This window comes from Sphingomonas lacusdianchii (assembly GCF_022664395.1).
GTDB lineage: Bacteria > Pseudomonadota > Alphaproteobacteria > Sphingomonadales > Sphingomonadaceae > Sphingomonas > Sphingomonas lacusdianchii.
Genome location: NZ_JAKRET010000002.1, coordinates 393,302 through 450,972 on the forward strand (window position 1 = coordinate 393,302; position 57,671 = coordinate 450,972).

42 protein-coding genes (2 of these 42 running past the window's edge) are annotated in these 57,671 nt (G+C 66.1%); 21 read left to right on the plus strand and 21 right to left on the minus strand.

What is annotated here, in order from left to right:
• Both MF607_RS04570 and MF607_RS04575 read left to right on the plus strand, forming a co-directional pair.
• On the plus strand, positions 1-3,262 hold the 3' portion of the coding sequence (locus MF607_RS04570) for a CheR family methyltransferase (RefSeq protein WP_347340858.1). It extends 173 nt beyond the left edge of the window; only the last 3,262 of its 3,435 coding nucleotides appear in the window; its start codon lies off the left edge, out of view; it ends in the stop codon at positions 3,260-3,262.
• Entirely contained in the window at positions 3,255-3,647 is a 393-nt protein-coding gene (locus MF607_RS04575; protein ID WP_242116368.1) for a response regulator, read from the plus strand. The genes MF607_RS04570 and MF607_RS04575 overlap by 8 nt, the downstream gene beginning before the upstream one ends.
• A 36-nt stretch (positions 3,648-3,683) precedes the next feature.
• On the opposite strand, the gene MF607_RS04580 is transcribed toward MF607_RS04575, so the two are convergent.
• The 3 genes from MF607_RS04580 to MF607_RS04590 are packed head-to-tail and all read right to left on the minus strand — an operon-like array spanning position 3,684 to position 7,113.
• Entirely contained in the window at positions 3,684-4,685 is a 1,002-nt protein-coding gene (locus MF607_RS04580; protein WP_242116370.1) for a glycoside hydrolase family 5 protein, read from the minus strand.
• A gap of 31 nt (positions 4,686-4,716) precedes the next feature.
• Complete coding sequence (locus MF607_RS04585) at positions 4,717-6,213, minus strand: lipopolysaccharide biosynthesis protein (protein WP_242116372.1); 1,497 nt, start codon at positions 6,211-6,213, stop codon at positions 4,717-4,719.
• A 60-nt stretch (positions 6,214-6,273) separates the two neighbouring features.
• Positions 6,274-7,113, minus strand: coding sequence for a glycosyltransferase family 2 protein (locus MF607_RS04590; RefSeq protein ID WP_277925703.1), 840 nt, complete (start codon positions 7,111-7,113; stop codon positions 6,274-6,276).
• 265 nt (positions 7,114-7,378) lie between these two features.
• On the opposite strand from MF607_RS04590, the gene MF607_RS04595 reads away from it, so the two are divergent.
• Complete coding sequence (locus tag MF607_RS04595) at positions 7,379-8,290, plus strand: hypothetical protein (protein ID WP_242116374.1); 912 nt, start codon at positions 7,379-7,381, stop codon at positions 8,288-8,290.
• Between the two features lie 14 nt (positions 8,291-8,304).
• The gene (locus tag MF607_RS04600; protein WP_242116375.1) at positions 8,305-9,510 is read left to right on the plus strand and encodes a glycosyltransferase; all 1,206 of its coding nucleotides are present in this window, start codon (positions 8,305-8,307) and stop codon (positions 9,508-9,510) included.
• A 1-nt stretch (position 9,511) separates the two neighbouring features.
• On the opposite strand, the gene MF607_RS04605 is transcribed toward MF607_RS04600, so the two are convergent.
• The 3 genes from MF607_RS04605 to MF607_RS04615 all read right to left on the minus strand — a co-directional run bounded on the left by MF607_RS04605 (position 9,512) and on the right by MF607_RS04615 (position 15,432).
• The gene (locus MF607_RS04605) at positions 9,512-10,969 is read right to left on the minus strand and encodes a tryptophan halogenase family protein (protein WP_242116377.1); all 1,458 of its coding nucleotides are present in this window, start codon (positions 10,967-10,969) and stop codon (positions 9,512-9,514) included.
• Entirely contained in the window at positions 10,966-12,462 is a 1,497-nt protein-coding gene (locus tag MF607_RS04610) for a tryptophan halogenase family protein (RefSeq protein ID WP_242116379.1), read from the minus strand. The genes MF607_RS04605 and MF607_RS04610 overlap by 4 nt, the downstream gene beginning before the upstream one ends.
• 75 nt (positions 12,463-12,537) lie before the next feature.
• The gene (locus tag MF607_RS04615) at positions 12,538-15,432 is read right to left on the minus strand and encodes a TonB-dependent receptor (RefSeq protein ID WP_242116382.1); all 2,895 of its coding nucleotides are present in this window, start codon (positions 15,430-15,432) and stop codon (positions 12,538-12,540) included.
• Between the two features lie 216 nt (positions 15,433-15,648).
• Here MF607_RS04615 and MF607_RS04620 point away from each other — a divergent pair, with 216 nt between their 5' ends.
• Complete coding sequence (locus tag MF607_RS04620) at positions 15,649-17,352, plus strand: glycoside hydrolase family 13 protein (protein WP_242116385.1); 1,704 nt, start codon at positions 15,649-15,651, stop codon at positions 17,350-17,352.
• A gap of 3 nt (positions 17,353-17,355) precedes the next feature.
• Here the strand turns inward: MF607_RS04620 and MF607_RS04625 are convergent, their stop codons facing one another.
• Positions 17,356-19,683 (minus strand): bifunctional diguanylate cyclase/phosphodiesterase, encoded by a 2,328-nt coding sequence (locus MF607_RS04625; RefSeq protein ID WP_242116389.1) that lies wholly within the window; start codon positions 19,681-19,683, stop codon positions 17,356-17,358.
• Positions 19,684-19,976: 293 nt separating this feature from the next.
• Here MF607_RS04625 and MF607_RS04630 point away from each other — a divergent pair, with 293 nt between their 5' ends.
• Positions 19,977-21,056, plus strand: coding sequence for an SPL family radical SAM protein (locus tag MF607_RS04630; protein WP_242116390.1), 1,080 nt, complete (start codon positions 19,977-19,979; stop codon positions 21,054-21,056).
• On the plus strand, positions 21,053-21,544 hold the full coding sequence (locus tag MF607_RS04635) for a metallophosphoesterase family protein (protein WP_242116391.1): 492 nt from the start codon (positions 21,053-21,055) through the stop codon (positions 21,542-21,544). The genes MF607_RS04630 and MF607_RS04635 overlap by 4 nt, the downstream gene beginning before the upstream one ends.
• An 81-nt stretch (positions 21,545-21,625) precedes the next feature.
• Here the strand turns inward: MF607_RS04635 and MF607_RS04640 are convergent, their stop codons facing one another.
• On the minus strand, positions 21,626-22,519 hold the full coding sequence (locus tag MF607_RS04640; protein WP_242116392.1) for a poly(ethylene terephthalate) hydrolase family protein: 894 nt from the start codon (positions 22,517-22,519) through the stop codon (positions 21,626-21,628).
• 58 nt (positions 22,520-22,577) lie between these two features.
• Positions 22,578-23,609, minus strand: a complete 1,032-nt coding sequence (locus MF607_RS04645; RefSeq protein ID WP_242116393.1) for a LacI family DNA-binding transcriptional regulator — start codon at positions 23,607-23,609, stop codon at positions 22,578-22,580.
• 183 nt (positions 23,610-23,792) lie between these two features.
• On the opposite strand from MF607_RS04645, the gene MF607_RS04650 reads away from it, so the two are divergent.
• The 8 genes from MF607_RS04650 to MF607_RS04685 all read left to right on the plus strand — a co-directional run bounded on the left by MF607_RS04650 (position 23,793) and on the right by MF607_RS04685 (position 34,591).
• Positions 23,793-25,034 carry an MFS transporter gene (locus MF607_RS04650; RefSeq protein ID WP_242116394.1) on the plus strand — a complete coding sequence of 414 codons (1,242 nt, stop codon included), beginning with the start codon at positions 23,793-23,795 and terminating at the stop codon, positions 25,032-25,034.
• Positions 25,031-26,638, plus strand: coding sequence for a glycoside hydrolase family 43 protein (locus tag MF607_RS04655; RefSeq protein WP_242116395.1), 1,608 nt, complete (start codon positions 25,031-25,033; stop codon positions 26,636-26,638). Before MF607_RS04650 ends, MF607_RS04655 begins: the two co-directional genes overlap by 4 nt.
• 79 nt (positions 26,639-26,717) lie before the next feature.
• Positions 26,718-27,263, plus strand: coding sequence for a hypothetical protein (locus MF607_RS04660; RefSeq protein WP_242116396.1), 546 nt, complete (start codon positions 26,718-26,720; stop codon positions 27,261-27,263).
• 72 nt (positions 27,264-27,335) lie between these two features.
• Positions 27,336-27,947 (plus strand): TetR/AcrR family transcriptional regulator, encoded by a 612-nt coding sequence (locus MF607_RS04665; RefSeq protein ID WP_242116397.1) that lies wholly within the window; start codon positions 27,336-27,338, stop codon positions 27,945-27,947.
• Positions 27,948-28,280: 333 nt separating this feature from the next.
• Positions 28,281-28,679 (plus strand): hypothetical protein, encoded by a 399-nt coding sequence (locus MF607_RS04670; RefSeq protein ID WP_242116398.1) that lies wholly within the window; start codon positions 28,281-28,283, stop codon positions 28,677-28,679.
• Positions 28,676-29,923 carry an efflux RND transporter periplasmic adaptor subunit gene (locus MF607_RS04675; RefSeq protein ID WP_242116399.1) on the plus strand — a complete coding sequence of 416 codons (1,248 nt, stop codon included), beginning with the start codon at positions 28,676-28,678 and terminating at the stop codon, positions 29,921-29,923. Before MF607_RS04670 ends, MF607_RS04675 begins: the two co-directional genes overlap by 4 nt.
• Positions 29,924-30,007: 84 nt before the next feature.
• Positions 30,008-33,178 carry an efflux RND transporter permease subunit gene (locus tag MF607_RS04680; protein ID WP_242116400.1) on the plus strand — a complete coding sequence of 1,057 codons (3,171 nt, stop codon included), beginning with the start codon at positions 30,008-30,010 and terminating at the stop codon, positions 33,176-33,178.
• Positions 33,179-33,190: 12 nt separating this feature from the next.
• A complete protein-coding gene (locus tag MF607_RS04685) occupies positions 33,191-34,591 on the plus strand; it encodes an efflux transporter outer membrane subunit (protein WP_242116401.1) in 1,401 nt (466 codons plus the stop codon).
• A gap of 5 nt (positions 34,592-34,596) precedes the next feature.
• On the opposite strand, the gene MF607_RS04690 is transcribed toward MF607_RS04685, so the two are convergent.
• Positions 34,597-35,859, minus strand: a complete 1,263-nt coding sequence (locus tag MF607_RS04690) for a PQQ-dependent sugar dehydrogenase (protein WP_242116402.1) — start codon at positions 35,857-35,859, stop codon at positions 34,597-34,599.
• Between the two features lie 204 nt (positions 35,860-36,063).
• On the opposite strand from MF607_RS04690, the gene MF607_RS04695 reads away from it, so the two are divergent.
• Both MF607_RS04695 and MF607_RS04700 read left to right on the plus strand, forming a co-directional pair.
• Positions 36,064-37,749, plus strand: coding sequence for a GH39 family glycosyl hydrolase (locus tag MF607_RS04695; protein ID WP_242116403.1), 1,686 nt, complete (start codon positions 36,064-36,066; stop codon positions 37,747-37,749).
• Positions 37,750-37,838: 89 nt separating this feature from the next.
• Positions 37,839-39,311, plus strand: coding sequence for a DUF389 domain-containing protein (locus MF607_RS04700; protein ID WP_242116404.1), 1,473 nt, complete (start codon positions 37,839-37,841; stop codon positions 39,309-39,311).
• An 87-nt stretch (positions 39,312-39,398) separates the two neighbouring features.
• On the opposite strand, the gene MF607_RS04705 is transcribed toward MF607_RS04700, so the two are convergent.
• The 11 genes from MF607_RS04705 to MF607_RS04755 form a co-directional block, all read right to left on the minus strand.
• Entirely contained in the window at positions 39,399-40,001 is a 603-nt protein-coding gene (locus MF607_RS04705) for a hypothetical protein (protein ID WP_242116405.1), read from the minus strand.
• Positions 39,998-40,699 carry a HupE/UreJ family protein gene (locus tag MF607_RS04710; RefSeq protein ID WP_242116406.1) on the minus strand — a complete coding sequence of 234 codons (702 nt, stop codon included), beginning with the start codon at positions 40,697-40,699 and terminating at the stop codon, positions 39,998-40,000. Before MF607_RS04710 ends, MF607_RS04705 begins: the two co-directional genes overlap by 4 nt.
• Positions 40,696-41,064 carry a hypothetical protein gene (locus MF607_RS04715; protein WP_242116407.1) on the minus strand — a complete coding sequence of 123 codons (369 nt, stop codon included), beginning with the start codon at positions 41,062-41,064 and terminating at the stop codon, positions 40,696-40,698. Before MF607_RS04715 ends, MF607_RS04710 begins: the two co-directional genes overlap by 4 nt.
• Positions 41,065-41,083: 19 nt before the next feature.
• On the minus strand, positions 41,084-41,827 hold the full coding sequence (locus tag MF607_RS04720) for a DUF4198 domain-containing protein (RefSeq protein WP_242116408.1): 744 nt from the start codon (positions 41,825-41,827) through the stop codon (positions 41,084-41,086).
• Between the two features lie 66 nt (positions 41,828-41,893).
• Entirely contained in the window at positions 41,894-43,099 is a 1,206-nt protein-coding gene (locus MF607_RS04725; protein WP_277925704.1) for an acetyltransferase domain-containing protein, read from the minus strand.
• A gap of 210 nt (positions 43,100-43,309) precedes the next feature.
• Entirely contained in the window at positions 43,310-44,248 is a 939-nt protein-coding gene (locus MF607_RS04730; protein WP_242116410.1) for a hypothetical protein, read from the minus strand.
• Between the two features lie 81 nt (positions 44,249-44,329).
• Positions 44,330-45,568 (minus strand): purple acid phosphatase family protein, encoded by a 1,239-nt coding sequence (locus MF607_RS04735; protein ID WP_242116411.1) that lies wholly within the window; start codon positions 45,566-45,568, stop codon positions 44,330-44,332.
• A gap of 11 nt (positions 45,569-45,579) precedes the next feature.
• Positions 45,580-48,783 carry a TonB-dependent receptor gene (locus tag MF607_RS04740; RefSeq protein WP_242116412.1) on the minus strand — a complete coding sequence of 1,068 codons (3,204 nt, stop codon included), beginning with the start codon at positions 48,781-48,783 and terminating at the stop codon, positions 45,580-45,582.
• Between the two features lie 96 nt (positions 48,784-48,879).
• Positions 48,880-49,809 carry a FecR family protein gene (locus tag MF607_RS04745; protein ID WP_242116413.1) on the minus strand — a complete coding sequence of 310 codons (930 nt, stop codon included), beginning with the start codon at positions 49,807-49,809 and terminating at the stop codon, positions 48,880-48,882.
• A complete protein-coding gene (locus tag MF607_RS04750) occupies positions 49,806-50,336 on the minus strand; it encodes an RNA polymerase sigma factor (RefSeq protein ID WP_242116414.1) in 531 nt (176 codons plus the stop codon). Before MF607_RS04750 ends, MF607_RS04745 begins: the two co-directional genes overlap by 4 nt.
• 310 nt (positions 50,337-50,646) lie before the next feature.
• Positions 50,647-54,294, minus strand: a complete 3,648-nt coding sequence (locus MF607_RS04755; protein ID WP_242116415.1) for a lamin tail domain-containing protein — start codon at positions 54,292-54,294, stop codon at positions 50,647-50,649.
• A gap of 349 nt (positions 54,295-54,643) precedes the next feature.
• Here MF607_RS04755 and glyA point away from each other — a divergent pair, with 349 nt between their 5' ends.
• The 4 genes in view from glyA to MF607_RS04775 are tightly spaced (at most 12 nt apart) and all read left to right on the plus strand, a layout consistent with a single transcriptional unit that may run on beyond the window.
• A complete protein-coding gene (gene glyA / locus MF607_RS04760; RefSeq protein ID WP_242116416.1) occupies positions 54,644-55,942 on the plus strand; it encodes a serine hydroxymethyltransferase in 1,299 nt (432 codons plus the stop codon).
• Positions 55,942-57,195, plus strand: a complete 1,254-nt coding sequence (locus MF607_RS04765) for a sarcosine oxidase subunit beta family protein (RefSeq protein ID WP_242116417.1) — start codon at positions 55,942-55,944, stop codon at positions 57,193-57,195. Before glyA ends, MF607_RS04765 begins: the two co-directional genes overlap by 1 nt.
• Before the next feature lie 12 nt (positions 57,196-57,207).
• Positions 57,208-57,492: a sarcosine oxidase subunit delta gene (locus tag MF607_RS04770; RefSeq protein ID WP_242116418.1), complete on the plus strand. Its 285-nt coding sequence runs from the start codon at positions 57,208-57,210 to the stop codon at positions 57,490-57,492.
• Positions 57,489-57,671, plus strand: the beginning of a protein-coding gene (locus tag MF607_RS04775; protein WP_242116419.1) for a sarcosine oxidase subunit alpha family protein. 2,799 nt of this gene lie beyond the right edge of the window; the window shows 183 of its 2,982 coding nt (coding positions 1-183); its start codon is at positions 57,489-57,491; its stop codon lies beyond the right edge, outside the window. The genes MF607_RS04770 and MF607_RS04775 overlap by 4 nt, the downstream gene beginning before the upstream one ends.

The window sequence follows — 57,671 nt, forward strand, 5'->3', positions numbered from 1 at the left end:
GCTGGCGCAACTGCTCGATCGCAACACAGCGTTGCAGGTGCTGCAAAGTGCCGGCGGCGAGCGGATCGAGGCTGATACCGTCTATATCATCCCGCCCGGGCGCGGGTTGGCGGTGCGCGACGGCGTGCTGGAACTGACCGAGTTCCAGCAACCGCGCGGGCTACGCCGGCCGATCGACGACTTCTTCCTGTCGTTGGCCAGCGACCAGCAATCGAACGCCGCCTGCGTCATCCTGTCGGGCACCGGTGCCGATGGCACGACCGGACTGCGTGCGATCAAGGAGAATGGCGGGGTCTGCGTCGCGCAACAGCCCGAAAGCGCGCGCTATGACGGGATGCCGTTGTCGGCGGTCGGGACCGGCATGACCGATTTCGTCCGGCCGCCGGGCGAAATCCTTGAATGCCTGCAAAGCTTTTTCGAACGGCGTCGCAGCGATCCCGGCGAGCATGAAGCCGATGTCGTCGCGGACCATGTCGACGAACTGTGCCGCGTGCTGCGATCGGCGATCGGCCACGATTTTTCGGGCTATAAGCGATCGACCTTCGTCCGCCGGGTCGAACGGCGCATGCATGTGCTCGGCATCGATACCGGCCGCGCCTATCTGTCGCGGGTGCGCGGCGATGCGAGCGAATGCGAGGCGCTGTTCCGCGACCTGCTTATCAACGTCACCCGCTTCTTCCGCGATCCCGAAGCGTTCGAGCAGTTGCGCGTCCGCGTCATCGAACCGCTGATGGCACAGCGACCGCCCGACGAAGACCTGCGCGTCTGGGTGCCGGGTTGTTCGAGCGGCGAGGAAGCCTACACCATCGCGATGCTCTTTGCCGAGGCGGCACGCAAGACCGGCCAGCCGCTGGCGGTGCAGATCTTCGCGACCGATATCGACGAACAGATGCTCGCCATCGCGCGCGAGGGCAGTTATCCGACCTCGGCACTGGTCGATCTGCCGCCGGCGCTGCGCGAACGCTATACCGTTCCCCATACCGACCGGTTCTCTATCACGTCGTCGATCCGCGACATGATTCGCTTCTCCAGCCACAGCCTGGTTAAGGATCCGCCCTTTTCGCGCATCGACCTGGTGTCGTGTCGCAACCTGCTGATCTATTTCGACGACCGGTTGCAGCAGTCGGTCGTGCCCCTGTTCCACTTCGCACTGCGCGAAGGCGGCTATCTGTTTCTCGGGCCGTCGGAAAGCGTCGGTCGGTTCGAACATCTGTTCCAGCCGCTCGATCAACCGGCGCGACTGTTCGTCCGGAGGGCGGGTGCGACCAGCTATCCGATCGACCTGCCGGCCAATACCCATCCGCCGGTCGTCCGGCGCGAGCGCGGCGAACGCACCGACAGCCGGTCGTTGGCGGGGGAGGGGACGGCCGTTCGGCGGATGGTCGAACGTTATGCACCGCCCAGCCTGATCGTCGATCAGGATGGTGGAATCATCTCTGCCTATGGCAAGCTCAGCCGCTATTTCGAATTTCCGGTGACGCGGACGGGCGGCAGCAGCGCGGTCAACCTCGCGCGGCCGGGCCTTCGCACCGTGATCGGCCCGCTGCTGCGGCAGGCGCGCGACGAACGGCGGCGGACGATCGCGCGCGACGTGACCGTCCAGACCGATTACGGCAACCAGCCGATCGAGGTGATTTGCGACCCACTGGGCGATGGCACCTTGTTGTTCGTGTTCCGCGAAACCGGCCCGTTCCGCCCGGCCGATGACGACGATATGCGCGATCTCGAGGCCCGGCACGACCATATGGAGGCACTCGAAGACGATCTGCGCCTGACCCGCCACCGCCTGCGCTCGGCGATCGAGGAACTGGAGACCGCGAACGAGGAGTTGAAGAGCTCCAACGAAGAAATGATGTCGATGAACGAGGAGCTTCAATCGACCAACGAGGAACTGTCGACCGTCAATGATGAGCTGAAGAGCAAGGTCGACCAGCTGACGGTCGCCAATTCCGATCTGCGCAATTTCTACGAATCGACCGAACTGGCCGTCGTTGTGCTCGACGCCGACATGAAGGTCCGCAGCTATACCGACGCAGCGACGACGATTTTCCCGTTAAAGCCCGCCGATCGCGGCCGCCCGCTGACCGATGTCGCCAGCCGGTTACAGGGCGCCGATCACCTCGAAGATGCCCGCGCAGTCGTGGGTGGCGCCGCCCCCCGCCAGCGGCGGGTCCGTACGCTCGATGGCCAGCGCATCTTTTCGATGCGCGCGTTGCCCTATCGCAAGCAGAGTGGCGCCGTAGATGGCGCGACGCTGGTGCTCACCGACATTACCGACGCGCTGGCGCTCGAACGGCAACTCGCCGCCGAGCGCGAGCGGCTCGATATCGCGATCAAGGCGGCGGGCATCGGCGTTTGGGAATATGCGCCTGAGACCGGCGAACTGGTCCTCGATCCGGTCGAACGCGAACTCTTCTCGCTGAACCCGCACGACGGCGACGATATCGCCGCGCTGCTCGACCGGATTGACGCGGCGGACCGCACGAATGTCGAGACGGCGCTGCGTCGCGCGGTCGAACGCAGCGGCGATTTCGAGGCGACCTTCCGTGTCCATGGGGCCGACGGGCAAACGCGCTGGGTCAAGGGCTTCGGGCGGATCGTCGCGGGCAGCACCCCCAAACGGCTGGTCGGGGTGTCGATCGACGTGACCCCCGAATATGCCGTCGCCGAAACGCGCGAACTGATGCTGCGCGAGATGAACCACCGGGTGAAGAACCTGTTCGCGGTGATTGCCGGCATGATCACCATCGCCTCGCGCAGCCATGGCGACGTGCCTGGCTTCGCCGACGATATCCGCCGCCGCATCGCCGCACTCGGGGCGGCGCATTCGCTCGCTTCGCCGGCCGGACAGCCGCAGGCGGTCGGGCTGGACGATATCGTCGAAACCACGCTCGCGCCGTATCGCGATCACGCACGGATCGAAATCGACGGTCCGGTCGTTGCACTGAATCGGAATTGCCTGTCGCCGCTGGCGCTCGTTCTTCACGAATGGGCGACCAATTCCGTGAAATACGGGGCGTTGGGCAGTAACGGAAAGCGCGGATTGCGCGTCCGGTGGCAGGCCGGGGACGGGGGAATTGAACTGACATGGACCGAGGAAGCGGACGGCACGCAGCAGCCGGCATCCGGCAAGCGTGGTTTCGGTTCGGTGCTGGTCGAAACCAGCGTGCGGCAATTGCGCGGCACGATCCACAATGTGGTTGGCGACGGGGTCTTCCGCCTGGAAATACGGCTCCCGACCGCCGTACTGCTGCGTGACTGACCCGGTCCTGCTCGTCGAGGACGAGCTGTTCATCGCGCTGGACGTACAGGCGACGATCGAGGCGGCGGGTTTCTCGGTAGAGGGTCCGTGCATGACGCTGGTCGAGGCGCAGGAGGCGGTCGATCGCTATAACGCCGCCTTCGCCGCGGCGGTGCTCGACGTCCGGTTGGCCGATGGCAATGTCTTCGAAGCGGCGGACCGGCTGCATGCCGCCGGCGTGCCGCTGATCTTCCATTCGGGCCATGCCGACGATGCCGATCTCAGGCGGCGCTATCCGCAGGCGATGGTATGTCCCAAGCCCGGCGCGCCCGACACGCTGGCAGCGGCGATCCGCCGCGCGGCGTTGCGCGACGCCGACCCGTCGCGCCGCACGGCGAACGGCTGACCGTCCCGAACCGGGACGGTCGGCGCAGTCAAAGGGTTACTTGGCCCAGAGCGAGCGGATCAGCCGCCCATTCTCTGTGTCCCAGCTCTTGTTGCGGTCGCCGATGCTCTCGCCGCGAAACAAATAGGTCTTCGACCAGCGCGGACCCCAGCCCCATGCTGCGCCGCCGACCACTTCGGGCGTGTTGCGGAAAAAGGCGACGATGTCGTCGACCATCGCCTTGCAGGTAAGCGGTACCGTCTTGGCGCGGCCGAACGCGAACTCCCCGACATAAAGCCGCATGCCGAGCTTGCGCGCCGCCTTTACCGAATTGCCCAGTGGCCCGGTCGGCGGATAGGGGCGGCATTCGGGCGTCGCCCCCGAACCGCCGCGATTGAAATAACGATGCGGCGACAGCCACGTGCGCTTCAGGGGGTCGAGATCGGCAAGGGTGAAGATGCCCGCGCGGTTCAGGCTGCACAGCGCGCTCTCGCACGCTTTCTTCGGATGTTCGCCGCGATCGGCGCGACCGAAACCGGACCAGCCCCGCCATTCGAGGATCAGCTGGTTGTCGACCCCGGCCTTTCGCAGCGCGTGGATCAGATCGCGGGCGTCCGGCCCCCAACTGACCCAGGTCCCGCCCTTCGGCTCGTTCTGTAAGTCGAACGCGACCAGCGGCTGGCCGCGATAGCGCCGTCCCATCCGCAGCCAGAAATCGCGGATATCGGGGTCGCCGATATTACCATAGCTGTGCTCGTCGATGACCATCAGCATCCCGCGTGCCGTCCCCCGCCGGATGAGGGCGTCCAGCGCGGCAAGCTTCTCCGGCGTCTGCAGCCGGGAGCGCTTGACGGGCAGGCGGATGCTCTTGGCGCCGGCATCGGCATAAAAGTCGATGTCCTGCGGCTTGACCGGCAGCTCGTTCTTGAACTCCATGCCGCTGACATTCACGCCCCACCAGCGTCCCTGATTGAGGAATGCGTGGCTGTCCCTGCGCGGCGCGGCGGTGGCCGGGGTGGCCGATATGGCCAATGCGAGGAGGAGCGGGGCGAGCTTCATGGTCCGGTTCCTTCGATGGCGGGGACGGTCCTTATTTCACCGCGAACCGCCGCAGTCCGGTCAGCGTCACGATCTTCGCCAGCCCGATCGCATCGAACAGATCGATTAGCGCGATGCGCGTCGTCCGTACGATCAGGCCGAACAGCAACGTGCATACGCCAGCCACCGCGAAGCCGACGATCGAGGTGATCGCATCGGACCATAGCATCTGGTGCGACACCAGCACACCGGCACCCGCGCCGATCGCGGCGACGATGCCGAGCAACAGCCCCGGCAACCCCGCACGAAGCTGGTCGAGCGCGCTGACCGGCCCCTTGCGGCCCGAGGCGAAGACGCGGACGAACGCCATCGCGATCGACGCCGCACTGAACCCGATCGCGGCGCCGGCGATGTCGAACTGCACGCCGATCAGGATGGCGACGATGCGCACGATCATGTCGACCACGCCCAGCGTCCGCAGCTCGCCAGACCGGTTCTGCGAAATGAACAGGTCGCCCGCCGCATAGCCGAACCCGACCGCCGCCAGCGACGGCGACAGCAACGCGAGGACGAGGCCGGCATCATGCCAGCGATCGCCCAGCAACGTGCGGACCAGCGGCAGCGCGACGATGCACAGGGCGGCCGATGCCGGGATCAGGAAGGTGCAGAGCCTGCGGACGAGGCCGATATAGGCGCTGCGATATTCGTCGGGATGCGGCCGCATCCGCGCGAGGAAGGGCAGGGTTGCCTGTGCGATCGGCTGCACGATGTTCAACGTCGGGATCTGGAACAGCGCCTGCGCGCGGTTGAACTGGCCGAGCGGCGCGGCACCGAGAAAGCGGCCGATGATGATCGGCGCGGCATTGCCCGCCGCGAACAGCGCCAGCGAATAGATCGACGTGTTCGCACCGAACGCCAGCAATTCGCGCAAATTGTCGGGTTTGGCCGGACGGTCGGGCTTCCACCGGTTGCTGCCGACATACATGATCGCGCCGCTGACGAGCTGTGCGACGTTGCCCAGCACGATCGCCCACACGTTGCGGTAGAGATAGGCCAGCACCAGCGTCGACAGGAAACCGATGAACAGCGATGCCGAATCGATCAGCGCCAGCCGCTTGAACTGCAGGTTGCGCGACAGCATCGCCTTGTACTGCGATGCGATGCCGCTGAACAAAAACCCGACCAGCGAGGCGAGGATGGTCCACACGATGATCGGCTGGCCATAGAAATCGGCGATCCATGGCGATGCGATGCCGATCGCCAGCGTCAGCAGCACGGTCGTCGACGAATTGAACCAGAAGACGAAGCTCATCTCCGCCTGGCTGATGCTGCCCTTGCGCATCAACGCGTTGGTCATGCCGAAATCGCGCAGCGTGACCGCGAATGCCAGCATGATGAGCGACATGTTCGCCAGACCATAGTCTTTCGGCGACACCAGCCGGGCGATGGTGAACGTCGATACCAGCGAGATGATCAGCGTGAAGGCACGCCGCGCCAGCAAGGCTTTCGGCCCGACCTGCGCCCGGCGTTTGGCTTCAGCGATATCCACCTGTCAGTCTCACTTTCATCATAATCTGGTTGCGCGATCCGAAGCAGGATCGCGGCTGCGTCAGCGGCGCAGGATGCGCTTCGCATAGCGAAGCGGGCCGTGCGCGCGGATCAACTGCACGCTGAGTTTCAGCTTTTCGAACCGGCTCTTGGTATGGATGCGACGAATGCCCAGCATCGTCGTTTCCAGATCGCGCCAGACCACACGCGACATGCGTTTGCCATGCCGGTCGAGGAAGAAGCCGATCCCCGCGGCACGGCGCAGTGATGGCGTGGCGATGCGGTCGCCCGGATGGAACCGCCATTCGGCCAGCGGTTCGGGATCGACCCCATAGGTGACGCCGGCATCGAGTAGCCGAACGAAGAAGTCCCAGTCGTTGAACACGGTCACTGCCGGGTCGAACCCGCCGACCCGGAAATAGGCGTCCCGGTCGATCACGAAATTGCTGCCGGTCATCGACCCGTTCTGGCGCAACGCGGTGTCGGGGGTCAGCCCGGTCAGCTGCGCGCGCGGCGTGACGGTGTGTTCGTCCTCGTGGTGCAGCAGTCCGCCCAGCGCGAGCTCGACCCGCTGTTGCTCGGCCAATCCGACCAACCGTTCGAGAAAGGGCGGGTGCCACAGATCGTCATCGTCAAGAAAGCCGATCCAGCGGCCGGTCGCGGCCTCCGCCCCCTTGTTGCGCGAATGGCACACGCCGCCTGCTTCGTTCGCAATATACCGCACTGCAAAAGGAAGCCGAGCGTCCGCTTCGGCCACGACCGCCTGTGTCGCCGGGTCGTTCGCATCGTCGACCACCAGCAACTCGATCGGCTGCAATGTCTGCGCGGCGACACTGGCGATCGACTCGCGCAAGAGATGGGAACGCAAGTGCGTAGGTATCACGACGGAAACAGCTTGCATGGCCGTTCGCCTAGCCTACCACGCATCGCAGCGAAAGGGTTTTACTGCGGATGGCCGCGACGGCTTCTCCAACGGATCGGTCGCCCTGCCGCATTTCGCTATATTCCTGCCGGCGTCTTGCCTGTACCAAGCGGCCACTTGGAAACGGCTTGGCTTCGGGTCACGCTTGCGCCATGAGTTCGCACTTGCAGCATGGCTGTAGGGTCGATCCATTCCGCGCCGGGGGCTTGGTGCGGTATGGATGTATTGAGGGAGGTGTTCGATCATGGGTGTGGCTGGATCGAACGAGCGGCTTGCCATTTTGATGATCGCGATCGGCGCACGGCCATGGTCGCGCGCGACGTCCGAATTGTTCCGCGATTACGCGAACAAGTGCGGCGCGACGTTCATTCTCCAGACCGAGGAACCTTCGGAAGCGGACTTTCCGCTGCCTGCCATGCCCGACAGCCCCGGCCGCGCGCACAAGCGCGTCTATGCGTTGAAGGCGTTCCTGCCATGGCGGCTGCTGGCGCAGGAGGGCTATGACCGGGTTCTGGTCGTCGACGATTCCTGCTGCGTAAAGCACGACGCCCCCAATGTGTTCGATTTCATCGAGCCCGGCGCGGTCGGCCTGACCGAGACCAGCCATGCCCATGCCGAGTTGAGCTTCAAGGAAATCCGCAAATATCTGAAGGCGCGTGGCGAACCGGAGATTCCGTACAATCCCGAGCATTATATGAATTCGGGCGTCATGCTCTATACGCGCGGCATGGCGGACGCGATCTCGCCCGAACGCATCCTCGCCGCACGCGAAATGCTGTTCGCGGCCTATCCGCACCAGACGCTGACCTATTATCTGCTCAACAGTGCGAAGGTACCGCTGACGATCCTGCCAAAGGCGTTCAATCGCCTGCCGGCATCGACGCTGCCGCCGGGCGAATGGACCAACATGACCGACGCGACGCCTTATCTGCGCGAGGACGACGACACGTACATCTATCACGTCACCGGCGCGTTCAAACGGCGCGAGGTGCTGATCCCGTCGCTGGCGCTGCATCTGCTGGCCCGGACCGACCCGGAGCGCGCGCGGGCGGTGGCCGCGACCATGCCGCCACCTAGCGAGGTCGCGCCGGCCCCGGTCGCGCCACCGAGTATCGCCCGCCGCATCGCGCGCAAGCTGCGCTCGCTGGTCCGATAGGGAAGCCTCCGTCAGTGCGTATCGCCTTCTTCCTGGCCGCCTATCCGGTCCTGTCGGAAACCTTCGTGATCCGGCAGATTCGCGGCATGATCGAGCTCGGTCATGACGTGACCGTCGTGACCGGGAAATATCATCCCGAGGTGGCGGACCCGTTGGCGGGGAAGGTCCGGTTGCGCGCGATCCGCACCGCGCGCGATCCGCATCGCTCGATCCCGTCGCGTATCGCACACGGTGCGGCGGCGATGCTGGGCAGCCGGTTTCGCGGCACGCTGCTGCGCGCGATCCGGGCGGCGAAGGGCGGCTATACCGCGCCGCTGGCCGATTTGGCGGGCACGATCGGCCGGCATCTCGGCAGCTATGACGCGATCATCGCCCATTTCGGCCCGCCGGGCGTGCGTGCCGAATTCCTGCGATCGGCCGGGGTCATCGACGGCCCGATCGCGACGATCTTCCACGGGCTGGATATTACCGAGATCGCGCTCATCAAACAGATGAAGCCCTTCTACCAGCAATTGTTCGCGCGGACCGAACGGCTGCTGCCGATCAGCAATTTGTGGCGCGAACGGCTGATGGGCTGGGGCGCCGAAGACCGCAAGATCACCGTGCTGCGGATGGGCGTCGATATCGACGAGGCTGCGGTGCCGGCGTTCGATGCGCCGATCCAGTCGCCGCTGCGCGTGCTGAGCGTCGCGCGGCTGGTCGAGAAGAAGGGCATCGCCTACGCCATCGACGGCGTCGCCAAGGCGAAGGCGGACATTCGCTATCAGGTGATCGGGACCGGCCCGCTCGAACAGGAATTGCACGCTGCGGCGCAGCCGTCGGGCGATGCGATCGCGTTCCTTGGACCGCAGCCGCACAGCCGCGTGTTCGCCGAACTGGAACGGTCGGATGTGTTCCTGCTCCCCTCGGTCACCGCCGCCAATGGCGATATGGAAGGAATTCCGGTGTCGCTGATGGAGGCGATGGCGAATGGCGTCCTCGTCCTCGCCACGCGGCACAGCGGCATCCCCGAACTGATCGAGGACGGCGTGTGCGGGTTGCTGGTCGACGAGCGCAACGGCGACGGCATCGCGGCGGCGCTCGATCGGATCGCGGCGGGCGAGGTCGATGCGGTAAAGCTGCGTCAGGCGGCGTTCGCGAAGGTCGTGGACGAATATAATAACCGCAAGCTCGACCGGCAGCTGGAAGCGGTCGTTGCCGAGATGAAGGCGGGTCGCTGAGTCAGGCGGGCGAGAAGTTCAGGGCACACCCGTCGAGAAACGCACCGATGTTCCGCGCGGCGTAGAAGTCCATATCGTCGCGCGGCGCCTCGCTTACCGGCGGGAAGGCGCCATAGCCGGCGAGCAGGCAATGCCATGACAGGTTGCCGAAATGGCTGCGCTGTCCCTGCCGCGCCAGTTCCTCGGCCACGTCGCCGCGCCGGAACCAGCGGTCGAGAATGTGCAGCAGCGGATCGGACAGCGCCTCGTTCGCCGCATTCGCGCGCCAATAGTCGCTGTCGGTGCGGGTGTTCAGCTTGTAATGTGCGACGATGTAGTCGCGCACGCCGTCCATCCGTTCGGCGGCGACGGCGTTGAACGCGGCGCGGTGCCGGTCGGTGCAGCCGCCCTCGCGATAATGGCGGATGAACTGTTCGACGGTGCCGAGCACCAGATGCAGCGCGGTCGCCTCCAGCGGTTCGATGAACCCCTGCGACAGCCCGACCGCGACGCAATTGCGCTCCCACTGCCGCGCGACCCGTCCGACGCGGAAGGTGAGGTGGCGTGCCTCGACCGCGTCGCCGACGCCCAACGTCCGGCGCAGTTCGGTCTCCGCGGCGTCGGGCGACTGGAAATCACGGGCATAGACATAGCCGTTGCCGATGCGGTGCCGCAGCGGGATCGACCAGCACCAGCCGTTCGATAGCGCGGTGGCGACGGTCTCGACCGGCGGGCGGCCTGCCATCTCGGTCGGCAAAACGACGGCGGCGTCGTTGAACAGATTGTCCTTGAAGCTGGCGAACGGCACGCCGAGCGTCCGTTCGATCAGCAGGCCGTGGAAGCCACTGCAATCGACGAAGATGTCGCCGCCAATGGCTTCGCCCCGGTCGGTCACCAGCGCGGCGATGTCGCCATTCTCCGCGCGGCGAACCTCCGTCACCTTGGCCGGACGATGGACGACGCCGCGCGCGACGGCCAGTTCGCGCAGATACTGGCCAAGCAGCCCGGCATCGAAATGATAGCCATATTCGATGCGAAACGGGAAGTTGGGCGGCGCGGCGGGGGCAAGGCCCTTGGCCGACAGCATGCCGTTGAGCAGGAAATCGTCGGGCCGCACCGGCACGTCATGCCCCAGCCGCCGGTTGCGGCAGTTGAGGACGAACGCTTCCTCGGTATGCACGTCGATCTGCGTCGTGAACGGGTGGCGATAATCGCGCCACGGCGCGGCGGGGCTCCAGTCGACGAAGCGGATGCCGGCCTTGTACGTTGCGCCACAGCGCGGCATCCAGTCGGCTTCGTCCGCGCCGATGATCTCGAAGAAGCGTTTCAGCGAAGGCGTCGATCCTTCGCCGACGCCGATCGTGCCGATCTCGGGCGATTCGACGACGGTGATGCTCGCATCGGGCCATGCGCGTTCGAGCAGATGCGCGGTGATCCACCCGGCGGTGCCGCCGCCCAGAATGACGAAGCGTCGGCTCACGCCGCCATCCCACCGAAGCCGCGCAGCCAGCGGTCGTGGCTCGGCATGTTCGGCACCGGCTCGCGCTTCATCGCCGCCAGCTGCCGCAGTTGTTCGGCCAGTTCGGTATCGGTCGGACCATCGGCCAGCGGATGATAATCGCGCGGCTCGATACCCTGGCCCATCAGCACCTGCACCCAGGACGGTTCCATGAAGATGTCAAGCGGATCCTGCGTCAGCGTGCCGGTCGCGCGGAACAGCGCGATCTTGTCGGCCAGCCGGTCGGGCAGGGCCATGGTACGGACATGGCGCCAGAAGTCGGAATCGTCGCGGCTGGTCGCATGGTAATGGAGGATGATGAAGTCGCGCACCGTTTCGAACTCGATCCGCGACTGGCGATTATACTCGGCGATCTGCCGGGCGTCGAAGCCGGCATGGGGAAACAGGTGCAGCAGCCGGACGATCGCCGACTGGATCAGATAGATGCTGGTTGATTCGAGCGGTTCGAGGAACCCGCTCGACAGGCCGATCGCAACGACATTGTGGTCCCATTGCCGCCGGGCGCGACCGGTGCGGAACGGGATGATGCGGGGATCGGCAAGTACTTCACCGTCGAGGTTGCCGAGCAGGAGATCGGCGGCCTGTTCGTCGGTCAGGTGGCGGCTGCTATAGACCAGGCCGTTGCCGACCCGGTGCTGCAACGGGATGCGCCATTGCCACCCGGCGCTGCGCGCGGTCGAGCGGGTATAGGGCGGCGTCTCGTCATGCCGCGCGGTCGGCACCGCCATGGCGCGGTCGCACGGCAGCCAATGGCCCCAATCCTCATAGCCGACATTCAGTTGCCGCTGGATCAGCAGGCCACGCGCGCCCGAACAATCGATGAAGAGATCGCCGACGACGTCGCGCCCGCCGCGCAGCGTCAGCGACGTGACGTTGCCGGTCTTGCCGTCGCGCGCGACCTGTTCGACCAGCCCTTCGATCCGCTCGACCCCGCGCGCTTCGCTGTAACGGCGCAGATACTGGCCATAGAGCGCTGAATCGAAATGATAGGCATAGGGCAGATGCCAGAGCGGGTCGTCGACCTGGATCTTGGCGAATTTGCCCTCGCGCGCGCACAGATAATTGAGGTCGTAGTCCCAATAGTCGCCGGCGATGCCGGCACGCTTCGCGCGGTTCCAATAATGGTGGAACGAACAGAAGGCGGTGTTGCGTCCCGCCGCGCCGAAGCTGTGGTAATAGGATTGGCCGATCGCGCCCCAATCGTCGAAGCGGATGGCCAGTTTGATGCTGCCGCGCGTTTCGCGCAGGAATTCGGCTTCATCGATGCCCAGCACCGCGTTGACGTGCTGGATCGGCGGGATGGTCGCTTCGCCGACGCCGATGATGCCGATTTCGTCGGATTCGATCAGCGCGATCGTCACCTGCGGGCCGATGACCTTCGCGATCAGCGCTGCCGCCATCCAGCCCGCCGTCCCGCCACCGACGATGACGACCCTGTTGATCGCAGCGGCCATGCGCCTCTCCCGTTCGTGCCGGCACGACCTATCCCCGCCGGCCGCTGCCGGCGAGGATATTGTCATGACCCGTGCTTAAAAGATGGCGTAGGTCAGGTTCGCCATGAAGTTGCGGCCGAACTGTTCGTTACGCAGGAACAGGCCCGTCTGCGAGTCGCGATAGGTGTCGCGTTCGTTGGTCAGGTTCATCGCCTGCAACGAGATGCGCAGCCCTTCGAGATAGCGGATACCCGACCCGGCGAAGTCATAGCCGATCTGCGCATCGATTAGCGTCTGTCCGGCGCGGTTGAGCGGGGCGATGGTGTTGCTGCCGCCGCGATCCTCCGACAGCCAGCTCGACCGGTTGTTCGCCGACACGCGCGCCGAGAAGCCGTATTTCTCGAAATAGGCCGTGCCCTGGAACACCCGCGCCGACAGACCCGGAATGTCGCTGCCATTGTCGAGCTGGCCGTCGGTCAGCGCCGCCGATCCGGTGATGCCGAACCCGTCGAGCGCGCCGGTCAGCAGCCGCAGCGGGACCGATGCCTGTAGCTCGACGCCCTTCACGTCACCCTTCAGCCCGCCGGTATAGGTCGTGTCGACGCCGAGGAAGGTGGCGGGGGTGAAGACCGTCTGGCCATCACTGCTGACCGCGCGGTGATAACCGGGGATGTAGAATTCGGTGTAGTCGCGGATCGTGCTGTTCTGCACGTTCCAGTTGGTCAGCTTCTTGTAGAAGGTCGATGCCGACACGAAGCCGTCGCTGGCGAAGTAATATTCGTAGCTCAGATCGGCCTGATTGGCTTCGTACGGACGCAGCCGCGCATTGCCGCCGGTCGACAGCCACGGCCCGCGTTCGGGATCGGTGCTGGTCACTTCCGCGACGTTGTTGCGGAATTTGACCGAGGAACCGGGGTTCAGGAAGTCGATGCGCGGCCGGCTGACGACCTTCGACGCGGCGAAGCGGAGCGTGTGGCCGTTACCGAGGTCGAAGTTGACGTTCATGCTCGGCAGGATGCGGGTATATTTGGCCCCGTCGGAGATCGGCGTCGCCTGTACCCGCAGGTTGGACGCGACCAGCGAGGTGAAGCCGGTGCCGCGCTGATCGGTAATCAGGCCCTGCACGCCGACATTGCCGAAGATGCGGGCGAAGTCGGTCTGGACTTCGAAATCGGCCTTGATCGAGGGTTGCCAGACCTTTTCCCGGATCGAGTAGGTGTCGCCCAGACGATCGGGTTCGAGCGACCCTGCATCCCAGCGGCGATAGAAGCTGCTGTTGATGAGACCCAGCGCATCATAGGCGACGACGTTGCCGAGCCCTGCCCAGCTGAGATCGGCGACGCCGCGACGGGCGTCCTCGGGGACCGGGCCGTCCGAGGGATAGGTTTCGGCGGTCAGGAAGAAGCCCCGGTTCGTCTTCGACTTTTCATGATCGGAATAGCGCAGCGCTACGTTGATCGACTTCAGGAAGCTGTCGTCGAAGCGATAGGTCGCCTCGATCCGCGCCGAGTTCAGATATTCGTCGAACAGCGCCGAGTTGACGAAGCCGTCCTGTGCCTGCGCAAAGCCGATGCCGGCGGCACGCGCGGCCGGGGTGTCGAGTTCGGTGATCGGCGCGAGGCTGCCGCCCCACGACTGCGGCCCGGCCAGCTTCACCGCGGCGTAATTGTCGAACGACTGGCTGTTGTTCGCGAACATCAACCCGCGATCGGTATAGGTCCATTCGCGGATCGTGTTCGGCCCCTGGGTGCTCAGACCGGCGCGGCCGAGACCCGAATAGCTTTCGCCCCGGGTATCGTTCTTGCTGCTGGTGGAGCGCGATAGATCGAGCTTCAGGTCGAGATTGTCGGTCGCGGCATATTCGAAGTTGCCGCCGATCACGAACAACTCGCCCTGCTTGTCGAGCGGATCGCTGCGCAGCACCGAATTGAAGCCGGTGGTGCGGGCCGAAGTGACCAGATCGCCATCGGCGCTCAGCACGCCGCTGCCGTCGGGTGCGACCGCCAACTGTTCGATGAAGCCGCGCGAGATGCCGGTGTCGGCAAAGTCGATATACAGGGCATCGACCGTGGCGGTGAACTTGTCGTCGGGCCGCCACTGCACCACGCCGGCCAGCGTATTGCGCTTCAGGACACGCGAGCGGGCCGCCGCTTCATAGCCCGATACGACCTGCTTGCCGGCATTCGGCCCGGACGCGATGGCGCCGTCGTCATAGCCCCACACGCTGGAAAACTCGTTCTGGACCGGCGACGACGTCGTGGCGGCGGTCAGCGCAACGCCGATCGTGTCGTTGGCGAACTTGTCGCTGTACGACAAGGCGAAGCGATAGCCGCGGTTGCTGAAATCCGGGTTGCGCGACGGCTGGCCATTTTGTTCGAAGCTGCCGTTCGCAATCAGCGCGCGCTTGCGCTCCAGCGGGCGGACGGTGCGGATGTCGACGGTACCGCCGACGCCCATCGCGGTCAGCGCGGCATCGGGCGTCTTGTAGACGACGGCGGCGCTGACGATTTCGGCGGGGTAGAGGTCATATTCGACGCCACGATTGTCGCCGATGCCGATCAGCTCGCGCCCGTTCAGCGTGGTGCCGACGAAATCCTCGCGAAAGCCGCGGACCGAGATGCCGCTGATACGGCCCGACCGGCGTTCGCCCGCCAGACCGGCGAGACGACCGAGCGAATCCGCGACGCTCGACTGCGGCAGCTTGCCGATGTCTTCGGCCGACACCGCTTCGACGACCGAGCTGTTGTTACGCTTGAGCGACTGCGCACGCTCGAGGCTGGCGCGAAGGCCGGTGACGACGATGTCTTCGGATGGCGCTTCGTCGGTTACCGGTGCGGTGTCGCGCTGGTCGCCGACCGGGGGCTGTGTCACCGGGGCGGCGGGGTCGACCGGGGGCACGACCGTGGTGCCCGCGGTCTGGGCCGACGCGGACGCCGCCGCCAGCAGCGCGAGCGCGGCCGTCGAGCAAGCGAGCTTGTGCCGTGAAGTCATGGTGTATCCCCTCCTGAAGTCTTTTTATGCGGTCTTGTGCCGTGGCGACTTCCCGCGTTCCCGTCGGGATATGCAATACCACAATCGTTTGCAAATGATTGTTTACGCATACGTATTCGTAAGCTACGGCGTTGTCGCCAATGCATCGCACCGGTAACGTCGGCGATATAAATCGATTGCACCGCAAAGGTGATCGGGATGTGGAGAGGGACTGCTATGCGTAATAGCATCTTTATTGCGACGTTGCTTGCCGCGACTGTTCTCCCGGCGGCGGGCGCATTGGCGCAGGACCAGGCCACTGTGTCCCGTTCGACCGCGACGACCGCATCGCCGGCCGCGCCATGGTGGCAGCATGCAACGATCTACGAAATCTACCCGCGAAGTTTTCAGGACAGCAACGGGGACGGGATCGGCGACCTGCGCGGCATCACGTCGCGGCTGGATTACCTCGCGTCGCTGGGCCTCGATGCGATCTGGATCACGCCGTTCTTCAAATCGCCCAATGCCGATTTCGGTTATGACGTGTCGGATTACACCGCGATCGATCCGCAATATGGCACCATGGCCGATTGGGACAATCTGGTCGCCGAGGCACGCAAGCGCGGCATCCGCGTGCTGGTCGATCTGGTCGTCAACCACAGCTCGGCCGAACATGCGTGGTTCAAGGAATCACGCAGTTCCCGCACCAATGCCAAGGCCGACTGGTATGTCTGGCGCGATGGCACGCCGGACCAGCCGCCGACCAACTGGAAATCGATCTTCGGCGGGCCGAGCTGGACGTGGGATCCGACCCGCAGGCAATGGTACTACCATATCTTCCTGTCGCAACAGCCCGATCTGAACTGGGCCAATCCGCAGTTGAAGCAGGCGATGTTCGACGTCGTCCGCTTCTGGCTGGACCATGGCGCATCGGGCTTCCGCCTCGACGCGACGCCGTATCTGTTCGAGGACAGCAACTGGCCGCCGGATCCGAACCCCGACGCCGACCCGGTGTGGCTGAAACCCTATAATTCCCAGCTACCCGGCACCAACCAGGTGCTGCGCGAGATGCGCAAGGTCGTCGATTCCTATCCGGGCGACCCGATCCTGCTCGGTGAATCCTCGACCCGTTCGATCGAACAGCTCCGCGCGGTCTATGGCAAGGACAAGGACGAAATCCACCTGCCGATGAACTTCCTCGTCGGCAACATCACCAAACTGGACGCGGCCGAACTGAAGCGCCGCTATGACGAGGCGGCGACCAGGCTCGACGGGCTGACCCCGGTCGAATTCTTCAGCAACCACGACCAGTCGCGCCAGTGGAGCGAGTTCGGCGACGGCGTGAACAACGATCGCATCGCCAAGCTGTCGGCGGCGCTGACCCTGCTCAATCCCGGCGTCGCGCTGCTTTATTACGGCGAAGAGATCGGCATGGGCGATGCCGACAAGGCGACGCTGGCGCAGACGCCGATCGGGCCGAAACGCCCGCGCACCGACGATCGCGATCGCGCGCGGACCCCGATGCAATGGAGCGCCGATCCGCAGGCGGGCTTCACCACCGGCACCCCATGGCTGCCGGTCGCGCAAGGCTATCGCACGCACAATGTCGCGGCGGAGGAACGCGACGCCGCGTCGCTGCTCAACTGGTATCGCAGCCTGACGAAACTGCGCCGGACCGATCCGACCTTCCGCACCGGCCGCTACATTCCGCTCGACAGCGGCGACCCGGCGGTCTTCGCCTTTGCCCGCGCCAATCCCGATGGCAGCGGCGCGCTGGTGCTGACCAATATCAGCGCGACGGCCCGTACCGTCGCGCCGGCCGGCTGGCCCGGTGCCGTCCCGCAATTCGGCGAACGCAGCTGCGCGTCGGGGGCGGGGCAGGGTGGCATGACGCTGGCGCCATGGGATAGCTGCATCGTCCGCTTCCGCAGCGCGCGATAGCCGTCAGGCGCGCCGCGCCTCGCGACGCGCCGGGCGGGTGTCGATCACCGCGCCCGGCCGCCCGAACAGATAGCCCTGTGCCAGCGTGCATCCCTCTTCCTGCAACATCGCGCGTTGCGCCTCGTTCTCGACGCCTTCGCCCACCACCGGCAGGTTCAGCCCCTTGCCCAGCCCGGCGATGGCGCGGACGATCGAGCGCGCCGCCTCGTCCTCGTGCATTGCGGACACGAAGCTGCGGTCGATCTTGAGCTTGTCGAACGGAAAGGTACGCAGGTTGCTGAGCGACGAATAGCCGGTCCCGAAATCGTCCATCGCGATCCGCACGCCCAGCGAACGAATGTCGCGCAGGATGCCGAGCGATACCTCCCGGTCGCGCAGCAGCGCCGATTCGGTGATCTCCAGTTCGAGCCGCGTCGGGTCCAGCCCGCTGTCATGCAGCGCCGTGCGCACCAGTTCGGGCAGCGTCGGCACGCGCAGCTGCACCGGCGACACGTTGACCGCGACCGTCAGGTGCGGTGCCCAGCCGGCGGCATCGCGGCATGCCTCGAACAACACCCATTCGCCGATCGCCATGATCGTGCCGGCTTCCTCGGCGACCGGGATGAACAGCGACGGCGGGACCGGGCCGCGTTCGGGATGTTGCCAGCGCAGCAGCGCCTCATAGCCGACGATCGCGCCGTTCGCGGTCGCGACCAGCGGCTGATACACCAGCCGCAGCTGGTTGCGGCAGATCGCATGGCGCAGATCATGTTCGAGGCTGCGCCGCTCGCGGGCATCGCGGTCCATCGCCGCGTCGAAGAAGGAGGCGGTGCCGCGCCCGTCCTGCTTCGCCCGGTACAGCGCGACATCGGCATTGTGGCGCAGCGTTTCGGGATCGCTGCCGTCCTGCGGATAGGTGACGACGCCAAGGCTGCACCCGACCGCCATCGGGTCGCGCGCCGAATCCATCTCGGCGGCAAAGCCGGCGAGGATCCGTCCCGTCAGGCGACGGCTGTCGTCGGCCGACTCGATATCGCGTTGCAGGACGACGAATTCGTCGCCGCCGACCCGCGCAACCAGGTCGCGCGCGCTAACCGACTGGTCGAGGATACGCGCGACCCGGATCAGGATATCGTCGCCCGCGGCATGGCCGAACAGGTCGTTGACCGCCTTGAACCGGTCGAGATCAACCGCGATCAGCCCGAACGGCGCGTCCGACCGTACCGCCTCCAGCAGCGCGATGTCGAAGGCGGCACGGTTGACTAGTCCGGTCAGCGGATCGTGCGACGCGAGATGCTCGATCGCGCGCTGCGCCCGCGCCGTTTCGGTCAGGTCGCGGATCGCGATCACCGTCGCCGCCCGCGCCTGATATTCGATCTCGCGCGACGCGAGTTCGATCCGCTGATCCTCGACCGCGCTGTTCCGGATGCCGACGCAAAGGCGTTCCCCCGGTTCGAACGCGAGCGCCCGACCGGCCGGCGGATCGAACCACGTCGCCGGATCGGTCCCGATCAGCCGACCGCGATCGATGTCGAGCAATGCGCATGCCCGCTCATTGGCTTCCAGTATCGTTCCGTCGCGGACAATCAACAGGCCCTCCGACGTCGCATCGGCAAGGCCGCGCAGGTCGGTGAGGAACCGGTCGACCACCGTCGCCGCCGCCGTCAACCCGATCAGCAGGAACGTCACCGCCGCGACCCATTCCGACAGTTCCATATGGCTGTGGTTCATGCCCGGCATCGCTGTCATCGGGGCACGGACCGTCACCGAAGCCATTGCGACGAAGTGGATCGTTCCCGTCGCGACGACCATGGCGAGTGCGGGCAGGGCGCGGCGGATATGTCCCTTGCCCCGGCAAAGGCCGCCAAAGGCGCTCGCCAGCAGCAGCCAGCCGAACAGCGCGGCAACCGCGATCGGGCGATAGTCGGTCTCGATCCTGACCGGCTCGGCGATCGCTGCCATGCCGGTCAGGTGCATGCCGATGATACCGACGGTCGCGATCGCGGCACCCGCCGCGACGCCCGACCGGCGCTGGGCACGCCGCAGCAGCGCGAACGCCGCACCGAAGCAGGCGATCGCGATCATCGCCGACAGGGCGGTGAGCATCCGTTCGAATTGCAGATGCGCCGCGCTGCGAAATCCGATCATCGAGATGAAGTGTGTCGACCACACACCGACGCCGGCGGTCACCGAGGCTGATGCCAACCACAACCGTCGACGCGCGACCATGCATTCGAACGACCGCCGCAACTGCTCGAATGCCGACAATGCGCTGACGACACAAACCAGGATGGCGAGCAAGAGCACTCGTTGGTCGTGATGCGTCACGATGCAGTCGAAGATATGGTACATTCGGCGAAAATCCCGACCGCCACAGTTGCGTTGCGTTACAGGTCGCACGGAATGCGTTAAGTGACAGTATACGGCACCATTTGCCGCAAGTCGCGCAGATCGGCGCAAGATCAGCCCGGCAAATTGCGTAGAATATTCGGGAAATGCTGAAATCGCTGCCCGCCATTGTTGTCAGTGCACAGCGGGTTTCGTCGTGCGGACGACGATCTGGCGTCGCGACTCGACCCGGAATGCATCTGCCGCGCGTCCGGCAGGGGGTGGGAGCGACCGGCGGTGCGGAACGTTGGGCCGGCATGGCCACCGCCCCCCAGCTTCGACCGACCCTCTGGCGTCCGCACCGGTTGCTCGTCACCCGGGCGTCGATGGGGTTCGCCCATGGTCGCGCCATCGCCGAACGCGCCGCTGCCTTGGGGGTGGAGGTCGTGCTGCTGCCCGGAGACCGGCTCGCGCTCGACCTGCCCGACGATCCCCGGCGCGCCTATGCACAGGCGAAATCGACGCTGGCCGTGGTCGTCGCGCCGCCCTCGAAGCGGAAACTGCAACCGATCGCGCCCAGCGCCGACTGGCGCGTCGACCTGGCCGAGGGGTGCCCGGCGCATTGCGGCTATTGCTATCTCGCCGGTTCGCTCAAGGGGCCGCCGATCACCCGCGTCTATGCCAATCTCGATGAGATACTGGACGGGCTGCCCGCCTATCTCGGGCAGGGCAGCGTCACGTCGCGCAATCGCGACCGCGCGCAGGAGGGGACGACGTTCGAAGCCTCCTGCTACACCGATCCGCTCGCACTCGAACCGATCACCAGCGCGCTGTCGGCGACGATCGCATGGTTCGGCCGGTGGGACGCGCCGGTGCAGTTGCGCTTCACGACCAAGTTCGCCGGGGTCGACCCGCTGCTCGGCCTCGACCATCAGCGCCGCACCCGCATGCGCGCGTCGATCAACCCGAGCGCCTTCGCCCGGTTCGAAGGGGGCACCGATCGCGTCGCCGCGCGACTGGCGGCATTGGCGCGGATGGCGGCGGCGGGCTATCCGGTCGGGCTGACCATCGCCCCGATCATCGCGGCGGAGGGTTGGCGCGATGCCTATGGATCGCTCATCGCCGATGCCGCGGCGGCGCTTTCGACCGTGCCGGGGATCGATTTGACGATCGAGCTTATCACCCATCGATTCACGGCTGGGTCGAAGGCGGTGCTGGACAACTGGTATCCCGGATCGTCGCTCGACATGGGCTCGACGAACCGGACAACCAAACGCACCAAGTTCGGTAGCGAGAAACAGGTCTATGACGCGGCGACGATGCGGATGCTGCGCGACTTTTTTGCCGAACGGATTGCGGCGCTGCTTCCGCAGGCGGGGGTACTGTACTGGACATGACGATATTCTTTACCGGCGACACGCATTTCGGCGACCATCGTACGATCAATATCCACAAACGTCCCTTCGCGACGGTGGCGGAGATGGACGCGTTGCTGATCGATCGCTGGAACGCGACCGTCGGGCCGGACGACATCGTCTGGCATCTCGGCGACGTCGCGCGCCGCCCGGCCGACGTTCCCGCCTTGCTCGCCCGCCTGCATGGCACCAAGCATCTGCTGCGCGGCAACAATGATCCCGACGCGACCCTCGCAGCGGCCGGGTGGGCAAGCACGGGCGACTATGCCGAGATCGATCTCGACGGTCATCGCCTCGTTCTGTGCCATTATCCGTTTCGGAGCTGGAACGGGCAGCACAAACGTTCGATCAACCTCCATGGCCATAGCCACGGGCGGCTCAAACCGATGCCGCGCCAGTTCGACGTCGGCGTCGACGTCCATGGTTTCGCGCCGGTCCGGCTCGATGCGCTGTTGGGCACGCGAAGCTAATCGGCGACGATAACCGGGACGGCGTACTGCGCATTGCCCTCTGTCCTCCGGCAACGTCGAATGCTTCTGCGGCACTGTAATTTAACCGCCCAACTTGCTCTCGATCGTCAGCCGATCGTCCTTGCAGAAGCCGCAGGCGGGGCCGGTGAAATAGCCGGCCGCCTTGCCATCGCCCTTCAGTTTCCAGTCGAGCCATCTGGTGACGACGGTCGCGGCGACCCCGCCATGCGGCTGCATATAGGTGCCGCCATGCCCGACCGGCACGTTGACCAGCGCGGCGGGGATATGGTCGATCCGGCGATAATCGTCGGTGCCGTTGCCGTACGCGATGTCGGTCGTACCGCCCAGCACATACAGCACCGATCCGTGCAGCGACTTAAGCAGCTTCTTGTCCGACACCACCCCCGCGATCGGGTTGGCGCCTTCGGGAAAGAAGCCGCTGTTCATGACCACCGCGGTCGTGACCCGCGGGTCCTGCGCCGCCGACAGCGCCTGCAGCCCGCCGCAACTGAAGCCCGACACCGCGATCCGGTCGGTCGCGATCCGCCCGGCGAACGGGCTGTCGGCGCGGCCATTCTCGCGCTGTGCCCAGTCGATCGCGTCGGTCAGCGCCTTGGTTTCGGTCGGCGCTGCCATCCGGGCGGCAGGCGCCGGTGCCTTGGGCGCTGTCGGCTTCGGGATCGTGCCCGAAGCGATCACCAGATAGCCGTGCGACGCGATTTCGAGCAGGTGGTTGCGCGAACTGGTGCCATCGGCGCTGCACGCGCCATTGCCGAAGACATAGATGGGCAACGCCCCGCGCCGGACCTTGCGCAGATCGGCCGGACGATAGACGACATGATCGGGCAGGTCGGCGCGTTCCTCGAAAAGTGCGGGGTAGGGGCCCGAGCCGTGTTCCTCGCCCGCATCGGCGGTCATCCCCGCCAGTGCCGCACCGGCCATCGTCGCCAGACCCGCCCGCCGAATCGCCCGCATCCTCGCTCCCCCCTTGTCGTTGCCGACAGCCTGTCACGGCGGACGAAGCCGCGCAATGTCAGGCGCTTGGCGGTGCCGTCGACTCGCGCTCGATCAGCGCATGGTCCAGCACGAGCAGCCGTTCCGCGGCGGGCAACGGCTTGGCGGTCCGCATCTCGCGGATCAGCAGCTGCAACGCCTCTGCGGCAAGCTGCTGCACCGGCTGGCGGATCGTCGTCAGCGGCGGCCACAGCGTCACCGCCGCCGTGCTGTCATCGAAGCCGGTGACGGTCAGGTCGGCAGGGACGTCGAGATGCCGGCGATGCGCGACCGAGACCACCGCCGCCGCCATGTCGTCGTTGCTGGCGAACACCGCGGTCGGACGGTCGTCCGCCCCCAGCAACGCCTCGCCTGCGATCAGGCCCGAGGCATAGCTGAAATCGCCCTGGACGATCGTTGCCGTGACCTCGCCCGCCTCGGCGACCGCCGACCGGAATCCGTCGAGCCGGGCGATGCTCGCCTGCTGGTCGGGATTGCCGACGACGAAGCCGATCCGACGATGCCCCATCGCGATCAGATGCCGGGTCATGTCGCGCGCCGCGCCGCGATCGTCGATCCCGACCGAAATCGCGTCGGCCGCGACCGCCCCGACGAGCGCGACCGGCACCGCTGCCTCGTGCAGCATCCGGCGCAGCCCCTGCGCCTCGCCGAGCGGCGGGGCAAGGATCACCCCGCCGATCCCGGAAGCAAGCAGCCGCTTGACCGCATCGGCCGTCGGCGCGCCGCCCGCCTGTCCCTTCAACAGGATCAACTGCGCCGCGCGGTTCGACGCCTCCTCGAACACGCCGGCCAGGAAATCGCCCATGAACGCGGCGCTGGGGTTGGAATAGATCACGCCGATGCGGATCTCCTTCAACGTCACCAGGCTGCGCGCCATCAGGTTCGGCGTATAGTTCAGCTCGCGGATCGCATCGTTGACGATCATACGGGTCGCCTCGCGCACGCCGCTGTCACCGTTGATGACCCGCGACACCGACATTGGCGACACCCCGGCATATTTCGCGACATCGATGATGGTGACGCTGCGACGTCGGCGGGTGGGTTGGGTCAAGCGTCTCTCTACCGTGCAATGCGCAGGGCGATTACCGGCTCGGGACATGCCCGGCCCGATGCGCGATCACCCATCGCCCCACCGTATCGGTGCCGAGCGGCGTCGGGCAAGCGCCGATATCGGCTTGCATTCCCCGACCCGTAGCGCCTACCAAACAATGGTAACGTTACCGGGAGGGGTAATTTGGCGCGATTCAAATCGGTGCGCTGGACCATCATCGCGTTGTTCGTCGGCGCGATGGTCATCAACTACCTGACCCGCAGCATTCTCGGCGTCGCCGCGCCTGCGATCATGACCGAACAGGGGATCTCGTCCCAGCAATATTCGTGGATCACCGGCGCGTTCCAGTTCGGGATCATGTTCCAGCCGGTGGCCGGCTATCTGCTCGACCTGATCGGGCTGAAGGTCGGCTTCACCCTGTTCGTCGCGGTCTGGTCGCTCATCACCATGGGACACGGCCTCGTGACCGGCTGGTTCGGTTTCGCCGCCCTGCGCGGCGCGTTGGGGCTGGTCGAGGGATCGGCACAGCCGGCGGGGATGAAGGTCGTCGCCGAATGGTTTCCCGCGCGCGAACGGGGGGTGGCCGGCGGCATCTATCAGATCGGCGCATCGTTCGGCGCGGTGCTGGCGCCGGTGCTCGTCGCATGGGCGGTGTTCAACTATAGTTGGCGGGCGGCCTTCTTCGTCGCCGGTGGCCTCGGCCTGCTCTGGGTCGTGGCGTGGCTCGCCTGGTATGCGCCGCCGCGCCGGCACCGCGCGCTGTCGGTCGAGGAACGCGACCTGATCCTCGACGGGCAGGAACCCGAACTGGCGCAGCAGCGCCGCCGCCCGCCGCTCGGCCAATTGCTGCGCCGGCGCAATCTGTGGACCATCGCCGCCGCACGCTTCCTCGCCGATCCCGTCTGGGGGATGCTGTCGCTGTGGATGCCGCTCTATCTGGTACAGGTCCGCCAGTTCGACCTGACCCAGATCGCAATGTTCGCGTGGCTGCCCTTCCTCGCCGCCGATCTCGGCTGCCTGTTCGGGCCGGCGGTGGTCGCGTGGTTGCAGCGACGCGGCGTCGACCTGATCGATGCGCGCCGCTGGGCGTTCACGATCGGCGCGCTGCTGATGACCGGCATGATGTTCGTCGGCACCGTCGGCAGCCCGCTGGCGGCCGTCGCGCTGCTATGCCTCGGCGGCTTCGCGCACCAGACGCTGTCGGTCACCGTCATCACCATGACGTCGGACCTGTTCCCGCAGGATCAGGTCGCGACCGCGACCGGCGTGTCGGGAACCGCCGCCAATCTCGGCGTGCTGATCTTCACGCTGGTGCTCGGCTCGCTGGTCGACAGCGTCGGCTATCAGCCCTTCTTCATCCTGCTCGGGCTGCTCGATCTGGTCGGTGCCGCGCTGCTATGGACCCTGATACGAAAGTCCGTATGACCATCGGCAATCCTATCCTGCGAGGGTTCAATCCCGATCCGTCGATCGTTCGCGTCGGCGCGGATTATTATATCGCCACCTCGACCTTCGAATGGTTTCCCGGGGTGCAGATCCATCATTCGCGCGATTTCGCCGACTGGCGGCTGGTGTCGCGGCCATTGCGTCGCCCCACCCAGCTCGACATGCGCGGCAATCCCGATTCCTGCGGCGTCTGGGCCCCGGACCTCAGTTATGCCGGCGGCCGGTTCCACCTGATCTATACCGACGTCAAACGCTATGGTCGCACCACCGTCGACGGCGCACGGGGCGCGTCGCTCCGCGATTTCCACAATTACTGGGTGTGGAGCGACCGGATCGACGGCGACTGGTCCGATCCGGTGCATCTCAACAGCAGCGGCTTCGACCCCGCGCTGTTCCACGACGATGACGGGCGCAGCTGGCTGCTCAACATGCTGTGGGACCATCGCCCTGATCGCAAACGCTTCGCCGGCATTGTCGTGCAGCAGATGGACCTCGTCACTGGACAGCTTCTGGGCGATCGCCGCACCATCTTCGAAGGAACGTCGCTCGGCTTCACCGAAGGGCCGCATCTGTACAAGCGCGACGGCTGGTATCACCTGCTCGTCGCCGAAGGGGGCACCGAACGCAACCATGCGGTGGTCATGGCCCGCTCGCGCGACCTGTTCGGCCCCTATGAAGCCCATCCCGACGGCCCGGTGCTGACCGCGCGCGGTCGGCCCGACCTGCCGCTGCAACGCACCGGCCATGGCGATCTGGTCGACACGCCGACCGGGGAGACGTGGCTCGCCTATCTATGCGGCCGTCCGCTGCCCGACAGCGACCGCTGCGTGCTGGGTCGCGAGACCGCGATCCAGCCGATGACGTGGGGACAGGATGGCTGGCTGCGACCCGCATTGCCGCAGGCCGAAGTGCCGGGTCCCGCGACCGCAACCCCCGCGACCGACACGATCGACATCTTCGATGGTCCCGACCTGCCCGAAACCTTTCAATGGTTGCGCACCCCCTGGCCCGACCGGCTGTTCAGCTTGACCGCACGCCCGGGCCATCTTCGCCTGTTCGGGCGCGAGACGATCGGCAGCCATTTCGAACAGGCGCTGCTCGCACGGCGGCAACAGGCGTGGTGCTACACTGCGACGACCGAGGTCGACTTCACCCCCCACGACTTTCAGCAGGCGGCTGGACTGATCTGCTACTACAATTCGACCAAATATCATTTCCTGCACCTGACCGTCGACGACGCCGGACGGCGCCAGTTGCAGCTGCTGTCGGTCGAACCGGTCGGGGAGGGGCGCAGCAGCGCGTCCGCCCCGGTCGCCGTGCCCGAAGGCCCGATCGAACTGCGTGCCGAGGTCGATCGCGAACGGCTGCGCTTCGCCTTCCGCGCGCAGGGGCAGGACGACTGGCAATGGCTCGACGGCGAGTTCGACGCCAGCCTCCTGTCCGACGAAGCGACCATCACCGGCCTGCCCAACTTCACCGGCACCTTCGTCGGCATGGCGTGTCAGGACATGTCGGGGCGGGGCACCCCCGCCGACTTCCGCTATTTCGCCTATCGGGAGCACGAACCGCAGCCCGCCGCCTGATCCGGCGCCGCCACCTCTCGTCTTCGCCGCGCCGCTGCCCTACCATGGCGAGGTCCGTTCCCCAGCCATTCGAGAAGCCGTGGCCCGCAAGCAAGCGCTGAAGGTGTTCCGTACCCCGATCGGGTTTCACGACGCCTATGTCGCCGCCCCCAGCCAAAAGGCGGCGCTGGCGGCATGGGGCAGCAGCGCCGACCTGTTCGCGCGCGGCGTTGCCGAGCGGGTGACCGACGAAGCTTTGATGCGCGAACCGCTGGCATCGCCGGGCAAGATCGTGCGGCGGCTGCGCGAGGGCGATGCCGACGCCCTCGCCGAAGGTGACACGCCCAAGCGCAAGAAGCCGGCGGGCAGGGCGAAGGCCAAGCCGCCGGCAAAGCCGCGCCGCGACCCCGGTCCGCGCCCGTCGCGCGCCGATCTGGCCGCCGCCGTGGACGCGCTAGATCAACTTCGGTCGCAGCAGGAGCACGAAGAAGCCGATCTGCGCGACAGGGAGAAGGCGATCGAACGCGAACGGCGGGACCTCGACCGGTCGCACCAGCGCGATCTTGCCGCGGCGGAAGCGGCGGTGGAACAGGCCCGTCGCGACCATTCGGCCGCGCTCGACCGCTGGCTCGCTCGGCAGGAATGATCGGATACGATCGCCGCTTGGACCGTCCGGCCCCCTTGCACAACCGCGCGAATAGAATATGTACCGGACGTTATGGAAAAGACGTCGACTGTTGCCGCCAAGGGTAGACCCAGGGAATTTTGCGTCGACAATGCGCTGGCGGCGGCGCTCGGCGTGTTCTGGTCGAAGGGGTATGAGGGCGCTTCGATGAGCGACCTGACCGAGGCGATGGGTATCACCAAGCCCAGCCTCTACGCCGCCTTCGGCAACAAGGAAGCGTTGTTCCACAAGGCGCTCGACCTCTACGAGAACGAAAAGCTCGAATATACCCGCGAAGCGCTGAAACAGCCGACCGCTCGGGCTGTCGCCGAACATTTCATGCGCGGCGCGATCGATGCGCAGATGAGCAGCTGTGATCCCAAGGGCTGTCTGGGCGTCATCAGCGCGACCGCGTGCGGCGCGGAGGCGGCGTCGATCAAGGCCGATGTGATCCAGCGGCGCGCTTCGTCGCAGGCGGCGTTGGTCGAACGCTTCGAACAGGCGAAGCGCGACGGCGACTTGCCCGATCATGTCGATATATCGGGGCTTACCAGCTACTTGTATGCGATCCTTCAGGGGATGGCGGTGCAGGCCGGATCGGGTGCGACCCGCGCCGAACTCGAACGCGTTGTCGAAACCAGCCTGATGATGTGGCCGGGTCGGTAGAAATTTCTACCGACCGGTACAAAAGGCGTTGACGAACCGAATCGCCGTTAATATACCAGTCAGTATAGAAGAGGGCATCGCACTGGTGCTCCGGCTCTCGCAAGGACGCCGCTATGCTCGAACCTGACTGTCGCACGGTCATCGCCCCGTAATTCGGCGGTACGTGCAACCTTCGTAACCTTTGCCGCAGAATGCGCTCCGCCTGGACCTTGATGGTTCGGGCGACGGCGACCTGCGTCCCCGCACCAGCGCCTCGGCTCCGAAAGGGGGGCTTTGGCGGTCGCCCCCGTGCGTCCGCTGCTGCGTGCCTCTGCCTGTTTGGGAGGATTTCTCATGGCCTATGTCGATTTCTCCGGCGACACGCTGTTCGCCACCCCCGCCGCCGCCACCCCCGTCGTCGAAGCCGCCGAACCCGCGCCGACCGGCCTCAGCGCGCTCGAATGGTCGGTCGTGGCGCTTGCCCAGCGCGACCGGATGGCGTCGCTGCGCGAACCCTCGCCTTTGTCGATCGCGCTCGGCCGGGTGTTCGGCACCCGCCGCCGCGACCCCAATCTCGCCGACCCGAAGCTGGAGGCACTGCGGCGCATGGCGGTGCTCAGCTGGCATCGCGGCTTCGCGGTCCCGGTGCATGAACTCGCCGCTTTCTTCGCCGCCGGGTTCAACGCCGATCAATATGAAACGATGCTCGCCAGCATCGGCGCGGTGCAGGCGTCGCGAAAGGCCCGCGCATGAACATGCTCTCCGCCATCCACAAGTCCGACTCGGTCGACACGCCGGCCACGCCGCACCGGTCGCGCTGGCGACGCGCCGCCTGGGTCGCGGTGCCGGTCGTGGCACTCGGCGCCGCCTGGGGCCTGTTGCAGCAGGACACGCCCGCCGTCGCGGCGATGCCGACCCCGACCGTCGAGGTCGCGCCGCCGCTGATCCGCAACGTCACCGAATGGGACGATTTCGTCGGCCGGTTCGAAGCGTCGAAATCGGTCGAGGTCCGCCCCCGCGTCTCGGGCGCGATCACCGGCGTGCACTTCACCGACGGGTCGATCGTGCGCAAGGGGCAGTTGCTGTTCACCATCGACCCGCGCCCCTTCGCCGCTGCGCTTGCGGAAGCGCGCGCCAGTGTCACGGGTGCGGCAAGTGATCTGGCGCTCGCCCGCGCCAATCTCGACCGCGCCAACCGGCTGGCAACCGAGGATGCGGTGTCGAAAAGCGATCTCGACCAGCTCGCTGCCCGCGTCCGCGCGGCGCAATCGGCACTGGTCGCGGCACAGGCACGGGTGCAGGCCCGCGCGCTCGACATGGAATTCACCCGGGTCCGCGCACCGATCGCCGGCCGCATCTCCGACCGGCGGATCGACGCCGGCAATCTGGTCGCGGCGGGCGAACCCAATGGCACGCTGCTGACCACGATCAACGCGCTCGACCCGATCTATTTCGCCTTCGACGCATCGGAAGGGCTGTTCCTCAAGTCGAAGCGCGCCGGGGCCGAAGGAGCGGCGGTCGAGGTCCGGTTGCAGGACGAAGCGGCGTACAGCCGCACCGGCCGGCTCGACTTTACCGACAACGGTCTCGACCCACGATCGGGGACGGTGCGGGGGCGGGCAGTGCTCGCCAATCCCGATCTGTTCCTGACGCCCGGCATGTTCGGCAACATGCGCCTTGCCAATGCCGGCACGATACGCGCGCTGCTGGTCCCCGATGCCGCGATCCAGACCGATCAGGCGCGCAAGACCGTCCTGACCGTCGGCAGCGACGGCACCGTCGCGGCCAAGGCGGTAACGCTCGGCCCGGTCGTCGACGGGCTGCGGATCGTGAAGTCCGGCCTTTCGGACCGCGACCGGATCATCGTCAGTGGCACGCAGTTGGCGATGCCCGGCACCAAGGTGCAGGTCCGCCCCGCGACCATCACCGCCACCCGCGCTGTTGCCGCACCCAAACCGGCGGCGACGATCGGCGAGGCGACTTTCGCCGGTAACTGACCGCGGCGAACGGGAATGCCCGTTCGTCCGCCGCTCCAAATTCCGGATCCCTCTGACCACGCCCGCCGGGCGAGGAGGCCACCCATGCGCCTGTCGCGCTTCTTCATCACGCGCCCGATCTTTGCCGGCGTCATCGCGGTCGTTATCACGATCGTCGGCGGCCTCGCCTATTTCGGGCTGCCCGTCTCGCAATATCCCAACATCGTGCCGCCAACGGTCACCGTCGCCGCGACCTATCCCGGCGCCGCGGCGGAGACGGTCGCCGAAACCGTCGCAGCCCCGATCGAGCAGGAAATCAATGGCGTCGACGGGATGCTGTACCAGTCGTCGCAGTCGACCGGCGACGGGCGGGTGACGATCACCGTCACCTTCAAGCCCGGCACCGACCTCGACGCCGCGCAGGTGCTGGTCCAGAACCGCGTCGCGATCGCGACCCCGCGTTTGCCGCAGGAGGTGCAGCGCCTCGGCATCGTCACCAAGAAGACGACCCCGGACTTTCTGATGGTCGTCAACCTCGTATCGCCCGACCGTTCGCTCGATACGCAATATCTTTCCAACTACGCGCTGACGCAGGTCAAGGACCGGCTCGCCCGGATCGAGGGGGTGGGCGACGTCCAGCTCTTCGGCGCGCGCGACTATGCGATGCGGGTGTGGATCGATCCCGGCCGCGCCGCCGCGCTCAACCTGACCGCAGGCGATATCGTACAGGCATTACGGGCGCAGAACGTACAGGTCGCCGCCGGCACGCTCGGCCAGCCGCCCTATAATCAGGGCAATGCCTTTCAGTTGAACGTCGAGACGCAGGGTCGCCTGACCGAGCCGCAGCAATTCGCCGATGTCGTGATCCGCACCGATGCCGATGGCAGGCAGGTCCGCGTGCGCGACGTGGCACGGGTCGAACTGGGCGCGGCCGATTATTCGACCAACACCTATCTGTCGGGTGAGCCGACCGTGCTGCTGGGCGTCTTCCAGCGCCCCGGATCGAATGCGCTGGCGGCGGCGGAGGCGATCACCGCCGAGATGGACACGCTGCAAAAGACCTTCCCCAAGGGGCTGGAATATCGCGTCATCTACAACCCGACCGAATTCATCGCCCAGTCGATCGACGAAGTGATGAAGACGCTGGGCGAAGCGATCGTGCTGGTCGTACTGGTCATCATCGTGTTTCTGCAACGCTGGCGCGCGGCGATCATCCCGGTCGTGGCGATCCCGGTATCGCTGATCGGCACCTTCGCGGTGCTGCTGCTGGTCGGTTATTCGCTGAACAACCTGTCGCTGTTCGGGCTGGTGCTGGCGATCGGGATCGTCGTCGACGACGCGATCGTGGTGGTCGAGAATGTCGAACGCAATCTGGCGCGCGGTATGACCCCGCTACAGGCAGCCTTCACCTCGATGGACGAGGTGGCGGGCGCGCTGGTCGCGATCGTCGCGGTGCTGTGCGCGGTGTTCATCCCGACGCTGTTCATGAACGGCATCTCCGGCGCCTTCTATCAGCAGTTCGCCGCGACCATTTCGACCGCGACGATCATCTCGCTGATCGTGTCGCTGACCCTGTCCCCGGCGCTCGCCGCGCTGCTGCTGAAGGGCCATGCCGAGGACGCGCCGGTAAACTCGCGCTTCATGCGGACGCTGCGGCGTGCGGGCGACGGCTTCAATCGCGGCTTCGAGGCGATGAGCGAACGCTACAGCCGCATGACCCATGCGCTGGTGACCCGGCCGAAGCGGGTGATGGTCGCCTATGCCGGGCTGATCGGAGCGACCGTGGCGATGCTGTGGACGACGCCGACCGGCTTCATCCCGCAACAGGATCAGGGCTATTTCCTGACCGTCATCCAGTTGCCCTCCGGCTCGTCGGTCGAACGCACCGATGCGGTGATGCGCAAGGTCGCCAGCCGCATCCTCCCGCTCGACGGGGTGAAGGGCGCGGTGATGCTCGCCGGCTTCGACGGCCCGTCGCAGACGCTCGCGCCCAATGCCGCCGCCGCCTATATCCCGCTCAAGGACTTCAAGGATCGGAAGGGCCTGCACGTCAGCCAGATCATGGCCGAGGCGCAGAAGGCGACCGCCGACATCACCGAAGCGCGGCTGATGATCGTGCCGCCGCCGGTCATTCAGGGCATCGGCGCCGCCGGCGGGTTCCGGATGATGGTGCAGGACAAGGGCGGCCACGGCTATCAGGCGCTGGGCAAGGAAGCCTATGCCCTGATCGCCAAGGCCAATCAGGCACCCGGCCTTGCCGGCGCCTATACCTTCTTCGACACCGCCACGCCGCGCGTCTTCGCCGATATCGATCGGGCGAAATCCGACCTGCTCGGCGTGCCGCCGGAACGGGTGTTCGAGGCGCTGAACGTCTATCTCGGCTCGGCCTTCGTCAACGATTTCAAACTGCTCGGCCGCACCTATCGCGTGACGGCGCAGGCCGACGCGCCGTTCCGCGCGACCGAAAGCGATATCGCCAATCTCAAGACGCGCTCGAACGCCGGGGGCATGGTGCCGATCGGATCGCTGGCGACGTTCGAGGACAAGACCGGCCCGTATCGCGTCGTGCGCTACAACATGTTCCCGGCGGTCGAATTGGACGGCAACACCGCGCCCGGCTTCTCCTCGGGCCAGTCGCTCCTGACGATGGAGAAGCTGGCGGACGAGACGCTGCCCGCCGGCTACAGCACGGAATGGACCGATATCGCCTTCCAGCAGCAGCTGGCCGGCAATACGGCTGCGATCGTCTTCGCACTCGCCGTCGTGTTCGTCTTCCTCGTGCTGGCGGCGCAGTATGAAAGCCTCGTGCTGCCGCTGTCGATCATCATGATCGTGCCGATGTGCCTGTTGGCGGCGATGATCGGCGTCAATGTGCGCGGCATGGACAACAACGTCCTGACCCAGATCGGTCTGGTCGTCCTGATCGCGCTGGCCGCCAAGAACGCGATCCTCGTCGTCGAATTCGCGCGACAGGCGGAGGCGGAGGACGGGCTGTCGCCGATCGAGGCGGCGGTGCGCGCGGCGGGCGACCGGTTGCGCCCGATCCTGATGACCAGCTTCGCCTTCGTGCTCGGCGCGGTGCCGCTACTGGTGGCGACCGGGGCAGGGGCCGAGTTGCGGCAGGCGCTGGGGACCGCGGTGTTCTTCGGCATGCTTGGCGTAACCGGCTTCGGTCTCGTCTTCACCCCCACCTTCTACGTCGTTTGCCGCGCGCTGGGCGATCGGTTGCGGTTCCGCCGGCCGCAGCCCGACGCGTCGCTCCAGCCCGCCGAATAAGGGAGCCAGATCATGGTCCGCATCCTTCTTGCCTCCGCCGCCGCGCTGGCGCTCGCCGCCTGCACGGTCGGTCCCGACTATCATGCGCCGGTCACACCATCCGCCGCCGCCGGGCCGTTCGTCGCCGCGAACCCGGCGGTGACCACGACCGCGGCAGCCGACGATCGCTGGTGGCAACTCTATCGCGACCCGGTGCTCGACGGGCTGATCGCCGACGCGCTGGCCGCCAATACCGATATTCGCGTCGCCATCGCGCGGCTCGCCGCCGCCCGCGCGTCGCTGCGCGAGGTGCGCGGCGACCGCCAGCCCCAGACGACGGCGGGGGCCAGCGCGACCTATGGCCGATTGTCGGCGATCCAGCGTCCCCCCGGCCTCGACCGCGAAAACTGGACGATCGATACCGGGTTGGACGTCGCCTATGAAGTCGATCTGTTCGGCCGCATCGGTCGCACTGTCGAGGCGGCGCGTGGCGAGGTTGGCGCGGCGCAGGCCGATGCCGACAGCGTTCGCGTCGCGGTGGTCGCCGATACCACCCGCGCCTATGCCGACGCTGCCGCTGCCGCCGAACGACTGGCGGTGGCGGAACGCATCGTCGCGCTGATCGACCGGTCGCTCAGGGTAACGCAGGGGCGGGCGCGGGTCGGGTTGACCACCGGACTCGATACCGCACGGATCGCCGCGCTGCGTAACCAGCGACAGGCGGATATCCCCGCCATTGCCGCCGAGCGGCAGGCGGCACTGTCCCGTCTCGCCGCGCTGACCGGGCGGACCCCGGCTGAGCTTCCCGCGATCGCGGCGGAACGCAGCGCGACGCTGCGCCTGACGCAGCCGATCCCGGTCGGCGACGGCGCGGCGCTGCTGGCACGGCGACCCGATGTCCGCGCCGCTGAACGCCGGCTGGCGGCGGCGACCGCGCGGATCGGGGTGGCGACGGCCGATCTTTATCCGCGGATCAGTCTCGGCGGATCGATCGGATCGACCGGCACGGGGCTTGGCAATGTGTTCGGTGCGGGGCCGCTCAACTGGCTGCTCGGTCCGCTGCTCAGCTGGAACGTCAATCCGGCCAAGGCGCGCGCCCGGATCGCCGGGGCGGAGGCGAACAGTCAGGCGGCCCTCGCGACGTTCGACGGCGTGGTCCTGACCGCGCTGGGCGAGACCGAGACGGCCCTGTCGAACTATGCCCGCGCGCTCGACCGCCGCACCGCGCTACAGGCGGCGCGCGATCAGGCGGCGGTCGCCGCGCGCATCACCCGCGCCCAGCAGCGCGAGGGGCAGATCGACAGCCTCGCGCAACTCGATGCCGAACGCACATTCGCCGATACCGAAGCAGCCCTGGCGCTGGCCGACGCGCAGATCGCCGATGCGCAGATCGACCTGTTCCGCAGCCTCGGCGGTAGCTGGACCAGCAGTTAAGAGGATCAACCCGCTCGCGGCGAGGTGAGCCTTAGCAGCCGCCCGTCGCTGCCGTCCTCCAGCAGCCACAGCGCGCCATCCGGCCCGGCCATGACCGCCCGGATGCGCGCGCCCATGTCCCAGCGTTCCGCCTCGCGCGCGGTCGTGCCGTCGAACGCGATCCGCACCAGTGCCGTCGCGGCCAGTCCACCGACGAATGCCGAGCCGCGCCAGTCAGGAAACATGTTGCCGTTATAGAAGGCCAGACCCGCCGGCGCGATCACCGGTGTCCAGTAGAGCGCCGGCTCGCGGAATTTGGCGTTCCCGGCGGGCGATGCGATCGGTGTGTCGTCGTAATTCTTGCCATAGGACACGACCGGCCAGCCATAATTGCCGCCCGCTTCGATCAGGTTCAATTCGTCGCCGCCCTGCGGTCCCATCTCGGTTTCCCACAACCGCCCCTGCGCATCGAAGGCGAGGCCATAGGGGTTGCGATGCCCGGTCGACCAGGTTTCGGCCGGCGTCAGATTGGGCGCCGGCATCTCCGCCTTGCGCACCGCCGCCTTCGCTGCCGCGCCGGTGTTTTCGGGCGGATCGATGATGCCGATCATGGTCGCGCCGGTCTTGCCCGCCTGCGGATTGCCGGGGGCGGGCTTGCCGTCGAGCGTCAGGCGCAGGATCTTGCCCAGCGCCTGATCGGGGTCCTGCGCCGGCGTGAAGCGCTGCCGCTCGCCCGACGTCAGGAACAGGTAGCGGCCGTCGGGCGAGAAGGCGATATAGCCGCCGAACTGGCCACCCGCGCCGCGCGGCAATTGCCGCCACAGCACCTGCACGTCGCGCAGCGCCGGCGCGCCGTTCGTATCGAGCGTCCCGCGTGCCAGCGCCAGCCCGTCGCCCCCTTCGCCCGGTTCGGAATAGGTCAGATAGACGTGCCGGGTCTGCGCGAAATCGGGGGAGGTCGCGACGAACAACAGTCCGCCTTGCCCCTCGAAATGTACCTTCGGCACGCCGGTAACCGACGTCTTGCTGCCCGAAGCGGTGACCAGCCACAGCCCTCCCGGCTTTTCGGTCACCAGCATCCGCTGGTCGGGCAGGAACGCCAGCGCCCATGGATTGTCGAACGTCGCGACGGTCGCGGTCTTGAACGGCTTGGTTTTGGCCGGGGTCGCCGACCCGTAATTGACCGGCGCTGCCGCTTCCGAAGCGGTCGCGTTCTGCGCCGGTTGGGACGCGCCGCAACCGGGCAGCAGCAGCATGGTACCGAGGCAGAGCAGGGGAAATCGCAGCACAGATCGCCTTTCGGACAGGGTAGCAGCGCGAGACCGCGCACATCAGAAGGGCGTCACCGACCCTTGAATGTCAACGGCCTACGTCATGATGCCGATGATCGGCTTGCCGACACGGGTCATTTGTAGGAGTAGATAGCGGGTTCGGCAAGAAGCGCTCGCTAGAGGTCGCGGGGATCGGGCGATGACAGGATACAGGAGAGGCGCATGATCCGTTTTCCCCAATTGGCGGCGCTGGCTGCGTTGGTGTCCGGAACGACTGCGATGGCGCAGAGGGTGCCAGCCGCCAACACCGCACCGGCGGCGGCGCGCGACGTGTCGGTTACGGTCGATGCACGCCAGTCGCTGGGACCGTTGCCGCCGGCCTGGCGCTTCTTCGGCGCCGACGAACCCAATTACGCGACGATGAAGGACGGGCGGAAGCTGCTGGTCGAACTGGGCGAACTGAAACCGGGCGAGGTGTTCTTCCGTGCGCACAATCTGCTCAGCACCGGGGACGGCACCGCGGCTTTCAAATGGGGCAGCACCAATGCCTATACCGAGGGACCGGACGGCAAACCGGTCTATGACTGGACGATCGTCGACAATATCATCGATACCTACCTCGCTCGCGGCGTCCGCCCCTATCTGCAGATCGGCTTCATGCCCCAGGCATTGTCGACCGCGCCGAAGGGTACGCCGTACCAGCATAGCTGGCGGCCCGGCTTCGATTACCGGCTGATCGCGACCGGCTGGACCTACCCGCCGGGCAGTTACGAGAAATGGGCCGAACTGGTCTATCAATGGACCCGGCACAATGTCGAACGCTATGGCGCGGACGAAGTGAACCGTTGGTATTTCGAAGTCTGGAACGAACCGGATTCGAAATTCTATTGGCAGGCGTCGCCCGAGGAGTTCAACAAGCTGCACGACTTCGCGATCGACGCGGTGCGCCGCGCGCTGCCGACCGCGAAGGTCGGCGGTCCCGATGTCGCCGTGGCCGGAGAGTTCATGGAAGGCTTTATGCGCCATGTCGCCTCGGGCCGGAACTACGTGACCGGCCGGACAGGCACGCCGACCGATTTCCTGTCCTTTCATGCCAAGGGCGCGCCGAGCTTCGTCGATGGTCACGTCCGCATGGGGCTGTCGACGCATCTGCGCAATGTCGATCGGGGCTTCACCCGGGTCGCCGGCTTCCCCGCGCTCGCCGCCAAGCCGATCGTGATCGGGGAAAGCGATCCCGAGGGCTGCGCCGCCTGTCCGGGACCGCAAAACGCCTATCGTAACGGTACGATGTATTCGAGCTACACCGCCGCCAGCTTCGCGCGAATCTGGGACCTGGCCGCGCGGCGCAAGGTCAATCTCGACGGCATCCTGTCCTGGTCGTTCGAATTCGAGGACCAGCCATGGTTCGCCGGCTATCGCCAGCTGTCGACCAATGGCGTCGACCTGCCGGTGCTCAACGTCTTCCGCATGTTCGCGAAACTGGGTCCCGAACGCATCGCCGCGACCAGCAGCGCGCAGGTGCCGCTCGACGCGGTCGTCCGGGACGGGGTGCGCGGCGACGCCGATATCGGGGCGCTCGCGACCCGGACATCCGACGGGCGGATCGCGGTGCTGTTGTGGCATTACCACGATGACGATGTCCCCGGGCCGGTCGCGCGGGTGAAGCTCGACATTGCCGGGGCGAAGACGAGGTCGGGCAAGCTGTGGCGCATCGATCGCGACCACGCCAACGCCTTCACCGCATGGCAGCGCATGGGATCGCCGCAATCGCCGAACGAGAAGCAATATGCCGAACTGGAGGCGGCGTCGGCAATGCAGCAGGAGACGGTCGTCGCCACCGGCGGCCGGTCCTTCGCCATCGATCTGCCGCGGCAGGGGGTCGCGCTGCTCACGCTCGACGGGCGCTGACGCGGGAGTCTCGCCAGATCCGGTCGTGCGACGTTATGCTGCATCGCACGTTGAACGGGACGTGTCGAACGGGCGGGAGCATGAATGGAATGACGGCAACGACGGCAGAAGGCCGGACAAAGGCGCGCCGCTGGTGGTCGATGTGGGTAGTCGGAGGGGTCGATCATGACGCGGTTCTGCGTCAGATTGCCGAGGATTCAGGCTGGTCGGGGCGCTATGCGTTCCTGATCGTGGTGTCGGCGGCGATCTCGCTGCTGGGGCTGTTGATGCCGTCAGTCGCGGTGCTGATCGGGGCGATGTTGCTGTCGCCGCTGATGATGCCGATCATCGGGCTGGGGTTCGGGATCGCGACGCTCGACACGCGCGAAATCCGGCGCGCGGCGATCGCGTTGGTGGCGGGCGCGGCGATCGCAGTGGCGCTGTCGGTGGTGCTGGTCAGCCTGTCGCCGATCCAGACGATCACCAGCGAGATTGCCGGCCGCACCCGCCCGACGCTGTTCGACCTGCTCGTCGCGCTGCTGTCGGCGGTCGCCGGTGCCTATGCGCTGATCCGCGGGCGGGGCGGCACGGTGGTCGGCGTCGCCATCGCGATCGCGCTGATGCCACCGCTGGCGGTGGTCGGCTTCGGTATCGCCACGCTGAACTGGACCGTGTTTTCGGGATCGCTGCTGTTGTTCCTGACCAACGCGATCACCATCGCGCTGACCGCCGCGCTGGTCGCACGCGTCTATGGCTTCGGCAGCCATTTGTCGCCGCAGCATACCGGATGGCAGCTGATGCTGTTCGTCGTGGCGCTCGGTGTGCTGTCGGTACCGCTCGGCACTGGTCTGCGGCAGATCGCGTTCGAGGCGGTCGCGCAGCGGCAGGTGCGCGATACGATCCGCGACCGCTTTCCCGACGCTTCGCGGCTGGGACAGCTCGATATAGACTATGCCGCGACGCCGATCCGCGTCCGCGCCGTCGTGCTGACCCCGAAGCTAGATCCGCAGGCGGACCGCGTCCTCGCTGCCGATCTGCAAAACCGGCTCGGTCGCAGGATCGACCTGCATGTCGACCAGCTACGCGTCGATCCCGCTGCCGGAGGTGTCGAGGCGGCGCAGATCGCACGTGCCGCGGTCGCGACGCCCGATCCCGACCGCGAACAGCAGCGCGCTCTCGCCGACCTCGCACTCATTGCCGGGAGCGATGCCGCGCCGGCACAGGCCGACCCGACGACCCGGACGTTGCAGGCCACCGCCGCGCCGCTGCCGGGGCTCGGCATGGTGGGGTATCGGGCGCTGGAGGTCCGTGCACAACGGGCACTGAACGCATGGCAGGTCCGGCTTGCCCCGCCTGCCGACGCACCGTTGCCGGTCGTCGCCATCGACGCGGGTGTGATCGACAGCGGCGCGCTCGACGCCGCGGCGTGGGGATCGGCGCGGCTGGGGCGTCAGATATCGATCGACGGTGGCACCGCCAGCCAGCGCCGCGCGGTAGCGGAGGGGATCGTCGCCCGGGGCGGCACGGCGATCGCCGGCAGCGCCGGAGGCGCGCTTCGCCTCGACTGGGTGGCGACGACCTGACCGGTCGCCACCCGTTTGCGGTGGCCGACGACGTCGACGCGCTGGCGGAACGGCATGGTCCGCCAGCGCACCGTCATGGGCCGAAGCCTAGTTCCGCTCGAAAACGCTTTCGTAGAAGCCGTCGAGCCTGACGGTAACCGTGATCGGTTTGTCCTCGCGGTTCTTCCAGTACCAGCCGTGCGTGCCCGCAAAGGGCGCGGTGAAGCTGCCCTGGGAGGACGCGATGTCCTTCTGCTTCCAGTAATCGGTGAACTCGTCCTCCTTGCCGCCGACGGGCTCGCCATGCATGTCGGCACGGACGGGACCGGTCGACGTCCAGCGGAAGTTGAAGCTGTCGCCGGCCTTCATCCGTGCCTTCACCTCGATCCCCTTGCCGGGTTCGAGGGTCACCGTCTTCTCGTCGGTTCGGAACGGCGTGGCGCGTGCGATGTTCGCCTGGGTCTGGGCAGGGACGGCAATCGCCGGGGCGGATGCAGCCGCTGGCGCCACGGGTGCGTCTTCCGCCGCATCGTCGCCTGTCGCCATCCGGGTCAGCCCCAACGCCTTTCCTGAACCGGTGGGATCGATGGCATATTCCGCCGGGAGGACGAACAGCACGAGGATGGCGGCACCCGCTGCCAGCGCAGCGAGGGAAGCACGTCCCAGGGTTCGTGGCGACGCCTGATACGGCGCAGTGGTGGCGGCAGTCATGCGACCTTCTCCGTCATGAAACCGGCAAGCTGATAGCCGGTAAGGACAATCCCCGCGCACATCAGCACGGCGTTGGCGACGACGACGCTCCGGGTGAAGCTTGGCGAGCGACGCCATAGCGTCATCAGGATCAGGATGATGCTGAGTGCCAGGAACTGCCCCATTTCCACCCCGATGTTGAAGCTCAGCAGGTTGGGGATCAGCCCCTCGCGCGACGCGATCAGATCCTGCAGCTTGGTCGCCAGGCCAAAGCCGTGGAAGAAGCCGAAGATCAGCACCGCAGCCTTCTGGTTCGGCTGAAACCCGATCAGCGTCGGAAAGGCACCCAGATTGTCCAGCGCCTTGTAGACGACCGACAGCCCGATGATCGCATCGACCAGAAACGGGTTGGCGTGGATATTAAAGAACACGCCCGCCATCAGCGTCGTGCTGTGGCCGATCGCGAACAAGGTGACATAGGTGCCGACGTCCTTCAGCCGATAGAGGAAGAAGATGACGCCGAACAGGAACAACAGGTGATCGTAACCGGTCACCATGTGTTTCGCACCCAGATACATATAGGGCACGATGTTGATGCCGGGATTGTTCTGAATGAACGCCTTGTCCCCCTCGGCGACACCATGCGCCGCGGCGACTCCGTGCAAGCCGAGCGCCAGGGCCGCGCCGAGCAGCGGCCACGCGCGACGCAGCCCCCTCATTTGACGGCGAAGGTCGCGGTCTGCCGCGCCTGCGTCTTTCGATCGATCAGCAGGACGCCGACCTTCGATCCGGCGGGGATCTTGGCGCCCTTGGCGACGAACTGGTTGTTGGCAGCCGGCGTCAGCATGACCTCGCTACGTTGTGCTCCGGTGGTGACGAACAGCTTGCCCATCATGCCGGCGGCGGGAACCTCGTCGCCATCCTCCATGACATAGAGCGACACGCCGGCGGGCGCGCGGACCAGTTCGAATACGGTTTCGCCGACTTCGACGACCTGTCCGCCATGGCGCGGCTTGTCGTCGCCATGGGCGAGGGCGGGTGCGGCGATCAGCGCGAGTGCGATCGACAGGGTCTTGATCTTCATAAGTGATCTCCTCGAACGATTATTTCTCGGGTGCGTGCGGCAGCGTGAACGACAGCGTCGCGGTATGCTCGTAATGATCGATCTTGGTCGGCTGATCGGTCGGCGAGACATAGACGGCGCGCAGCACGTTCAGTCCCTGATTGCGGACTGGGAAGGTGACCGTACCGTCGGCCTTGGTCGCGATCTCCGCCGCGTCGGGATCGTTCACCATGTCGTTGATGACCGTCGCGCCGGACACCGGCTTGCCCTTGAAATAGACCTTATAAGTCATCGGCGTGCCAAGCTTCGCCGGTAGCGCGCCGACCGGTACGATCTGCAACAATTGCGACGGGATCAGCGGCACCGGCTTGGTCAGCGTGCCCTGGATGGTGGTCGCGTATTTGATCGTGGTTTCGCTCTTGACCGAATTCTGAACCTCGTCCTTCGGTTTCTTGACGAACTCGCCGTCCGGCAGCTTCGACCAGGTGCCGTTCTGGAGCACCGCGCTGACCAGTGCGGGAGGGGCGTCGGTATCGACGACGACCAGCGACCCGTTGGTGCGCAGTTGCGCGCCGATCGGATTGAGGTCCGCGTCCCAGGCCTGGACATTCTCCATGTTGGGTTGCCGCTTCACGGCCTCGAGGTCGTCGGCACCGATGCCGTAGATGATCGCGATCTGCTTGGCGCGCTGCGCAAACCAGATTCCATGGGCGCCCGCCAATGCAGGCGCGAGAATGCCGGCCGAAACGGCTGCCGTGGACAACAACATTCTTATCTTGGTCACGTCATTCCCCTTTATTGGTCAGGATCGATGCTGATATGGCTTTGCCGACAAGACTTCCGGCTGCCGTCAGAAATATTTGAGCCATGCGATATCGCGACGCCGCCGCTTCAATCGCGAAAACCACGCGGTGGGCAGGTAGAGCGGCACCAGTAGTGCGATGTACCAAAGGATAACGCCGCCATAATTGTCGAAGCCATAGCTCGTGCCATGGTTCGGTCCCCAGATGGCAACCGCGCTGTGATAGAAGATGCGCAATATCGTCAGGTGGAACAGGTAGAAGAACATCGGCGCACCGCCGAACACCGCGAGCGCGGCCGTCAGGCGCGAGGTGTCGATACGTTCGAAGAGAACCAGCATCAGCGCACCGCCGCCCAAGGTGGGCAGGAGGAACAACAGCGACGCGGGGTATTTCGTCATCGAAACGAAGCTGAGCACCGTCCGTACGGGATCGCCGTCGACGACGAACCACGGTTTGTCGCCATAGACATTGGCGAAGCGCAGCAAGAGGAAGGCTACGATCATGCCGGTGCCAAGCCAGAGCAACCGGCGCTGCCGGACCTCGGGCGCAACGTCCGACCGGAACCATGGCCCGATGCCGAAGCCGAGCGAGATGACCCCGATCCACGGCAGGATCGGATAGGTCGTCTTGGCCAGAAAGCCGAACGGCAGCGCGATGGTGTCGCGCTGATGCAGGATCGCCCAGAGCGGAAACAGGCTGTCATCGGGTTGCAGGCGCATCGGATCGAGCAGATTGTGGCAGCACACCAGGATGAGCCCGAGCGCGATTAGCGCTGGCCGGGGCAGGCGCATCAATCCGCTGAGCAGGATCATGCAGATACCGATGCACCAAATGACCTGCAGCCAGAAGGTCGGCTGCGGTACGATTCCCCAATAGAGCGGACCAAGGTACAGCAGTTCGAATGCGATCAGCAACGATCCGCGGGTAAGCAGATACCGGGTCGTTTCCCTGACGGTGTGCTGTACGCTGAACAGATAGACGCCCAGCCCGGTCAGCGCGACGAAGATCGGCGCACAAAAGCTGACGATGAATCGCGCGAAGCCGACCGCCGGCAGGATCGTGCGTGCGTCGACCGGGTCGGTCACTGCGTAATAGACGAACCAGGTCTCGCGCACATGATCGAGCAGCATGAGAACCATGACCAGCCCACGCAAGGCGTCGATACTCTGCAGCCGGGTCCGGGCAGCCGGTGTCGCTACGCTATCCGTGCGTTGCGGGACTGTTGCGGGACCAATCGAAGCAAGCGATGCCATCTGTCTTTCCCCGGCTTGACGGCATGGGCCGTCCCTGACGCAGGATGATGGCGGACGCGAAGCAATATACCCCGCGTTTATCGACCGAACCGTCGCATATGCCGGTTTTGCCGCGGTGTGCGACACGATCTGTCGCGCAGTGGCGCAGGACGCTTCAACGGAATTTCTTCCCCACCGCGATAACAAAAGCGCCCGGCGGGGTGCCCGCAATCATCTCGCCAAGGTCATTCTGGCCGTCACGATCCTATGGCTCGGGTAAGTGTCCCCCGCCACTTCCCAGGGTTCGAGCCGATACAGAGCGATGCCCCCTTGGCCACTTCCCGGACGGTCGTCTTCGCGGCTGAGAACGTTCAGGGAGAGTTTGCCGTTTGCGTCCGCGTGGAAGCTGAGGCCCTCGATCTCCTGGTCGCCGGCGTTCCTGAGGGAAGCCAATGTCTCTACCGTACCCGTGATCAAGTTGGCGCGCTGGACCGTCTTGTCGTCGCCATCGGTGGCAAGATAGATCCACCCGTCGCGCACCTTACCGCCCTGCGCCTCATCGATCGGTCGGGACAGCGGTAGGTAGCGGCGGAAGGCAAAGTCCGGCAGGCTGTAGACGGCCAGTTCGCTCGCTTGATGATAGGTCATCCCATAAGCCGTCGCGTTCACCGGATCGACCGCGATCCAGCTGGCGATGTCGTCGGTCCCGTGCGGCGGGCGGAGCGGATAGGCGCGTCCGGTATAGCGGAACGTGCGCGCGTCGTAGAGCGCCACCACCGGATGGGCATAGGCCTTGCCGACGACGGCATCGGCATGGCTCGAATCGAGCGGCACATAGAGCAAGCCATTGGCGTAATCGATGTCGCCGATATGGTTGAGTCCGATCGGCGACAGCCGCGAAGGTCGCCACAGCCGCGCGGGGATGGCGCTACGGTCGATGCGAAGCGTGCGAAAGTCGCCGTCGACCCTCTCGAGCGACCGGGTGCCCGAGAATATCCAATGGACGCCATCGGTGGTGACGCCCTGGCCGCGTGCGTCGCTGACGGCCGGACCGGGAAAGAAACGCCGTTCCACGATCCGCCACGGATCCGGCGGGGCAGTAGCCGCCGTTGCAGTCAGGATCGCGGTAGCGATCAGGCAACGTCGGACGAGCGGAGCCGAGAGGTGCATCGATGTGATTTCCTTTCCAAAGCGTGCCGTACCATTGCCGATCGATGAGGGGCGGGGCGAATGCGGTCGCCCCGCCTGCGATCATTTGCGCAAAGTGGTTTCGTCGAACAGGCGCCCCGCCGCCGTATAGGCGCGATAGACCAGTTCCCGTTCGGAGACGTCGATCACCTGAAACGTCTGGGTGTTGGTCGCGCTCTTTTCCGCCCAGTTGCGGACGCCGCCATCGTACATCTTGGGTCCTGCGACCGCGACGACATAGGTCGCACCCTTGCCCGGCTTGCCGGGGCCATCGGGGCCGATCGTCCCGCGCCCATAACCATGGTCGTGGCCTTGCAGAACGAGGTCGACCTTATATTTGTCGATCAACGGCTTCAGCGCATCGCGCACCCGCTCGTTGTCGCGCTGCGGCTCCAGCGAAAAGAGCGGGAAGTGCAGCACCAGCACCGTCCAGCGATTTGGATTGTGCGCCAGCAGCGGTTCCAGCCACTCCACGATCGCCGCGCGCGATTCCGGCACGCCGTGCAGTTGCGGTGCGTCGATCGAGATCAGGCGCATCCCCTGATAATCGGTGCTCCAGCAGGTGTCGCGCAGCCGGTCGAGCCCGGCGGGGCCATTGGCGGGCAGGGTGAATTGGCGCTGCCATTGCGGGTTCAGCACCGGGCCACGGCCATATTCGTGATTGCCCGGCGTCGGCATTTGCGGCGTCTGGCCATAGGCATAGCCGCCCGCGGCGAACCATTCGCCCCATTCGGCATCGCTGTCGTGGCGGTTGATGAGGTCGCCGCCCTGCACGACGAACGCGGCGTCGCCTGCCATCCGCAGCCCCATGCGCAGCGTCCGCGACGCCTCCGACAAAATCTGGTTCTGCATGTCGCCGATATAGAGGAAGCGGAAAGGGCGCGCGGTCGCGGCGGCGGTGCGGAACTGCAGCCATTCGGACCAGTGCGTGCCGTCGCCGACGCGATAGGCATAGACGGTGTCGGGTTTCAGCCCGGTCATGGTCAGGCTGTGATAGGCGGCATGGAGCGTGGGTGTCTCGCGCACCGCGATCGTCGCGTCGTCGGTCTGCGCGGGCAGGCGCGTCGCGGTCTCGACGAAGTCCGGGCCGTCGCCCGCCTCCGCCAGTTCGACCAGCCCGGGCAGCCCCGCCGCCGAGCGCCATGTCACCGCCATGGCATGGGCCGGATCGGCAGCGAGGTTGAGGACGATGCGTTCGGGCGCGACGGTCGGCTGGGCGAGCGGCGGCTCGGGCGCCTCCTGCGCGGCGAGCGGCGCGGCAAACAGCAGGGCGCCCAGCAGGAGCATGGAACGAAGGGTCATGGTGCTGGTCCTCAGAAGACGGCGTTGATGCCGAACGAGACGCTGCGGCCGTTCTTGGTATAGGCGCGGCTCGACCCGATGCCGGGTCCGAAGGTCTCCCAATAGGTGTAGTTGTCGAGCAGGTTCTGCACCTGCACCGACAGCGCCACGTCGCTCACCACCTTGTAGCGCGCCGTCAGGTCGACGAACGAATAGCCGTGGTCGTACGGATCGTTGCCGAAATCCTGGATGCCGCCCAGGAATTTCGACTGGTGCGTCCACGACGCATAGACCTCCGCTTTCTTGTGGTTCCAGAAGAACTGGATGTTGGCGATCCGCTCCGGCGTTTCGACCAGCGGCAGCGTGTAGCCGTCGGGGTGCCAGCTGATCCCGGTGATCGCGCGCGACTTTTGCAGGGTCAGGTTGACGTTGAAGCCGAGGTCGGCGAACGCCCCGGGCAGCCAGTGCAGGATTTGCTGCGCGCTGAACTCCGCGCCATAGACCTGCGCCTCGCGTCCGTTATTGGGCATGGCGATCGTCACGCCCTCCGGCGACACCAGTTCGCCCAGCGTCCCGTTGCGCACGTTGCTGGAGGACGAGCGGAACAGGAAGTTGCGGATGTCCTTGTAGAACAGCGCCGCGCTATAGGCGCCGAACTTGCCCGCATAATGTTCCAGCGACAGGTCGATATTGACCGCGCGCATCGGCTTCAACCGGGGATTGCCCTGACGGATCGCCATCAGCACCCATTGCGCGGTCGGGTTCTCGACGCCGTCGCCATCGGGATCGGAGTCGTAGCTATATTCGCGTGACGAGCTCATCCGCGCTATGTCGGGACGCGAAAAGCTGGTCCAGATCGCGGCGCGCGCCAGCGTCCGCGACGACACGTCGTAATTGAGGTGGAGCGACGGCAGCACGTTGACGAAGCTGCTGTAGTCGGTCGTATAGCGTTCGCCGCGGACCGGATCGAGCGCATAGGCATCGATATCGTTGGCGGTATGTTCGACGCGGACCCCGCCGATCAGCTGTGCCGGACCCCAATGCGCCGTCGCCATCGCATAGCCTGCCAGCACGCGCTCGTCGAAACGGAAGCTGTCCTCGCCGGTCAGTTGCGCCGCGTCGGGCGAAACGGCCAGACCGCTGAAGATCGTGCTTTTCCCCTGTTCGGCGCGTTGCAGTTCGGCCAGCATCTTGCGGTTGTCGATCACCGCGCCAAGACGATAGTCGCCCGTATAGGCACCGCCGAACATCGACGTCACCGGCTTGCCGCAGAAGGCGGCGAAGTCGGCCATCGTGCCCTCGGCACTCAGATCGAGGAAGGTGCCGTTGTAGACGCTGCGGCGCGAGCGGAAGGCCTTTGCCCCCAGCTTGATCGAATCGAGCCATGGCGAACCCGGCGTCCACGACAGATTCATCTGCGACTGCCACAGGCTCTCACCGCTGCCGCCGACCTCGCCCGACAGGCCGTTGAAGGGATATTGCGACGGGTCCTGCACCGCCGCCATCCCGGCCGGGTTCAGGATCCATTTCGGGAAGCGGGGATCCTGCATGCTGCTGATCGCGACGCCGGTGTTGCCGAGCCAGCCATATTTGTCGCCGCGGAACTGAAGGTCGTAGCTGTCGTCCAGATTGTCTTCCGAACGCGAAAAGGACAGGTCATAGTCGAGCTTGACCGCAGCGAAGTCGCTGACGCCGCCGATATTGACCGACGCCAGCGTACCGGTGTTGCGCGCGCCGCTCCAGAAGCGACGCAGGCGGAAACCCTGCGGATCCCATTGGCCCGAGCCGCCGTACAGCGAATAGAGCGATTTGGTCTTGCGATCCGCATCGGTAATGCGACCGTCCTTGTCCTGATCGATGATCTGCGCGGTCGTGTAGCCGTAGATGCGCCCCTTCTTCGCATCATAGCCGATGACCGCGTTGCCCGGTTGCTGGAGGTCCATCGCGCCGGCGTCGCGCTGCACCAGTCGCGTCGAGTTCCGCCCCGTGTCGCTGCGGAAGTTCAGTTCGTTGTCGAATTGGGTGTTGCTGTAGCGGTTGTACTGACCGCGCAGATGGAACTGGTGGTCTTCGGGGCGCCAGTCGATGCTGCCGTTCACGCCCCAGCGTTTCACGTCCGTCTCGCCCATCGTCAGGCTCATGCCGCGCATCACGAAGTCGGCCGGGTCCCAGCCAAGCGTCTCGCTGTCCGCATACCAGCGGCGTGGCTGGTTATCGCCGTCGCCGCCGTTCGATTCATATTGCGACCGGCGGCGGCTCCAGCTTCCGGTCAGGAAGACGCCGAGGTCGTCGGTGATGCGGCGACCGACCGATGCCGATATCTGCCCCGAGCCGCGACGATCGAACTTGTCGAGCCAGCCGGCCTGCGCGTTGACCAGATAATATTCCGGCTTGCGGTCGAAGGCGGTCGGCGTACGGATGTCGATCCCGCCGCCCAGCGCATCGCCGTCGCGATCGGGCGTCAACGACTTGTAGACGGTGATCGTGTCGATCCCGTCGGGCGGCAGCACGCTGAGGCGGACGCCGCGAAAGAAATTGTCGTCGCGCGAGCCTGCGCCGCCCATCCGCACGCCGTTGATCGCATAGCTGTTCAGTTCGGTCGACAGACCGCGGATCGTGATGCGGTCGCCTTCGCCGGTGGTCGGGTTGCGGACCGCATTGACGCCGGGCATCCGCGCCATGGATTCGGCGACATTGTTGACGGGCAGTTCGCCCATATCGTCCGCGCTGATCGAGTCCGATATGACGCGGGTGCGGCGCTTGCGGTCGGTCGACTGCTTGAACGCGGCGGCATAGCCGGTGACGACGATCTCGTCGCTGGCCGCGGCCACCGCCGGAGCGGATCGGTCCCGGGCGGGGAGGGCGGCGCTTCTGACGGCACGGGCGGGAGCGTTCGGGCGCGAGACCGGCTTTGCCGCGCGCAGGCGCAGGACAATGGTGCCCCCGACGATGCTCGCCTCGACATCGGTGCCCTTGGTCATCTGTGCCAGCGCGCGGCTGGCATTGGTCCGGCCATTGACGGCGCGACTGCGGCGGTCCTGCAACAGATCGGGCCGTGCCGCGAGTTGCAGCCCGGTCGCCCTGGCGAATTCTTTTAGGGCGTTGCCAAGATCCTGTGCCGCGATATGGAAATCCCGCGTCGCGCTCGTGGCATTGCCTTGCCGTGCTTCGGCGGCCGTAGCGTAGACAAGCGCAATCATCGCCGGCCCCATGGCCAGCGCCTTCTTCATCGTCATCGAAACTCCCCCGCAGGTCGATCATCGGCCTTCGCGGGTAAGACGGTCGAGGATCGATCAACCCGACAAAAAAATGTTATGGCAATTTGGTGACAATCACCGCTGTTCTTCGGCGACGGTGACGACGTAGCGTTTGCCGGTGTCGCGCCATGCCAGCCCCATGCCCAGCGCCAGCCCGTCGAGCGCGCGTGCCGGGTGACGCAGATCGAACCGGCCGCTGGTGCGCATCGCGCCGATGCCGGGCGTGGCAAGCAGAATCGGCTTGGCCGAGAAACGGTTGAGCCGCGTCACGACCTCCGCCAGCGACCAATCGTCGACCTCCAGCCAACCACCGATCCATTCCGGCGCGCTGCCGCCCGAAGGCGCTAGTCGCTTCATCCCGCCGGGCGCCCAGCGCGCGCCCTGGCCGGCGCGGACGACCCAGTTCGCGCGGTCCGCCCCGCCGAACGACACGGCACCGCGATATACGCGCAGTGCGGCGGCGCCACCGCCCTGCCGTTCCACGTCGAAAGCGGTGCCCAACACGCGCGCCTCCGCGCCGCCGGCCGCGACCGAGAACGGCCGGAAGCGGCGATGCGCGACATCGAAGAAGGCCTCGCCGCGGATCAGCTCGGCGCTGCGGCTCCACGGCGTCATCCGCACATCGAGTTCGCTGTCGCCGGCCAGCACCACTCGCGAGCCGTCTTCCAGCACCGTCGTTCGCGTCGTTCCCGTCGGCACGACGACATGCCGATGCGCGAAACCGGGCATGAACCACAGTCCGGCCGCCAGACAGGCGGCGAGGGCACCGGCGAGCATCATGCGCGGTTGCCGACGATGATCGGCGGTGTCGGTCGCGCCCAGCGCTTCCGCCAGCGCGGGACCGGACCATAGCGCCTGCACCGCACCATAGCGTTCGGCATGGCGCGGATCGGCCATGATCCAGGCATCGAACCGGGCCAGCAGTTCGGCATCCTGTACCGGTCGCGCCAGCCGCTCGACCCACGCCGCCGCCGCGAGATCCACTGCGTCCGTCGACAGGCTCATGCGCTCAAATCCTCCAGGCCCAGCCCGTTGCGCTCCAGCGCCCCGCGCAGATCGGTCAGCCCGCGCGCAATATGCTTCTCCACCGCGGCCGAGGAAAGCGACAGATCGGCGGCAATCGCAGCACAACTCTGTCCATTGAGGCGGCGACGGACAATCACCTCTCGGCGCAGCGGCGGCATGCGTCGCAACGCCCGCGACAGAATGTCCACCATCTGCCGGGATCCTACGATACGCTCCGCACTGGGCGCGGCGCACGCAATCTCCTCGTCCGGCAAATCCGTCATGCGCGATTGCTGGCGCGCCCGGTCGATCAGCAGATTGTCCGCGATCCGGAAGGCGAGCGCATGGACGCTGCCGATCTGCTGGCGGCGGCGAAGGTCGATCAGGCGCAGCACCACTTCCTGCGCGACATCGTTCGCATTCTGGCGATCGGTCGTGCGGTGACGCAAATAGCGCAACACCGCGTCCTGCACGCCGTGCCAGTCCGTCACGTCGTCCGGTGCATCGATCGAGCAGTGCGTCGCCATGGCGGCCGGTCTGATCTCCGTTGTCGTTCCGGAGGCGATCTAATCTGCGGAATTGACAGGTTCGCGACAGGCCGCGCGTGAATTGTGCACTGCACGCCTGCGCGTTCGTGTAGTCTGCGGGCAGCCGCCTATGGCGTCACGATCATACGCCGCTGATCGCAAACGGCGGAACGCTGCTGCCGCGGAAACGCATGACGACCCGATCGACGTCATGCGCTTCCGGCTCGGTCCGGGCGGGCGACCGACGGCATCACCGAGCACTGTTGCGGCGGAAGCGGCAGATACGATGCCGAAAATCCGCCGGGACCGGTCAGGCGGATAGATCGAGTGTAGCGACGCCCGCGGCCGATCCGACCAGGCTATAGACATAATGGTCGATGCCGGTCGCCTCGTCGCGCCAGATGCCGTCATATTCGAGCGCGATGACGCGCTTGCCGTTGGCGCCGATGATGCTGACCTGCCCGCCGCCGGTCAGGTCGAGCAGCTTGTTGCGACCGAAGGTGACGACGCCGTTGCCGTCGCTGTCGAACAGCGCGACGTCGGTGACCAGCACATCCTCGGAAGAGAAATCGAGGATGCGATCGAGCGTCTGCGCCCGGGTGCGCGACAGGCCGTTGTCGTCGATCGAGAAGAAGAACGCGTCGGCGCCGGTACCACCGCGCAAGGTGTCCGATCCGGCCCCGCCGATCAGCCGATCGTTGCCGGCCATGCCGGACAGCGTATCGTTGCCCGCGCCACCGACGATCAGGTCGGCGAGGACGGTACCGTCGAGCACGTCGTCACCGGCCCCGCCGGCAATCCGCGACGGCGCGATATAGCCCGGCGATCCGGTCTCGCTGTTGCCCGTGCTGCCCGGGACGGTGAAGGCACCGTCGACGCCGGCGGTGGCGATCGTGGTCAGACGGGCATTGTTCAGCCCGGCGGCATTGTCGAAGGTCGCCAGCGCCGGGACACTGGTCGACGCGCCGAAGGTGACGTTAGCCGCGACGGCGCCGGCGGCGTCGAACAGGACGACCGCGTCGCCGCTACCGCTCAGCCCGATGCCCGAACCGGTATAGCTGCCGAAGGTCAGCCCGGCCGGTGCCTGTCCACCGAACCAGGTGTCGACGAAGGCCTTGGCGGTCGTGGCGAGGTCGGTGGTCTGCAGGAAAATCACCGATTGCCCTGCGGCGATGCTGGTCACGCCGCCCAGTGCGACCGATGCGGCGAAGCTGTTTGAATCGTCGTCGACGCGCCACCCGGCGATGTCGACCGTTGCATCGGAAAAGTTGGTCAGTTCGAACCAGTCGGCGCGGACCGGGCTGTCGCCGCTGGCCCATGGCGCAACTTCGGTGATGCGGATCGCCGGGCCGCTACCTTCGTTCGTTATATCGCGGACGTTCAGCACATAGTCGGTAGCGGCGTCGGGCGTCGCGCCCACGGTCGGGTCGTCGACGGTGACGGTCACGGCATAGCTGGTCTTGCTCTCGTAATCGAGATTGGTGCCGGCTTTCAGATACAGGCCGTTCGCATCGACTTCGAAAAAGGCGGCGTCCGAGCCGGTCAGGCCCAGTGCGTTGGTGCCGCGGCCGTCATCGACGACGGCAATATCGGCGACCTTGATCCGGTTCAGCGTAGCGCTGTTCTCGTCGATGCTGCCCAGCGCATTGGCGAGGGAGATGGCGCTCGGCGCGACATTGCTGTCGTCGACGATCGTGCGGATCGACCCGGGCGATCCCGTCTCGGTGCCGTTCGCGGTCGCCACCTGATAGGCGCCGTTGCTGCCGATGGTGCTGATCTGCGTGATCGCGCCGGTCAGGCCGGCGGCATTGTCGAACGTCGCCAGCGAGGGCAGCGCGGTCGACTGGCCGAAGCTGACGCTGGCGCGCAGTATATTGGCGGCATCGTAGAGATTGACCTGATCGCCACCGGTGCTGAGGCCGATCCCCGATCCCATATAGGTGCCGATCTGGATTCCGTTGGGCAGCTTGCCGCCGAACCAGGTGGTGATGAACGCCTGAACCTCGGCCGCACCGCCATTGACGAAGATGACCGATTCCCCGGCCGCGATCTCCTCGACGCCGGACAGGGCGACGGCGGCGATCGGCGATTGCGAATTGTCGTCGACCTTCCACCCGGTCAGGTCGATGGCGAGACCGGTCGAGTTGGTGACCTCGAACCAGTCGACACCGACCGGGCTGTCGCCGCTGGCCCAGGGGGCGACTTCGGACACGAACAGCTTGCCGACGGTACCGGGCGAACCGATCGCGGCGGTCGCGCCGTCGCCGACCGCGACCGCGCCGTTCCGGCTGGCTTCGCTCAATGTGGTGACTTCGCCGTTGTTGATCGCGCCCGCGTTGTTGAAGGTCGCGAAGGGGCTGGCGGCGGGCGACGCGCCGAAGCTGACGCTGGCGCGAACCGCCCCTGCGGTGTCGTACAGATTGACCTGATCGCCATTGCTGCTGAGGCCGACGCCCGACCCGGTATAGGCCCCGAATTGGAGCCCCGCCGGTGCCTTCCCCCCGAACCATGCGTCGATGAACGCCGCCTTGGTCGCGGCCAGATCGGCGGTTTCGAAGAAGATCATTGACTCGCCCGCGCCGATGATGTCGATACCGGTCAATGCCCGCGCGTTGCTGAACTGAGCCGAATTGTCGTCGATCTTCCATCCGGCGATGTCGATCGCGACATCCCCATTGTTGGTGACTTCGAACCAGTCGGCGGCGACCGGGCTGTTGCTGCTCGACCATGGCGCGATTTCGGAGATGAACAGCGTCGGCTTCGCGACTTCGTTCGGAATGTCGGTGACGTTCAGCACGTAATCGACACTGGCATCGACGGCGCCGCCGACATTGGGATCGTCGACGGCGACGGTGACGGCGTAGCTGGTCCTGGTCTCGTAATCGAGCTTGGTGCCGGCCTTCAGATACAGGCCGGTCGAATCGACTTCGAAGAAGGCGGCGTCGGCGCCGGTGACCGTCAACTGGTTCACGCCGATGCCGTCGTCGGTGACCAGCACGTCGGCGACCTTCACCCGGCGGGCGGTGCCGCTATTCTCCTCGATCTCCGACAGGGCGTTGCCCAGCGTGACCGCCGTCGGCGCGGCATTGGGGAAGTCGGCAGGGGCATAAACCCAGAGTTGCGGATGGTCGGCGTCGCCGCCGCCATTTTCGTTGACGACGTAGATGAAGCCGTTGCGGTCGACGGTGATCCCTTCATGCTGCTGGTCGGCGACGCCCAGCGGATTGCCGGCGTCGGTCTTGATGACCAGTTCGCTCAGGATGTTGCCGGCGCGATCGACCTTGACGATCTTGCCTTCCTCCTGGCTGATGATGAGGAGATTGTCGGCTTCGCTCGTGCCGGAGAGCGACGGAAGGTTCGACAGCGCGAACACGTCGGCGACGTCGGACAGGCCGAGCAGCGCCGGGTCGAACAGGTTCGCCGAATTTTCGGTGGTCGCTGATCCGTTGCTGGCGATGTTGTTGGCGAAATCCAGCGTCGTCTGGAACACGCCGATCGGACCGGCTTCCTTGACGAAGATGAAGCCCTTGGTCAGCGGATCGTAGCTCAACCCTTCCAAACCGATATTGTTGACGAAGGTGCCGAGGTTGACGACCTGCGCATCGGCGCGCGTCTTCGTCGCGCCTGCTTCGTAGGTGATGAGCACGGCGTTGCGGTCGCGTTCTTCGGTGAAGACGAACTGGCCGTTGCCGACATAGGTGATGCCTTCGGGATCGAAGAAGGCGGTGCCTTGCGGGCTGTTGCCCGCGCCCAGCGTCATGGTGCTGACCAGCTTGCCGGTCTTGTCGACCTCGGTGATCGACCGGCCGCCGTCGCCGACGATGAACAGCGTGTCGGTATCCCAGTTATAGGCGACGCCCGATGCTTCCTGTCCGAGCACATTGCCGGTGGGGGCCGCAGTGCGGGTGGGTTCCGGCAGGTCGTAGCGGCCGACCCGGACATAGTTCGAAAGATCCATCACCCAATCCCCGCACATCCCGTTGCGGCCCGTCGCCGCGAAGAGATGCTCGAGTGCCGGGACTGCGTGGCATGGCGATTACCGTGTCGTGACGTCCGCATGACACATGGTTAATAACGAGTGGCGTTCCCGCACGAGTCTGTCAGATGCGGTCGCGCTTTTCCCGGAAGTGCTTGCGATCCGTTTCGTCCGTCCACTTCGCGGGGCGTCATCGCGCTCGCTGACCCGCTGCTTCTCATGTTCCGCACTTTGACGGCTGTCGCAAATCTTCACGATTGGCGGCGCGCTTGTTCCAGCGGTCAGCCCGGTCAGTCCGCATCCTCCCCGATAGAGACGAGGGAGGACCAACATGGCGGATACGCGCAATCGCGGCGGCGACGTCGGCCACGCGTTCTTCGGCGGGGCGCTGGCCCTGACCGATCCCGAGGTCGCCGCTGCGATCGACGCCGAACTGGGGCGGCAGCGCGACAAGCTCGAACTGATCGCGTCGGAGAATATCGTGTCGACCGCGGTGCTGCAGGCGCAGGGCTCGGTGCTGACCAACAAATATGCCGAGGGCTATCCCGGCCGTCGCTACTACGGCGGGTGCGAGCATGTCGACGTCACCGAGCAGCTTGCGATCGACCGGGCCTGCTGCCTGTTCGGCGCGCAATTCGCCAACGTCCAGCCGCATTCGGGCGCGCAGGCGAACATGGCGGTGCAGTTCGCGCTCATGAAGCCGGGCGAGACGCTGATGGGGATGAGCCTCGCGCATGGCGGGCACCTGACCCATGGCGCGGCGCCGACCTTTTCGGGCAAGTGGTTGAACGCGGTCCCCTATGGCGTGCGCGAGGACGATCAGCGCATCGATTATGACGCGGTCGCCGAATTGGCGCGCGAATATCATCCACGGCTGATCATCGCCGGTGGCTCGGCCTATCCGCGACAGATCGATTTTGCCCGGTTCCGTGAGATTGCCGATGCCGTCGACGCGCTGCTGATGGTCGACATGGCGCATTTCGCCGGGCTGGTGGCGGGGGGCGTGCATCCCAACCCGCTCGAACACGCCCATGTCGTGACCACGACCACGCACAAGACGCTGCGCGGCCCGCGTGGAGGGATGATCCTAACCAACGACGAGGCCTTGGCGAAGAAGTTCAACGCCGCGATCTTCCCCGGCATCCAGGGCGGCCCGCTGGAACATGTTATCGCGGCCAAGGCGGTCGCGTTTGGCGAGGCGCTGCGGCCCGAGTTCCAAGACTATGCCCGCCGCGTCGTCGAAAACGCACAGGCGCTGGAGGCGAACGGCCATATGATCGTGTCGGGCGGCACCGACACGCATGTCGTCTTGGTAGACCTGAGACCCAAGAAGCTGACCGGCAAGCGCGCCGAGCACATCCTCGATGCGGCCGGCATCACCTGCAACAAGAACGGCATCCCGTTCGATCCGGAGAAACCCTTCGTGACGTCTGGCATTCGTCTGGGGAGCGGCGCCCTGACCAGCCGCGGCTTCGATGTTCCGGCTTTCCAGGAAGTCGGTCGCCTGATCAACCGCATCCTCGACGCTGCGTCGGAGGGCGAGGTGCCGGAGGCACTGATCGACGCGGTGCGCGCCGACGTGGTCGCGCTGTGCGCCCGCTATCCGATCTACGATACGGCGCGCGGCTGATGCAGCGTTTCTCTGCATTCTCGCTGTTCCGCCAGGGGCTGGGGGGCCACAAGGGGTGGAAGCCGCAATGGCGCAACGCCAGCCCCAAGGCGGCCTATGACGCGATCATCGTCGGTGGCGGCGGGCACGGGCTGGGCGCCGCCTATTACCTCGCCAGTCAGTTCGGCATCCGCAACGTCGCGGTGGTGGAGAAGGGCTGGATCGGCGGCGGCAACACCGGGCGCAACACGACGATCATCCGCTCCAACTATCTCTTCGACGAGAGCGCGGCGCTGTACGACCATGCGCTCAAGATGTGGGAAGGGCTGAGCCAGGAGCTCAACTACAACGTCATGTTCTCGCAGCGCGGCGTGATGATGCTCGCGCACAACATCCATGACGTGCAGGTCTTCAAGCGCCACGTCCACGCCAACCGGATCAACGGCGTCGACAATGAATGGCTGACGCCGGAACAGGCCAAGGAATTCTGCCCGCCGCTCAATATCGAACCCAACATGCGCTATCCCGTGCTGGGCGCGGCATTACAGCGGCGCGGCGGCACCGCGCGGCACGACGCCGTCGCCTGGGGCTATGCGCGCGCGGCCGATGCGCTCGGCGTCGACATCATCGAGAATTGCGAAGTGACGGGCATCCGCCGCGACGCATCGGGTGCGGTGTCGGGCGTTGAGACCACCCGCGGCTTCATCGGATCGAAGCGCGTCGGCGTGTCGGCTGCGGGGCATACCAGCGTCGTGCTGGGCATGGCGGACGTCCGGTTGCCGCTGGAAAGCTATCCGCTGCAGGCGTTGGTGTCGGAACCCGTCAAGCCGGTCTTCCCGTGCGTCGTCATGTCGAACACGATCCACGCCTATATGAGCCAGTCGGACAAGGGCGAACTGGTGATCGGCGCGGGCACCGACGCCTATACCAGCTATACCCAGCGCGGCGGGCTGCACATCGCGACGCACACGCTGGAGGCGATCTGCGAGCTGTTCCCGCAATTCCGCCGGATGCGGATGCTGCGGAGCTGGGGCGGGATCGTCGACGTGACGCCCGATCGCTCGCCGATCATCGCCAAGACGCCGGTTCCGGGCCTCTACGTCAATTGCGGCTGGGGCACCGGCGGGTTCAAGGCGACGCCGGGCGCGGCGCATCTGCTGGCGCATACCATGGCGAAGGACGAGCCGCACCCGATCAACGCGCCCTATACGATCGAGCGCTTTCGCGACGGGTTCATGATCGACGAGGCGGCGGCCGCCGCCGTCGCGCACTGAAGAGGCGTAGCGATGCTGCTGATCCCCTGTCCCTATTGCGGCGAGCGGCCCGAGCTGGAGTTCAGCTATGGCGGCGAGGCGCACATCGCTCGCCCGGTCCGGCCCGCCGACCTGACCGACGCCGAGTGGACCGCCTATCTCTACACGCGTTCCAACCCGAAGGGCATGCATGCCGAGCGGTGGCGGCACCTGCACGGCTGCGCGCGTTTCTTCAACGCCCTTCGCGATACGCGCAGCGACACGTTCCTCGCGACGTACAAGGTCGGCGAACAGCCCCCGGAGGTGGATCGCGCATGAAGTCTCCCCAGCACCGCATCGCGCGCGGCACCGTAACCGGCGACCAGGCGATCCACTTCACCTTCGATGGCAAGCGCTACACGGGAAGGGAAGGGGATACGCTCGCCTCCGCACTGCTGGCCAATGGGGTGCATCTGGTCGGGCGATCGTTCAAATATCACCGGCCGCGCGGTATCCTG

Coding starts and splice junctions, on each gene's coding strand:
- MF607_RS04580 (WP_242116370.1), bottom strand. CDS start 4,685: ATGAAGCTCGCCCCGCTCCTCCTCGCATTGGCCATATCGGCCACCCCG.
- MF607_RS04590 (WP_277925703.1), bottom strand. CDS start 7,113: ATGCAAGCTGTTTCCGTCGTGATACCTACGCACTTGCGTTCCCATCTC.
- MF607_RS04595 (WP_242116374.1), top strand. CDS start 7,379: ATGGGTGTGGCTGGATCGAACGAGCGGCTTGCCATTTTGATGATCGCG.
- MF607_RS04610 (WP_242116379.1), bottom strand. CDS start 12,462: ATGGCCGCTGCGATCAACAGGGTCGTCATCGTCGGTGGCGGGACGGCG.
- MF607_RS04615 (WP_242116382.1), bottom strand. CDS start 15,432: ATGACTTCACGGCACAAGCTCGCTTGCTCGACGGCCGCGCTCGCGCTG.
- MF607_RS04620 (WP_242116385.1), top strand. CDS start 15,649: ATGCGTAATAGCATCTTTATTGCGACGTTGCTTGCCGCGACTGTTCTC.
- MF607_RS04625 (WP_242116389.1), bottom strand. CDS start 19,683: ATGTACCATATCTTCGACTGCATCGTGACGCATCACGACCAACGAGTG.
- MF607_RS04630 (WP_242116390.1), top strand. CDS start 19,977: ATGGCCACCGCCCCCCAGCTTCGACCGACCCTCTGGCGTCCGCACCGG.
- MF607_RS04635 (WP_242116391.1), top strand. CDS start 21,053: ATGACGATATTCTTTACCGGCGACACGCATTTCGGCGACCATCGTACG.
- MF607_RS04640 (WP_242116392.1), bottom strand. CDS start 22,519: ATGCGGGCGATTCGGCGGGCGGGTCTGGCGACGATGGCCGGTGCGGCA.
- MF607_RS04655 (WP_242116395.1), top strand. CDS start 25,031: ATGACCATCGGCAATCCTATCCTGCGAGGGTTCAATCCCGATCCGTCG.
- MF607_RS04665 (WP_242116397.1), top strand. CDS start 27,336: ATGGAAAAGACGTCGACTGTTGCCGCCAAGGGTAGACCCAGGGAATTT.
- MF607_RS04670 (WP_242116398.1), top strand. CDS start 28,281: ATGGCCTATGTCGATTTCTCCGGCGACACGCTGTTCGCCACCCCCGCC.
- MF607_RS04675 (WP_242116399.1), top strand. CDS start 28,676: ATGAACATGCTCTCCGCCATCCACAAGTCCGACTCGGTCGACACGCCG.
- MF607_RS04680 (WP_242116400.1), top strand. CDS start 30,008: ATGCGCCTGTCGCGCTTCTTCATCACGCGCCCGATCTTTGCCGGCGTC.
- MF607_RS04685 (WP_242116401.1), top strand. CDS start 33,191: ATGGTCCGCATCCTTCTTGCCTCCGCCGCCGCGCTGGCGCTCGCCGCC.
- MF607_RS04695 (WP_242116403.1), top strand. CDS start 36,064: ATGATCCGTTTTCCCCAATTGGCGGCGCTGGCTGCGTTGGTGTCCGGA.
- MF607_RS04700 (WP_242116404.1), top strand. CDS start 37,839: ATGACGGCAACGACGGCAGAAGGCCGGACAAAGGCGCGCCGCTGGTGG.
- MF607_RS04705 (WP_242116405.1), bottom strand. CDS start 40,001: ATGACTGCCGCCACCACTGCGCCGTATCAGGCGTCGCCACGAACCCTG.
- MF607_RS04710 (WP_242116406.1), bottom strand. CDS start 40,699: ATGAGGGGGCTGCGTCGCGCGTGGCCGCTGCTCGGCGCGGCCCTGGCG.
- MF607_RS04715 (WP_242116407.1), bottom strand. CDS start 41,064: ATGAAGATCAAGACCCTGTCGATCGCACTCGCGCTGATCGCCGCACCC.
- MF607_RS04725 (WP_277925704.1), bottom strand. CDS start 43,099: ATGGCATCGCTTGCTTCGATTGGTCCCGCAACAGTCCCGCAACGCACG.
- MF607_RS04730 (WP_242116410.1), bottom strand. CDS start 44,248: ATGCACCTCTCGGCTCCGCTCGTCCGACGTTGCCTGATCGCTACCGCG.
- MF607_RS04735 (WP_242116411.1), bottom strand. CDS start 45,568: ATGACCCTTCGTTCCATGCTCCTGCTGGGCGCCCTGCTGTTTGCCGCG.
- MF607_RS04740 (WP_242116412.1), bottom strand. CDS start 48,783: ATGACGATGAAGAAGGCGCTGGCCATGGGGCCGGCGATGATTGCGCTT.
- MF607_RS04745 (WP_242116413.1), bottom strand. CDS start 49,809: ATGAGCCTGTCGACGGACGCAGTGGATCTCGCGGCGGCGGCGTGGGTC.
- MF607_RS04750 (WP_242116414.1), bottom strand. CDS start 50,336: ATGGCGACGCACTGCTCGATCGATGCACCGGACGACGTGACGGACTGG.
- MF607_RS04755 (WP_242116415.1), bottom strand. CDS start 54,294: ATGGATCTTTCGAACTATGTCCGGGTCGGCCGCTACGACCTGCCGGAA.
- glyA (WP_242116416.1), top strand. CDS start 54,644: ATGGCGGATACGCGCAATCGCGGCGGCGACGTCGGCCACGCGTTCTTC.
- MF607_RS04765 (WP_242116417.1), top strand. CDS start 55,942: ATGCAGCGTTTCTCTGCATTCTCGCTGTTCCGCCAGGGGCTGGGGGGC.
- MF607_RS04770 (WP_242116418.1), top strand. CDS start 57,208: ATGCTGCTGATCCCCTGTCCCTATTGCGGCGAGCGGCCCGAGCTGGAG.